This window comes from Pseudomonas sp. 13B_2.1_Bac1, assembly GCF_025466155.1.
GTDB classification, from domain to species: Bacteria; Pseudomonadota; Gammaproteobacteria; order Pseudomonadales; family Pseudomonadaceae; genus Aquipseudomonas; species Aquipseudomonas aylmerensis.
In genome coordinates this window covers 1-55,265 of record NZ_JANLOH010000001.1, presented here as the reverse complement: position 1 = coordinate 55,265, position 55,265 = coordinate 1, and the positions used below count along the sequence as shown (strand labels likewise).

Below are 55,265 nucleotides of genomic sequence, written 5' to 3'. Positions count from 1 at the left end.
TGGCAACATCAGCCGCTTTGGGCACCAGAGAGTCGCCATTGATGAACAACGTGCTGTTGAGCGTCTCCAGCGTCTCGCGCAGTCGCACTTGCTCCTGGGTCAAGGCGTTGATGTCCACGCTGAGGGTGACCAACGCGGAGCGCAGTTCGAACGGCAGCTGCGAGGCCGCCTCCAGGCTTACAGGTGCCGCAGCACTTGTGGAAAACGGTGCCAGCACATTGCCTAGATCCGCCTCGCCGAACATCCAGCGGAAGTCCTCCTGGGCTAGCCTGATCCCATATTTAGTCTCTTGCATCCCGCTCTACTCCTGTTTAACGCCAAGGCGAGTCATCGCGATGTCGTAGCGGCGCAATGCTTTTGCGGCATCCCAATCGAGGATCTCCGCTTCATTTACCGAGTAAACCAGCGGCACCACATCGAGGATCACTTCGATGTCGCGTTGCGAAAGAAGGCCGCCGGTTGATTTAAAAAATGGTCGATGCGCTCCTGCAATTCGGTCCAGTCGGGCACGGTCAGGCCGGCGAGATCGGGGATCATCAAGCCGCTGCAATGCGCGGTGATGAATTCGGCGCGCTCCTTGTTGGTGGCGAGTTTCTTCATCACCTTAGTGGCGCGCAGGGCGGGCATTTCCAGGACCAGTTCAGTCAGGGTGCGGCCGGCTGCGTCGAGGGGCAGCAACAGCTGGACGGGCTGGTCGTGGGTCGATTCCGTTTGTTCGCCAAGGAAGGACGACGCCGGACGAGTCGACATCTCGTGTACGTATTGGGCGATGGTCACGTAGTCCGGTCGCTTGAGTTGGTCGAGCTCTTTTTCCGACAGGCCGGTGGCGAGTTTCGCCAGTTCGAAGAACTGGTCATCCTCGTCATCACCGGCCCGGGCCAGCGCGTCTTTTTGCGCGGCGTAGTACAGCGGTTTGAGTTGAACCTGCTGGATCGTCGCGCCGGTATCGGCGGTGATCGGGGACAGCAGGACATGCAGCGGTGGCATCCAGGCCATGGGGCAATTCCTTGTTTAAGCGATGTTGAAAGCAGCGCAAATCTAAAGCTGCGCGCGGTCAATGTGGGAGCTGGCTTGCCTGCGAGGGCAACAGCTCAGTGCATCAGGCACACCGAGCCGCCTGCATCGCGGGCAAGCCCGGCGCCCACATCGGCTGTGTCCACTTCAGGTCACGGTAGCCCTTACGGCATCAATACAGCGCGGCGCGCGTCGCCGAGGATGTCGACGCCGTTGAGCACGAACTTCTGGGTGCGCACGTCGATGTCGATCACCGAAATACCGTTTTCCAAGCGGTTGTAAGTGCGGCAGGACAGCTCCAGGGTGGTGGTGGCCTTTTCGCCCATTTTCAGCTTGGCCTCGGTCAGGGATTTCAGCTTGCCGCCGACTGTGTGGTAAGTGAAATAGGTCTTGCCGTCCTGGTCCTGGCCGGCTTCGCGCACGTTCAGCAGGATGTCATCACCCAGGCGCACGCCCAGCGCCAACATGACTTCCGGGCCGGCGCCTTGCAGCACCAGGGTTGCGCCGAGCACTTTGCCGCTCTTGGCCATTTCTTCGGCGATGAAGCGCCCGCCGGACATGGGCTCCATTTCGAACTCGATCTTCGGCGGGGAGAACTCCTCCACCGTCGCGGACAACGGCAGGCCTTGAAGGGTGGCCGCAATGGCCTGTCTGACTCGATTGGTAAACATTAGAGAACGTCCTCCAGGAACTGCTCGATGATTTCATCGCGGGCATTGAGTTGATAAATCATGTGTTCGTTCGGCGCGTAGCGGCCGTAGTCGATGACGATGTACCAGGTGCCGTTCTTGTACTTTTCGACACTGTTCAATTCCGGGTGCAGGTACACGCTGCCGCCGGGGATGGTTTCGTCGGCGACCAGGGTTTGCAGCCAGTCGTTGATGCGCTTGACTTCCTGGTCCATGAAGGACTTGGTGAGGTTCTTGGCCATGGCTTTCTGGCCGGCCTTGACCAGCTTGCGGCTGATCGCATCTTCAAGGCCCACATAGCTGATGAACTTGCCGGTGATCGAGCGGTTGCCCAGCAGCGAGAAGCCGCCAAGGATGGTGCGCGCGTAGTAGCTCACGCCGTAGCGGTTGAGCAGGTCGCCCTCGGTGGAGGTGTCGAGGATGTTGTACTCGACCACGCGGGAAACGTCCTCGGCGAACGTCACCTGATTGCCCGGGCTTTCCCACTGCTTGACCTTCGCCAACGCGGCGATAGCCAGGGACGAGGGGGCGAGAAACACGTTTTTCTTCGCGGCCTTGGAGTACACCGACGGCATGTTGTGCACCAGCAGGCACCGGTCGAAACCGAGGTCGGCACCGCCCAGTTCGCCGCTGTAGGTCACCTGGTCAGCCACTGCTGCGTCCTTGCCATCCAGCACCACGCGGGCCTTGATGCGCTTGCCGAACGCGGCAAACTCGCCGGCCACGGCCTTGGTGCCGGTGAAGCCCGGGGCACCGATGATGGTCAGGTCTTCCGGCACATTCGCCAGTGCCGCCAGGCCCAACTTGCGACCGGTGATCGGCTCGTCACCGCCAATCACGTTGTTGAGGGTGTCGGCCGGTGTCGCGCCCTCCTCCACGATCACCACGTACACCGGTACCTTCACCACTTTGAGGATCTGGTAGACGGCGTGAAACAGCGTGCCCGACTCAGCACCGGTGGGGTCCAGCAGCGCCTGGGTGGTGAAGCTGTTGATGCGCAAAGGCGCGTTCTTGGGGATCGACGCATGCGCATTCGGCGCAGTGCCGACCAGGCCAATCACGTTGTCGCCAAGGCCACCCATGGCCTCGGGAGATTCAGTGGCATTCACGGTGATGCCGTTGTGCTCGAAGTTCAAAACCTCAGCCATGATTAGTCAGCCTTCTTGGTGGTGGCCTTTTTGGCCGGGATGGTTTGCTGCGCAGCAAGGACGCTGGTGAGTTCCAGGCGGCCGGCGGTGCGCAGGGCGGATGCTTCGACGTCCAGCAGTTCCAGTTGCTGGCCGGCGGTGGACCAATGGCCGGCGCCGGTGGGGAAAGGGATGAGGACGGTGTAGGTTTGGCGGTTTGCCATGTGGGGTAATCTCCAGGCGAAAAAAAACCGCGGAGGGCGGTTTGGGGGGCAGTTGAGGTTTAATCGGTGTGTTCGGCGAGCCAGTCCGGGGGGGCCGGACGCTTTTGCAACGTGGGAAAATCCGCAGACTGCGGCCAGTCACGCAGCAACTGCAGGTAGTTCAGCAACGCCGTGAACGGCTCTGCTTCCAGCGTCGTTGGGATGCCCAATTCCAGTTGATCGCGATGCCGATCGCGCAGACCGGTCGCGGTCACCAACTGCCGGTCTCGCCACGCACGCTCTTTAGCGGCCATTTGCTCAATGCTCAGCCCTGGTGGATCAATGGCGACCGGGGCACCCAGCTCATCTGCAGCAATGATTTTTCCGGCAGCGTTCTGAGCGCGAAGCTCAGCGTGGCGCGCATGGGTGATTTCCTGGCAGGCCCTATCAGATGGCTGCATGCCGGGCAGATAAAATCCGCCCGTTTCTGCGCAATAAAAAATGCTCATGGTTATTTCCCGATTCCGATGACGAACATATCGCGGTTGTTGGCTACTGCCGTGCCGATGTCTTGCCGGTCCAGGATGACCGTGGTTTTAGTCAGACTTCGATACTGTGCGGAGATACCGTCGTCGACACGGGCAAGTGACGAGTGCACCGCGCCGGAAATGGCATAACACGCATCGGGCCAGGCAAGTGGCCAGGTCAGTGTGGTGAACTGGTCAGCCGCCAGGGATGCGCGGCCGTATTGAATCAGCAAGCCGCCGAGCCACGTTGGAAAAAGGACGTATCCACTGGCTGCGGTGAAGTTCATTGCAAAGCCGAAGCGCATTTTTTTCGGGGTGACGATTGTGGCGTCATCGACCCCAGCGTCGGCTTGGGGTTGGGTGGCTGTCTTTGCCGTGCCTTGATTGGTTTCGGTTGCCTGTGAAGCGAGTACCGAAACGTCGATGGTTCCTTGATTGACCGGTGCGTTCCAGGCCTTGATGCACCACATGACTGCCAGGTTGCGAGGGCGGGTGACGCCGAAATTATTACCCTCGGCAGCCATCGTGCCCCCACTACCCGCAACGCCTCCATATGCGGCACCTGGGTAGTCAGAAGGGTTGGCGATGTCCAACCCGAACGATGTTCGGGCATTCGATTCAGGCGTGACACTTGCGTTATATAGACCGGTAACAGTGACTGTTGTGATGGTCGAATCTACCGTTTGCAGGCTGCCTTTTTGTGCAGTCCCAATATCTCGCCCGGCGTCGATCCCACGCCCATGATCCCAGCCACGCAGGAATTCCCCACGCGATTCAGGCAGCCGAAAGAAGCCTGCTGCTTCGCTACCGGTATTGAACGTGGTGCCAAGATACCTGGCCAGGTCCGGATAGGCGGCGATGCTTTGCACACTGCCGTCCAGTTCCAGATACCCCGGTGGTACAGCTGCTTTGGGGAAAGGAACAATGGAGCCGACTGGAACAGCAGACTTCAGTGCATCGAGTTCACTGACCAGCGCGGCAATGTCGATATTTCCTTGATTAATTGGCGCATTCCAAGCCTTTATGCACCACAAGACCGCAAGGTTGCGCGGGCGCGTCTCTGCTGCCGTTCGTGCAGAACGGGACAGGTCGAAAGTGATATGCCTCAGCGTTGCATTGGATCCTGTGGCCACACTGCCTGTCGCATCACCAGGCTGAAACGGCCCCGATGCATCCTTGATCGCATCCCCCACCGGAACCACTCGGCCGAAATTACCAGTGACATTTTGCACCGCATCGGACTGATAGCTACCAACTACCCGGCCTGCATCAACCCCGCGCCCATGGTCTCCCCCACGCAAAAACTCCCCACGCGACTCCGGCAGCCGGAAATTCCCCGCCCCTTCATCCCCCTTATTGAACGCCGCGCCCAGGAACTTCGCCAAATCGGGATAGGCCGAGGCACTCTTCACGCTACCATCAATTTCCAGGAATCCCACCGGGACCTTGTCGACTGGAAACGCAACCATGGACCCCACCGGCAGCGCCGACGACTGAGCAATCAGCGTCTCAATCTCAGCCTTGGTGTAGGTGCCCTCAGCCAACTGCCGGCCCAGATAATCCATCACCCAAGCCCGAGTCGCCTTCACCACCGTGTCATCAATCAACAACGTCACGATCGAGGCGTTACTCGTCTCGAAGATCGAGCGAATATAAAACTCCTTGCCCGAGCCCGACGTCGCCAGCACCGGCTTATACGACTCCGGATATTTGACGATGGCATACAAGATTCCGGTGTCCGTCCACAGCCCGGCTTCGCGCACATACCAGCCGCCGACATCCGAGGGAATGGTGACTTCGGCCATCAGCCAGTTGGCGTTTTTCTCATCTTGAAACAAGGCGTTCAACGGTCCGCGCCAGACTTCGCGTTTCAGCGCTTTTGCGCTGGCATCGGGGTTGTAGACGGCGCCGTTGCCGTCGCCGACAGAAATCTGCGCCAGTTTGATCGGCACGCCAGCCGCCTTGCAGGCGGTTTCGTAGGCGATCCCCGCATTTGTGAGCAGGGTGTAATAGTCAGCCATTTAGTGCTCCTGTGGATAAAGGGTGGTGGTTTCGACGCTGTACAAACCGGCCGCCATAAAGGCGCGGCCCGCGGCCTCGACGCCAGCCAGCACGCTTGGGTAGATCGTGGTGAGTTCGCCGCACAGCGTGGCGGCGCCAATGACGTGGCGACCGAAAGCACTCAGGCCCACCGAGATCGAAAGGATGTCGCGCTCGCTTTTGGCGTCGGCCAAGCGGCGGTCGAGTCGGGCATCGATGGTTTCGCTGTAGGGCAAATCGGTCCAGGCGCGTACGGCAAAGCTGTAGGGCACACCCAGTGGTTTCTGTTCGTACCAGGCGCGCACTTCGGGGCTCAGTTGCAAGCCCTTGGCCGCATTTTCCAGGGCCTGGCGGGTACCGGCCTGTCGCGCGGTGGGCCAGGCAAGTTTGACGGTCAGGCGCTTCTCCGCCTCAGGAGCAGTGGTGCTCCATTCATTCACCGCGCGGTCCGCTGCCAGGTAGGGCAAGAACGCCGACGGCGTGTGATCCGGGTCCATCAACTGTGGGAAAGGCGGCGTGACCCGCTCCAGCAAATAGCCGAACCCCAGGTCCAGGGCTTTCTCAAGCGGTGAGCTGTTGGCGGGCAACAAGCTCGCTTTGGGTTCAGTCATAGCGTGCGCACCTCCACCTCGACGCCCGTGCAGTACGGGGCCTGGAATGCCGTGCTGATAATCGGCTGCAGCGGTTCGAGGATTTGCAGCTGCGCGGCACCGGCACTGTGGATGGCGTAGTCGATCCAGCTTGGATCGACGCGCCCTTCCAGCCGGTGGCAGGAGTCGGCATAGGTTTGCAGCAACTGCTGTGCAGCCACTTGGGTCAGGCCCGAATCCGGACCGGCATTGATCTTGGCCACCACGCGAATCTTGTAGTGTTGAATCTGTGCACCTTGGACCGTGACGAGGTCAGTTTCCGGTCGTACATCGGGCCGTGCGAAATGTCGACGCACACCGTCAAGCAAATCGGCAGAAGCACTGCCATCACCCTCCCTGGACAGCACAGTGACCATCACTTCACCGGGCGCGGTGCGTCGTCCGTTTCCGTCCTTGACCTGGGCCGCGTAACCGTCCGGCTCAAAGGTGTAGCTGACGGTCACTACGCCAGGGGTGGCGCTTTGCACCTTCACCGCCGGCCGCTCGCCGAGGGTGAACACCTCACGGCGATACTGCATGCGCGAGCCTGCTGCCGGCGCATGGGGCGCCAGGTAATAGCGCAGGCGGGCATCATCATCGCTTTCCAGGGTCGGCGGCACGGGCGGGAACGCGGCGGGATCGCCTGGATCGAGCACCTGGCGCTCAAGGCCCATGTCCGCCAGGCGCGCATCCAGGTTACTGCCGGTGGCCCACCACGCCAGCATCTGCTTGATGCGGGCGTTGTACTTGCGTTCGTGGGTTTGCAAGCGCACGCAAAACGCTTCCAGGGCCAGGGTCAACAGTTCGCTTTCATTGTCGAGGCTGACCTTGAGCTTGGCCGCGCTTTGCGGCGCTCGGGTGGCGACATAGTCGACGACAAACGCCTTGAACTCGGCGAGCAACGGCTCGAACGCGTCGACCGTGATAATCGCCGGTTCCGCCAGTTGGTTCTGGCCTGGGATCAACATGCTCATGTCACGACCTCAAAAGTTTGTTGGCGGTTTTTCCAGCTGCCGGCAAAACGCAACAGCAGGCCGGCGGCCTGGCGAGTGGCGACGATGACCTGGGGTTGGAAGTCGGCGATGCCGTTCTGAGGGTTGAAAAAGGCTTGGGCGGCATGGCTTTGGGCGAGGAGCAAGAGGTCATCGCCGAGGTTCTGGCCGAGCAGTTGCGGGACCATCGAGCCGTACAACGGGCGCTTCTGGCGTGTCCCCACGGGGGTGGTCAGCGCTCGGGTGGCGCGCTGTACAAATTGCAGCCAATCATCCACGGCTGCCCCGGTGTTCCTGTCGATTCCGATCATGGCAAATCCTTATGCGCTGCTGATCACGCGACCCTGGTGATCCACCACCGGGCCGCTCAAATGCACACCAGCGGCATCCAGCAATAAGCCGGTGGCGCCGAGCTGCAGGGTGATGCTCTGGGCATTCATGCTCAGGCTCGCGGCGCCGACCTTGAGGTCGACCTGCTCGCGGGAGCCACTGAATGTGGTGGGGCCGTTGACCCAACTGAAAATGTGGCTAGCGTCGTCATAGTCGCTTTGGGTGCCGTCCTGATAGCGACGGCGCGTCAGCGACGCCACCGCGGACACGGGCGGAAACAGACCACTGTTGAGGCCGAACAAAGCCACAGATTGCGTCCCCCCTTCCCCGCCGCCGTAGTTGAGCAGCAGGCACTGCTCGCCCACTGAAGGGATGCGGGTTTCGGTTTGCGCCCCAGCGCTCGGGTTGAAAAACTGGATCGCCGGGCTGAGTAAGTCCCCGTGGCTGACCTTGCAGGTACCACTGGCGGCATCAACCTCCTGGCACACGCCAATCCGGCAGAAGCTTTCTGCGCGTCGATACAGGTCTTCCAGCTGGGCTTCCATTTCCGCCAGGCGTTCGACGATCGGCCCCAGTTGCATGCGTAGCAATGCATCGAACATGGACTACTCCTGCAGGGGTCGATATTGATCTGGATCGTCGATGTCCGAGACTTCCCAGGTGCGGGCAAACAGCGGTTTGCCTGTGGGATCCTCGAGCAGTAACGGGCCGAGATAGAGGGTTTGGGTGAAGGAAACGATCCAGGTGTCGTAGTCCGTTTCGGTCCCGGTCAATCCGGAAGGCGCCGCGACGATAGCCGTCGGCAGGTCACACTGGTCGGGTGGCAGGCCCCAGCGGTTATCCAGGGCCAGGTCCATCAATTGGCTGGCTAGGTCGCAGGCTTCAAAGGCTGCCGCCCCGCTGGCGACCGTGGCCCTGAGTGAGACCGACAAGGCATGCGCCTTGCGGCCTTCAAGGGAGCGAACGGCGGGCCCGTTGCGCTCGACGCTGATCAGCACGCCGGTTTTATCCGCGACACCGGTAAAGTCCTGATAATTGCCTACAGGCAAGTGTGGGAAGGCGCTCTTCAGCGCCGCCCCAATCGCCACGGGCAACTGGGAAGGTTTTTCGATAAGGCTCATGTGGTTGCATCCTTGCAGCGGTTACTGCTGGTCCGGACGCGAGGTCGGGGTCTCGTTGACCCCGATGCGCTTGGCCGCCCAGCGTTCATAAAGGCCAATGGCGACATCCGCGCCGGCCATGGCGGTCAGGCAACCAATGGCGCCGGCAGTCCAGATCGACATGCCGGCGGCGTAGCACAGCATCAGTGCCGAGACTCCGCAGACCATGCATGCACCGGACCGCAAGGCCAGACGCCGTACCAGTGACCAACCGCGCGCGCCCTCCTTGTCGGCGCGCCACATTTCGCCGGACACCCCGCCGATCAGGGCCAGTACGACCACCAGCCAGATAGGCATTTCCGCTAACGCTTGCTGCTCGTTTGTCATGTCACGCCTCCTGGCTGAGCACTACCGGCGCAGGGCCGGCTCTTGGGTAAATCCATTTATGGGTAGGCATTCCAAAAAGCCCGGTTGCCCAGGCTTTTCAGTAATGCGGTCCAACATCGATCTTTCGGCGCTACTGGCGCGGTACGGATCTTTCCTCGATGTTTTTCCGACCACGATCCCTGTCTGCCGGATAACTGCTTCTGGTGCTTTACGCTGCACACCCGGGTCAGTTGCCAACCCTCTGAACCGTTATCAGGCCGGTTCATCGCTGCCTTTTTTGTTGAAGCGATACGACTAAAGAGCGTCGGCATCCTTGCCGGTGTTGCCTGGCCTCCCTGCCATCGCTCTGATGGCGTCCTTGCCGATGTTGCGTGCCTTCCTTGTCTTCCTTGGCAGCATCCTTGCCGCCTCCACCAGGCCTTGTTGGCTGGCTTGAGATGGAGAATATGCATGTATGCATATACAGTCAATGCACAAATGCATTTATTTTTAGCCGTGAAATGCACGAATGCATTTAAGGCCTTGCAACGCCAGGGTTTGCCGATTTTTTGCAGGCGAAAAAAAACCCGCTAATGAGCGGGCTTTGTCTTACGCAAGAAGGTTAACGGGCGTACATGCCCCACCAGAACACATGACCGAGGATGCTGATCTGCTCATCCTGGATATCCTGGAAGCTGTAGTCTTCATCCGGGTGTTCATCGCGATTGAAACTGCGCAGACGAATCCCGGAAGGCAGGCGGTAGAGCTGTTTCACCCGCAGTTGGCCATTGTGATTGATGGCATACAAGTCACCATCGACGATGTCACCAATGCCACTCTTGCCCGCATTCACCCCCACCGTGGCGCCATCACGCAGTACCGGCAACATGCTGTTGCCGCGCACCGTCACACACTTGGCCTGGTCAAACTGCACACCGTTATGCCGCAGGCTGCGTTTTCCAAAACGCAGGCTGGCCTTTTCGCTTTCCTCGATGACGAATCTTCCTGATCCAGCAGCCAATTCAACCTCGCGCAGAAAGGGGATCGACACCTCGTCGTCATTCACGGGGGTGTCGTCGTCCCACAGGCTTATGTCCTTGAGTTCCGAATGCATCGGGTCGCGTCCGTCCTCGCGCAAAGCGCCCACCGCCGCGCGCCCGCGCAACTGGTCGGTGCTCACGCGAAAGTACTCGGCGATGCGCGAGATGTGTTTGTCCGAGGGATCAACGATCTTGCCGCTGAGGATCCGGGACAGTGTGGATTGAGGCACGCCGGTACGCCGGTGAAGCTCCGTGGGGGAGATCCGGTCGCGATCCAGCAGTTCTCTTAAGACGATAGAAACGTTGCGTTTTTGCATAACGCGGATAGTGACGGGAGTTTTTAGGGTTGGCAAATGCTAATTTGCATAATTTATGCAATCAGAAAATCCAGCCCACGCTTTGCATCGACCCTGGAGCCTACGCAATCGGCGACTTTTCAACTCCGGGCAAGCCTTCGGCGATACCTCCGCAGGCGCGCCTATGTCGATCTCAAGTATCGATAAAGCGTCTGGCGACTGATATCAAAATCACGCGCCAATTTGGATTTGCTTTCACCGGCGCCGGCTCGGTCAATTAAATTGACAACCTGATTGTCAGACAGTTTTTTCTTGCGACCTCTGTAGACTCCGCGACGCTTTGCACTGGCGATACCGGCGGCCTGTTTTTCCCTCATCGCCGTGCGCTCGAACTCTGCAACCAACTCCATTACCGCAATAATGGTCTCCACCACTTCAAGACAGTCATGCCGAAAGATCAGGCTTTCGTTGGAAAACTCCAGCGTTACCTGCTTATCAATCAGTCGCCGAATGATGACGCACAGCTGCTCGGTACTGGAAGTGAGCGTTGCCATGCTGTCCACTACCACAGTATCCCCGCACTGAAGATAGCGAATCAGCCCTTCAAGGCCTGCACGATTCGCGGCATTGTCGTCAGGCTCATCGTAAAACACTGCGTCAAATACATCATGGCTGTTGATTGTCTCTACGCTGTCGTCGGATTGTTGCAGAGAGCGCCGGAAATACTTGATGCGATGTAATCTCATGATGCCTCCTTGGCAGTACTTGTACAATGTCCTTTAATACTTGTACAAACTGTAACTAAATCCTTTAGTTTTAAAACTTTACACAAAGAGCTGTATAGCTAACCCACCTAAAATACACAGTTGCAAAGACTTAAACTTACCTTATTATTTTGAGACCTGGAATAAGCCTAACAACTTTTCAACACACCGTCGATTTCGGTGCGCGTGAATTCGCCAGGGAATTTTAATGCCGACCGCTTTATTGCCCAGCGTATTGACTTGACCGGCTTGACAAGGCTGGTTACTCCCCGATGCAAGCAGAGGATGAATGGATGAAGATCTTGGAAGGAGCCATCGAAATTGATCGACCGAATACCGATCAGGAAAAGATCGAGACGGTAACCCGGAGCATTACCGAGCACGGAAACCAGATGCGCCAGCGTTACCCTATCCTGCAGTATCAAAATGCATTGGGGGCAAGCGTGATGGTGTTCTCCCTGGCAGGGATGGTCATCACGGGAGGCCTCTACATAAAGGGTTTTATTCCCGGATGGGCGTGCATTTTGATCAATGCGCTGCTGACGTCATTTATTCATGAAATCGAACATGATTTGATTCATCGCCTCTATTTCAGAAAGCAACCCTTGGCTCACAACGCCATGATGTTTTTGTGCTGGCTGACCCGGCCGGGCATGCCCAGTCCATGGCTAAGGCGCACGCTGCACTTTCATCACCATAAAGAGTCCGGCACTGAGTCGGATGTCGAAGCATGGATTACGACCAGTGGCAGCCCGTGGGGAATACTGCGCTTATTGAAACTGGTCGATGGGTTTTTATTTGGTTTTCTAAATGCGGTGTTCGCGCCGGGATGGCGGCAAAAGGTAAAATTGTTGGGCAAGATTATTCGACTCAACACACCATTTGGGCTGTTGTATTGGGGTTGCTGGTATGTATTCCTTGGCTATCACCTCTACGCCGGGGTGGGGTCACTTATGGGTGAAGCGATTCACAGTTCTGCGGCGACCTTGGCGTTTATGGACATCGTCAACAGCATCGTAGTAATCCTTATTGCCCCCAACCTGCTACGGCAGTTCTGTTTGTTCTTTATAAGTTCAAACATGCACTATTATGGCGATGTAGCCCCGCGTAATCCGCTACAACAAACCCAGGTCATGAACCCTTGGTGGTTGTGGCCTTTTCAACTGTTCTGCTTCAACTTCGGCAGCACGCACAGCATTCACCACTTCGTGGTGAGAGACCCGTTCTATCTTCGCCAGATGACAGCGCCTTATGCTCATAAAGTCATGGCGCAGGCAGGCGTCAGATTCAATGACTTCGGCACATACAAACGAGCCAACCGTTTTTCCAAAGAGCACTCTCAAACTCGCTTGCGAGGGTGAGTTCGTCGCGTTGCGCACGTTTCAAAGGCATCACTGCACCTACAAGGAGTCCGGAGTATGAAAGCGCAAGGGATATGTGCAAGGCAGTTTGAAGCGGTCAAGCAGGCCTTCGAGGAAATGTTTGATGATCCGCAGGAGCGTGGCGCCGGGCTGTGCGTACAGGTTGGTGCAGAAGTGGTGATCGACCTGTGGGCCGGCATGGCGGACCAGGCGGGCGTGAAGCCTTGGGCGCGCGATACGCTGGCCAATACCTTTTGCGTTATCAAACCCTATGTCGCGGTGGCCGTTCTGATGTTGGTCGAGCGCGGCAAGTTGGAGCTGGACGCGCCTGTGGCCCGTTACTGGCCTGAGTTCGCCCAGAACGGCAAAGCCCAAGTCACCTTGCGTCAAGTGATGAACCACACTGCGGGACTTCCGGCGCTGCGAGCCCCCGACCATAACGCCATGATGTACGACTGGGAGCATATGGTGCAGGTATTGGCGGCCGAACCGCTTTGGTGGGAGCCGGGAACAGACTTGGGCTACGGCACAACCACCTTTGGCTGGATTCTCGGTGAGTTGATTCGTCGGGTGGACGGACGAGATCCCTGCGTCTTTATCCACGAGGAGATGCTGGCCCCCCATGACCTCGATGTTCACCTTGGCGTGGACGAACAACACTTTCATCGTATCGCGCGATTCGACAGTGCCTCGGGGCGGGTCGGTGATCCTTACTCACAAGCGTTGCGCACGGTGCTGAAAAACCAACCTGCGCATATCGCGACATTGGCCTTCACCAATCCCGGGATGGTACCCAGGCGAACCAGTGACCCGCGCTGGTGGGCCTATCAGCAACCGGCTGTGTGCGCGCACGCTACGGCGCGGGGTTTATCCGGCTTCTACAGTGCATTGATGACGGGCAACTTTATCGGTCACGAACTGCTCAGTGAATTCACGCAAGAGCACAGTCATGGCATGGATCGGGTATGGATGCGCCCCATGCGTTATGGATTAGGCTGCATGCTGGAGCAACAACGCGACCCGACGGCTTCTCACGCCATGGGCCCGGGCACCTTTGGCCATATCGGGCTGGGCGGACCGATAAGTTTCGCCGATCCCGAAAAGCAAGTGAGCTTTGGATTTGTCACCACCACCTCGGGCAGCCATTCGATGATTGATCCTCGGCCCAGGCGGTTGTCGTCTCTGGTGTATGCGGCGATTTGATGTGACCGCTGCGCAGTCCTGCGGGAGCAAGCCACCTCGCCACAGTGACGGTGTTCTTTATTAAGTGATGGGTATAGGGGCCGCAGCGCCTTTGCGTTTTCCCTAGCCGTTTGCATCCTGCGAAGGGCCGACCTCGCGTGTTAACCTTGCGCCCATCGCAAAAAATGCTGGGCCAAGCGCCCCCTTTGCCCCATCACTTTCAACGAATTTGCCTACGACCCAATGAGTAAAAACACGTCCGATCTGTCCTCCCACACCCCGATTGTGTAGCGGTATGTGAGTGATTTTGACGGATAGCCCCGTGGTTGCTGGCTCTACCGCCAGCGCACAGAGGGTTGCATAAATGCATAATTGGCATTGGATGGCATAGATTGGCGTACGGTTTGCCCCATTTTTGCCCCATTCGTGATGGTGTGTCCTGTCCCGTGCTGCCTACGCCGTCCGATGATGGATTGGGCGTAGCCCTCCTCAAACTCCCCGTAGGCTCTGCATACAAGGCGTTGTGCACCCCCTCCTGTAGCAATTCCTAAGCAATCACCTTTTGATCCACACGCCGCTACGCCCAGAATTTACGGTCGCGTCAGGCAAGCCAGACGATTGCCAATGTAAATTTCTGGATAAGCCATTTTCGGCCAAACTCAGTTAATCTCCGTCTACAGAAACTTTGCCGATTCACTTTTTGTGGAAATCACTTACTCGATTGAGACTGACATGAAGCACTTTCAAGATACAGAGACTGGAATGTTATATGCGTTTGAGGACGACTACGATCCATTCACGGCGAACAATCGAAATCTTCCCACTACGCTTATAGCGACGATCAAGCCTAAGCCTGACGACTCTCACGTCTGGTATCAAGAAAGCTGGATAAAACAAGAGGATGCCCCATCTGGTTACATCCCACTAATCTCCAGTGTTCCGTCGTATAACCCCGCATGGATGTTCCACCTGCGACCTTATACGGCAGTCCATCGTGACGTATCTTCCAGCTTGAATATAACTATTGACCAGATCAATACGAACTCTTACGACGGGGGAAAGCTGGCAGATGTAGTTACAGCACTCCCTCTCGGTAACGCGAGTGGGATACCTGCACTTGTCAGCTATGATGGCTATATAGCGATCCCTCAATGTGAGGACTATCCAACCAATGCTGACGGTGCAAGTAAGATAAATGAAATTTTATGCTGTCTTCTACTAGGTGGTATTCATACAGAAGTACTTCACTCAGAAAAACTAGAGATAGGAACACTCATCGATAGGCGGCGCCTGTTCACGTTTACACCTTCGCCCCACTCCTACCTTCGATCAAACGGGGCCGCCATACAGGATCGTCTCCAGCCACTGATGTACCCAAGAGTGCTGATGGTGGATGCTATCAAAGCAGCATATTCTCAAGGCAGGCACGTCGTTGACGCCGTTAGTAACCTATCACCACTATTTCTACTTAGCGGCTACACGGCAATGATATACCGAAACAATAGCGACGCCCTTAATAACCTCTGGATAACTGTAGAGCAACTTACAGAATATCTATGGAATGAAAAATACGAGAAAAACAAGAACACCTTTCCTGCACGAGTAAAAAAAATGCGATACAGAAGTTAGCAAAGCTATTCGCAGCGACCAAATATGGGCAAAACAGAGACAACTTCGGCTAGCGAAAATTATCACTAAAGATTGTCATAAGGCGCTCAGCCAATCTCGCACAAAGCGCAATGATCTTGCCCATAAAGGAACAGTTCCGGATTCGAAGTTAATTGCATTGCTGTGGAGTGTTATTCCCGGGATTATTGAAGCGGCATCCGGCATTAGTCTGTTAGGCTTAAAACGGCTTTGCGCAGTAGCTGCCGAAGACTTGGGCATACCATTTCAAACTAACTTCGATGAGTGGTTGATGCTGGCAAAGGAGAGTTAGGAAGCAACTCACCGCAGATACAAAAAGTCAAGCTTACCGCATGCGTCGACGGTAGAAGACTACGAAGCGTTGTTACCATGGAACTGCTCACCGGAAATGCCACGGTAAACGAGGCGGTAGTCTGGCGGTAGGTGTGGGTCATGGATCGGATACGGAAGAATGGCAGCGCCTAAAACGCGAGATCGCGGACCCTGATAGGCTGATACGCGAAATCCTAACAGAGCTGTTCAGCGGGTATGACGCTCTGCCTATTGATCGCTACAACGTCGCACCGTCAACGCGGGTGCAGGTTCTACACTCTGGTGAGGATGGACTCTTACCGACACTGAAAAACGATGGCGTTTTATATGACTATCAAGCGCGGCCCTCAATGCATGGGCCGCGCTCCAGACTACCTGATGCCAAGATAGTAGCTATCGCCCTTCAAAAATCTCTCGAAACATCGGAACGAGCAGATTCGCTCCTCTAAGGCTTAGGTGGTCATCATCGAAATATATGGGTAACCCGTCATGATCACCTCGGCACGCTCCGGATCCACAAAGAATAGGAATTGGGTCGAGGATTTTTACACCGCATCGTGCAGCAGCCATATCTTGCGTATCTACAACATATTTTTGACGTCTTGTGTACTCATCCAGAGAGATGGACACCTCTCCATTAATCCCGAGCAAAACACCCCTCGCCATCGATTTAGGTACGTTTATTGCCAGCTCTGGAACGGGCCGAACCATATATACAGGTCTGTCCTTCGCAAATTCGCAGGCCGTATCGATAACACCTTTCTGCATCTCACTTAAAAACTCATCATCACGAACCTTGTGCTTTTTAGTCAGATAATTCAACGGAGCCCCATACTTGACTTTTAGCTCAGGCTCATTATATCCAATAGTATAAACCGACAATCTATTAATAATAATCAACGGCACAGACGATGGAAGATGGTGGCTTTTTTCGAGAAACCGCCTGACGGTTTCACCGCACCGATACGTACTATCGCTGACGTGTTTTATGTCCAATATTGTAGGGCATGCAGCATAGGTCCAATCCAAGACACTCAAATTTTTATTAGGCAAGGAGTTTTCAACTGCACGGACAAGCGCCCCCGCATGACTATCACCAATGACTATCGCTCCCAGCTTTTCTCCACCATAAGTACACTCAGGATGCACACCCGTGCCATAGATATGGCACTCAGCTTGCCGAGGGTTTACATCTCGAAGCTCTGCAAAGTCCTGAATTGCTTTCTCTGGTAGCCTATGACTATAAAAGTTATCCACTTTAGTTACTAAAAAACCAACACATGACACAAACACAAAAACCGTTACCAGCCTATAAACACTGACAACCTTAGATTTTCCACTCAAAATCCTTCGACCTGGCACTTCGACAAATCGAAACGAAAGCCATCCCAAAACTATAGAAAGCAAGATCCCAACGAAAACAAAATCAGGCCTATTTCTTCCTTGGATGTACAACATTCCAACAGCAAGCGGCCAATGCCACAGATAGATCGAATAGGAATTTTTACCTAGCCACTGGGCAATCTTGCCACTACTAAAAGCCGACTTTTGCTGCGCAGAAACTAATACCAGCAGCGTTCCGAATACTGGCACCAGCGCGTTAAAACCAGGCCATCGAGTACTTTCATCAAACATTAAAATAGAAAAAACTATTAACCCATATCCTAATACTTCAAGCCACCTTCTGACCATGGCACCAAAAACAAAACGATGAGAAGCAAGGAATAAAGCCCCACCCAAAAGCAATTCCCACGCTCGAGATGGCAGCATATAAAATGCATACATTGGCTTCGAGCTTGAAAACTTCATAGAAATAGCCAGTGATACAGCCGCACCGACAATAAATATCAATGCGTGAAAATCTCTATTTGATGACACCCTCCACAACAGCAAAATCGATAACGGAAGCAGCATATAGAACTGCCACTCAACAGAAAGAGACCAAGTATGCAGCAGAAAATTTTCCTGCGCCGCATCATCAAAATAACTAAATTCCTTATTAAACTCGCGATTAGAAAAAAAACCAATTGCCGCGATAATGCTTTTACCTAAAGAAGCATACTCAACTGGGAATAATATCAACCAGCCCAGCACTACCAAAAAAACACATAAAACCGCCAAGGCAGGAACAATCCTCCTCGCCCTAGACAAATAAAAATCCGATAGAGAAAACTGTGAACCAAACCATCCCTGCCCGCGAGCCTCTAACCCTTTAAAAATAATACCGGCCATTAGAAAGCCGGATATCACGAAAAAAATATCGACCCCGACAAATCCTCCTGCAAATCCATACACCCCAAAGTGATATAAGACCACTGACATAACGGCCCACGCCCTGAGCCCATTCACATCGGTCCTGAAACCTTCACTTCCACTTAACTCTATCGCTTTTCGCTTTCTAGAAATTTCAAGCTGCTCAGCACGCCCCATTCTTCAATACTCTTAATATTTTGAATATAACTCGCCAACAATCAGGCGAGTCATTTAAACGACCATATATTTTTTAGGCGACACAGATAACTACTAGCAATAATTTAGAGGACCATTCCGCGCCCAAGCGATTCCCCGCAGCCATATACCAGATATTGCCGTGCACGACCAGAAAATTTAAAACAACCCTCCTAAAACTGACGGTTCCCAGTTCATGATTACCAATTCACCACAGACCTCGACCTTGCTCTGCCGCTGGTTGGCTATGCTGTAGCGAATGTCGACTGTCTCGAAATGGAAACCTTCAAATATTCGGCGGATGTCCGGGTGATCGTTGATGCTCACCATCACCTTCCCTTTGCAGCGCCGCATGAACTCAGCCATGCGCTCGTAATTCTCAAACGAAAAATCCACGCCATAACCCGCCGTCTGCCAGTAAGGCGGGTCCATGTAATGAAAGGTGTGGGCACGGTCATAACGCTCAGCGCACTCCAACCAAGGCAGGTTTTCAACGTAGGTGCCAGACAACCGCTGCCACGCTGCCGAGAGATTCTCCTCGATCCGTAGCAGGTTGATCGCCGGGCCTGTGGTCGCGGTACCAAACGTCTGCCCCGTCACCTTGCCGGCAAAGGCATGGTGCTGCAGGTAGAAGAACCGCGCGGCACGCTGGATGTCGGTGAGGGTTTCAGGGCGGGTCATCTTCTGCCACTCGAACACCTGACGGGAACTGAGCGCCCATTTGAACTGGCGCACGAATTCTTCCAAGTGGTTCTGCACGACGCGATACAGCGTCACCAGGTCGCCGTTGATGTCGTTGAGGACTTCAACCGGCGCGGCCTGAGGACGCATAAAGTAGAGCGCGGCGCCGCCGGCGAAGACTTCGACGTAGCATTCGTGTGGTGGGAAGAGCGGAATGAGGCGGTCGGCCAGACGGCGTTTGCCGCCCATCCAGGGGACGATGGGTGTGGACATATGAAAGCAAGACCTTTGCTGTATGGATAAACAGTGCTAGGCTCGCTCCGCTTTGTGCACGAAGCAGGAGCCTTGGCTGGACTTGCAGGGATGATCTGCGGGTACAGCAACCGGTTCAGATGTTGACGCATCTAACCGGTTGCTCTTTTGGTTTTCTATGAGATCAAATCTATCTCCTCGTAGGCTACGAAATAACAGGAAGAAAAATTGAATCCTCAAACTCTCTTGGCTCTGGTAACGCTTAACGACCTGAAAAGTGCCGCCTACGACGCGCTCGCAAAGCGACATAAGATGCCTGCGCTATTATTGTTTTATTCATTCATTGACATTTGCGCAACACTAGCCAAAGAAGACGACGGCAAAACCACAAATCAAAACAGATTCAAAAATTTTCTAGTTAAATATCACCACTCCAAATGGAGCCAATATTCTCCTTACGATCTTTGGGCTGCCAGAAGCTCTCTGCTGCACGCGTACTCTCCTCTCGGAGACCACGCAACTAGGACCAACCCACCCAAGACGATTTTTTATTATTCATGGCCTGAGAAAAAAGACGTTGTCCACGCTGCAATTTCCGCACGCGGCTATGAAAATTTTTATCTTATGGACACCAACGACATAAAAATAATTGCCGTTGACAGCTTTAACAGTCTCTGGCGTAGGGTTGAACAAGACGAAGTCTTTGAGTTGCAATTTAGAAAAAATGCTACTCATTTACTCAGAGACTTCAACTTCATCCAGCTTGAAAACGAACTGAATTTTCTCGACGAACTAAAAGACAACACCTGAGCCGCAAAAACACTATTACTGAATCCTTGTGAGTTCACGTACATAACTCTGGCATGCACCCAGAGCAATCAATCCTTGGTCGCCGGCATCGGTGATTCCGATAATTCGTTGAGCATGCGTTCGGTCAAGTTGGGCTCTTGCGGGGCCATGAACCACGCGGCCGGTGGCGGTGGTGGTTGGCATTGAGCAGCCGCTGGTGGGTTCGGTGGAGGCGAGTACGACTGACAACCGCAGATCAGCAGTAGCCAGGCGATCACGCAGACGAGCCTGCTTGGTTTGCTCATCGGTCAATTCCTTGTAATGGGTTTCGTCTTTGTTCTGCAGGCGCTGCTCCAGGGCGAGGCGTTTGTCCTGCTCGTTGCGCTGCAGAGCAGCAGCAGCTTTGGATAAGTCGTTGAGGGTGTCGGCGTGAAGCCTGGCCTGGCGCTCCAGCTGCTGGCCGTATCGCCAGCCTTGAGCGGTCCAGGCAAGTGCAGCAGATCCCGCAACCAGCACGAGCAGCAGCACACAGACGGCAGCGACACGAAATTGCGAGGGGATCAGGTCGAGGAGACGCATAGTACCGCCCTCGCCCTGGCCCAAAGCTGCAGGCGATCCTCCAGGCCGTTGAGCCCGCCATTGATCCGGCGCGTGATGGTTTTGAACTGCTCTTGATCCGCGAGCGCGTTCAACCCATTCACCGACCAGAACCAAGCCGCAGACTCGGCAGCCCATTGCGGTAGCTCCAGCAGCTCCGGCGTGCGCAGCAATCGTTCATCACCGAACAGCGCCAGGCTGCAGCGCAGGTAGTTGTCATGGCCGGTGATCTGGATCAGCCCACGGCCACGATAGCGTTGTCCGTCTCCGTCGGCGGCAGGCGTGTTCCCCAACCTGGCAGCGAGCGTGCCGGTGTCGTACTTGCTGAGGTATTGATCGCCCCCCTGTTCACGCACGTACTGCAGTTGGCCGGACTCATGGCCGACCTGGGCAAGGAACGCTGCCTGACGTTTCGGTGTATCGATCTTACGGTTGGTCATGGCCGCGTTGAGCGCGGACACAAAAACGCCCGCTTGCCGGCGGGCGTTGGGCATGATGCGCTGGAGTTGTTGCTCAGTGATGGACATCGCTTTTTCCCGGACAAAAAAATACCGCTCGATGGCGGCGGGTGGTGAAGCACGTGCGGTGACTTACAGTTCCAGAACTTTGATCTCCTTGGGCGCTTTCTTTTTCTTACCGGCCGCCTTGGCCTTACCCTTCTTCCCTGCATTGCATTCAACCGTGGTACTCCAGCCGGACTGGGTGAACACCTGCTCCACCGAGTCGATCAGGAACTCCCCGTCCAATCCGTCCTTGAAGCCCTGGGCATTGATCTGGCGCTCAGCAAACAGATCAGTGCGCCCCAGCATCTCCAGCCGAACTTCGGCGGTCGAGCGGTTGAACGCTGCCAGCCGGGCCTTGGCCGCTTGTTCAGCAGCGGACTTGTTCGGGTGGATGTGCCGGTCGGTATGAACCGGCGGCAAGCCTTCAGGCGCGTCGTCGTTGTCCAAGGTCAGGTTGACCAGATCGCCGGTTTTCTTGTCCTGGTAGCTGGCCTTGACGGCCTTCTGAGTGGTGCGGTCGGCGAAGCGGAATTGCCAGCGACTGACGTCACTGCGCCGGATGGGAATAGTCGGCAGGCTTTTGCCACTGGCGGTCTGCCCGCTTTGACGCGGTAGCACAAGCAACTTGCTGTCAGCTACCTTCGCCGTGCAGTCGTGATTTTTGGCGAGCCGGGTGATGAAGTTGTAGTCCGACTCGTTCATCTGATCAATCCTGGGAACAACAGTGGCTACGGGGCATTCAGGCATCCAACCATTGCGTGCAGCAATGTCGCTGACGATTCTGGACAGCGGTGCATTTTCCCAACTGCCGCTGCGGGTCGTCTTGCCACTGCCGCGCATGTCGCTGGCTTTGCCGCGAATGACCAGAGTGTCCGGCGGACCGGAGACCTCAATGTCATCCACGGTATACCGACCCAAGCGCGCCATCGCTTTGCTGTCATAACCAAGGTAGACCTCGATCCCGGCGCCCTTCTTGGGCAGTGCGACGGCGCCGTCACGGTCATCGATACGCAGCTCGAACTCATCTGACTCCATGCCAGGCTTGTCCAGCGTGCGCAGCAACAGCAGGCGGTCGTTAATCAAGGCCGTTATATCAGTGCCATCCGCGACGATACAAAATATGGGTTTCATGGGTAGTCCTCAACATTCAATCCCACAGCTGAACCTGCTCAACCGCCGGTCGCTCTATCTCCGGAAACGTAATCAGCAACTCAGCACGCAACGGCTGCGGCTCATCCGCCAACAACCGATTGGCCGCCAGCACCGCCTCGACCGTGCCATTGAGGTGTCCGTAATGCTGATAACACAGGGTATCCAGCAGGTCGCCGTCAGACGTTCTGCATATCATCGCCATAGCGCGAGAACTCCAAACTAAAGGTTTGCTTGCGCGGGATCCCGCCGGCCAGCAGCGCGCCCTGTTCCTCATCCATACTGCGCAGACACCAGGTGCCGAGGACAACGCCGTAGCCGGTGGTCAGATTCAAGGGCAGCAACTGCCCACCAATTGAACGCAGGATGTCGAGTTGCTTTAACCCACCCTTGAACGTGGGAAAGATCAGGCCTTTGAGGCTGAGCTTATCCTCCCCCACTCCCACCGCTTGCTGTGCTGGCCGACGACTGAGGCGCTCTTGCGAGGCCCAGCGGAATTCCGTTTGCCGGCGAAGTTCGTTAAACGCCGCCGTGTCCAGGTTGAAGTAGAACGGCTGCGCATTCGCCTGCAGCGGCTGCAAGATCAGCAGGTGGGGAAACGGTTTGACCGCTTCCGCCATGGGTGTGGTATTGGGTGCCAGAGCGCTGGTGGGCAAAATATTCGCCAGGTTTGGACTGACCTTGCCGGCCATCTGGTTGATCGCCGTGCTGGCCCGGGCGGCTTGTTCCTTTAAGGTGCCCAGGCGCTCGTCAATCGCAGATATCGCACGGGTTGCCTTGCTGTAGGTCGACAACACCATGCCAACCTTGGACTGCGCCGCGTTGATCCCGCGCATTACCCGCTGCAGCTTATCGCCGACACTAGGTGCAACACCGGGAATACTGGACAGTTCATCAGCTGCCCCGGTGATTTCGCCTATGGCGCCGTTCACAGGCCCAATCATATCGTCGATGCTGTGCCGCCCTGCCTCCCCGGCCTGGACCAGGGATTTAAAGCCGGATTGCAGTTGCTCCATGTAAGCCATGAAAACTCCTTAAACGTGAGGGGCATCAAAGAGGTTGCGCCGCCCCTGCTCCCGACTGAACTCCTCAAACATCTGGCGCAGGTGCGGCATCATTTCCTGCGCGAGCTGCCGTGGATCCTTGACGTCGCCGTGCACAGTCACCGGCATGGTTGGGGAGAACGTCCACTGCTGCTCAACCCGAGTCGGTTCCGGCTTCGCGGCCAGTCCAGCAGCCAGCACGGCCGGAGCCGCAGTTGCTGTGGGAGCAGCCGCCAACGAGCGCGACACATCACCCAAAGCTGGCCCCGGTGCTGCAGGCGTTTTCAGCATCAACGGACCGGACGATAGCGACGGCGCGATCTGCGCCAGATGCGGCAGAGCCGGCGCACCTGGTGGCGGCAACCGCAACGGCGATGGCTGAGCCGGCAGCATCAGGCGCTCGGCCGGAGCGTCCGGTCCACCGAACGCAGCCTTGCCCACAGCACCGCCCAACTCGCCGCCACCCCAGCTGCCGAGGAACCCGCCGATCAATCCGCCGACCACGGTGCCAATCACCGGCACCACCGAACCAATCGCGGCGCCCGCAGCAGCACCGGCCAATGTTCCGGCCAAGGTGCCAGCGGCATTACCGTAGCCCTCGGCCTTTTCATCGCGGGTCTCGGCGTTTTGATAGGTATCAGCGGCGATCAACCCCGCCTCGATCAGCGCCATGGGCGCGCCAACCTTGGCGAACCCAAGCCCCTTGCCCATCATGGCCTTGGGCGCAAACCGGCTGGCCGTTGCGCCAAGTGGCGCCGCCGCTGCAGCAGCACCAGGAATAGCGCCTCGACCACCACGACCACGCTTGCCCTTGCCTCGACGCCGCTTTCCATCACCTACGTCGACCCCGCCAGCACCGCCTGAGGGATTGGTGACGAACACCCGCTGGATAACGTTTGGATTGCCCATCAGCGACCCACGCGCAACGTTGAGCAGTCCCTTGCCGATCTTGATCGCGTTGATCGCCGCGCCCAGGCCGACAACACCAGCAGCCAGCACAGCCGCCCCGCTGACCACTGTCGGAAAGCGACCTGCCAATTCGCCAAGCCCATAGGCCACTTTCGCCAGGCCATCTGCCGCCACGTCCGTCAGCGGCCGCAACGCATCACCGATGCGCGTCATCGACGACTCAATGCCTGCAGTGGCACTGGCCCACTTCCTGTTGGACGTCTCACGCGCCTTCGCCGCATCGGCTTCAATCTTGGCCTTACCGTCTGTTTTCTCGATGGTCGCCATGTCCGCCTTGATCTTGTCGCCATATTTGATCTGCGCGAGCAAACCCGCACTGGCGCTCTGATCACTGACGATGGTCGCTAACCCGGCCGCCTCGGTCAGCGCGACCATGGCCTGCTCTTCCTCAGCACTACCGTCCGCCGAGGCCTTGATCTTGGCCTTGAGTGCCTCAATTTTCTTGGCCTTGGCCGGATCCTGCTTCCTGATCAACTGCTCGCTGAGCATGATGAACGCGTCGACCGGATTTGCTGCCTTGCCGCTTTTGGTCGCGGCGAGTATTGAGCCGGCCAAGTCGTAGCCTTCCTTGGCGAACCGTTCCTGACTGGTGCTGCTGATCACAGCGTTGAGCAGGTTGTTCATGTTGGTGGCAGCAGCCGCAGAGTCCTGAGTTTGCGAGTACTGCGACTGCAGGCTGGCACCCAGGAAGCGCACCGCCTCGGGGCCTTCCATGCCCAGACGCTTGATGTTGCCGAGCATCGCCGGCAAATACTTCGCCATGTCCTTAGGACCAAACGCACCGATGTCACCGGCGGCTGCGACCTGGCCCAGCATCGCCGCCATATCTCCCTGCTTGACCCCGGCTTCCTTGAAGGAGTTGATCAGGGTCGCGATGGTTTCAGGCTCCATGCCTTGACCGTCGATCAGGTCCGCAATCTGCCCGGCATAGGAGGTGGCCACATCCCAATCAACGCCTTTTTCGATCAAGGCGCCGACCGACTTCGCGAGCAGTTGCTGACTCATGCCCTTATCTGCCGCGACCTTGCTGATGCTCGCCGCCAACTTGGCCTCATCGCCGGTACCAGCGGTGTGTGCCCACAACGACATCTGGCGGATCTGCGCCTGGTAATCGCCGGAGATCTTGGTTGGAATAGCCAATGACCCCGTGAGCACCGCCGCTTGGCCGAGAGAGTTTTTCATCCCCTCTTTGCCCTGCTGGATCTGCGTGTGGCCCAGCGCCTTGAGTTCGGCGCCACGCGCTACCTGGCCGAGGGCCCGGTATTCCTTACGCAACTTGCTGACCTCAATGCCCTGCTCTTTCAGCGTTTTGAGGTTGCCCTCCAGTTTTCGCAACAGACCATCCGCCGACGCCGCACCGGTGTCGTGGGCCTTTTTCCATTCGTCCCGCAGGCGGATGGTGTCGCCAATAGTGCTCTGCAGCACGCGAGCCTTGGTGCCGGTTTCGCCGAGTTTCTTGATACGGCCTTCAACGTCCTTGAAGGCGGCGCCGACCGTGGAGCTGACGACGCCGCCGATGACCAGGCCGAGCGCCAGGTTGTTTGCCATGAGAACTCTCCAGGCAGGGATGCAGGGCTCAGTCCATGAGCCACCAGATCATCGTGGAAAAGGGCATGGTCTCGATTTCATTGGCGGCAAATGAATACTGCGTCGCCAAGCGCTTCGCGACCTGCTTCTGCAGTTCGGCGTTAAACCCCGTCGTCCTGCACCAGGCGAAAGTAGGCGGCTTGTAGCCGCTGGTAGTCCGTCAGCTTGAGCCCCTCCAGATCCTTGGTATCGGATTCAGACAGGTTGGCCAGGAGGATCGTATCGCGCTGATCGTCGTCGCCATTTGACGCCGAGGTCGCGGCACGCACGTCACGCACGGTGGGTGCACGCAACATCAGGCGGTCGAGCTTCATATCATTGAAGTCATACGGCCTGGAGAGCGTGACGACCGCACCGTCAGGGCCAACCACCAACCAGGTCGGCAGTTCGCCTTCCTTGTCGGGCAGCCCTGCGTCCAGCAGCAACTGCGAATAGGCCGTCTGCACCCGCGCATAGTCCGTCAGCTTGAGCCCATCAATGTCCTTGGTGCCGGCGTCAGTCAGTGAGGCGAACAAGGTCACCTCACGTAACACCGCGTCGGCACCACCGATTGCGTCAGAGGCGCGCACCTCGCGCAACGTCGGAGCGCGCAGGTTCAACTGGTCGACCTTGACGCCGTTTACATCACTCGGGCGCGTCAGGGTGATCGTCGCGCTGTCTGAGCCAAAGGTCAGCCAGGACGGAATCAATTTCAGCTTTTTCACTTTCATTAGAGACGCTTCCGTTACAGGCCGAGGTCGCGGCGAACGCTGGCAAGTTGATCCACACCGTTGATAACCCGGACACAGTTAACCGGATCGATTTCGTACATCAGTCGGCCGGCGACTTCGAGCTTGTAATAGCTGACAGCCACGGAGTACTTGAACTCGCCCGCCTCGCCGGCTTTCCAGTCGCCCGGATCAATCTCTTTGAGCATGCCGCGCACGGTGGCGACCACCGCCGTGGTCGCACCTTTTTGGCCTTTGAAGGAGCCACGGAACACCGCGTTGAACGCGGTCTGATCGGCCAGGCCATAAAACTTCATGGCCTCCGGGCGCGCACCTTTGCCGGCGAAACTGGCCTCCAGTTTCTCCATGCCCTGGTCCATCTCGACCGGAGCATCCATGCCACCGGCGCGATGCTCTTCGGTTTTCAAGGTGAGCTTGGGGAGCGTCACGCTGGTCATCTCACCGTTAAAGGCTACGCCGTCAATATGGGCGTTCATGTTGTAGAGCGTTTGCGGAACCATCTGCGGCTCTCCTTATGCGTTAGTGTCGAGGACTTCGGTCAGCCACTGGTTGGTGACCTCGACGCGGAAGTTGGGGTTTTCTGCCGGCGGCACATCGGTGAAGCGGATGTTCCAGTAGACCTTGCCCTGCTCCAGCTGGCTGGCCGTGTTCAACTCGGGGTCCGCGAACACCTCGAAGTTGATCACCGCACCCTGATTTTTCAGGTCGCGCATAAAGGCCTGCAGGCCATTGGTGACATCGCTGACGTAGGTCTTGGTGATCGAGCGGTCGACCGCCCATTTATGGCCGTAGAGAATCGCGTCCATCACGATGTCCATGGTCCGCACGCGGGTGACAAACGCCCACTTCGGATCGCTCGAACAGGTGCGGTTGCCCCACAGGCGGTAGCCGTCATCGCGGATGATGGTGGTGATCTGCGCGTTATTGAGCAGGTTGGCCCGGCAGGTTTCGTCGCCGTCGAGAAACTCGATAGGCCGGCCGGTACCGGTGATGCCGACAAATTCTTTGTTCGACGGCGAGGCCCAGAAGCCGTACTCCGAATCGGTCCAGGCGAAGAGCCCGGCGACCCAGGCAGAACCGGGAGCATCGACGGTGGCACTGAGCGCGGTGTCCCAGTACTGCACACCAGGGTCGACCAGAAACACACGCTTGCTACCGAAGTTTTCGCGGTACTCCATCGCGGCTTCATCGGTGGTGTTAGGGCCGTCGATGATTGCAATCGCGCGCAGCTTGTCGCTCAGCGCCACAAGCTCGGTAGCGACGGGCAACGTTGCGGTGTGTTTGGGTACGGTCAGCAAGCGCGGCTGTGCGTTGAAGCGGCTCTTGCCATCGAGCAGTGCCTGCATGCCGGTGCGAGTGCCGTTAGCCAGGACACCGCCAATGATGGCCGAGGTCTGCGCTGCGGCGTCTGCCAGCTTTTCCACGCCGCAGGCAACGATCACGGCCTTGGAGCGAACGTAGATGGCCTTCACCGCCTTGGTGATTGCCGCGTCTGCGCCCCAGGCGGCGATGGCTTCGCTTTCGCGGGTGATCAGCATCAACTGATTGGGCAAGGCACTGGCAGCAGGACCAGGGGTGAAGGTATCGCAGAGACCGATGATCGACGAAGACGGCACAGCGATAGGCCGCGTGCCGGTGTCGACGTTGGTCACGGTGACGCCGTGAAAAAAACCACCTGCATTACTCATGGTTGAACTCCAAAAACGAGAAAGCCCCGCAGAAGCGAGGCCGTGGGTTGGTCGTGATGCGCGTAACGGAAAAGAAAACGCCCCGTCAATGCGGGGCGTTATAGGATCAACTCAGCCAGCCATGCCGGCTGTTCCGGTCTGTACTCAAGTGCCGGGAAGTGCGCCGATTCAGGCCAGTCGCGCAGATCCTGCCGGTAGCCCTGCAACTGCTTGTACTGCTCGGTGGTGAGGGTTGTAGCCCGTTCAGCCTCCAGCTCGTCACGATGACGTGCGACCAGCGTATCAGTGAGCAAAAGAGTCTTATCTCGAAAGGCACGCTCGCTATATTCCAACTCTTCCAGAGTCAGCCCAGGCGTCGCAATGATGATCGGCCGACCATCTTTACCCCCCCTAAAGGTCGATTTGCCAGTTGAGACAGCCCGAAAGATAGCGTCGTGATCTTCCTGAGTAATTTCAACAAGCTCAGCCGCTGGCGGGAGCAAGCATGCCGGGTTAGGGACAGTAATAATTGGCTGTACAGCATCCACGTCCGGCGTGTCGATCATTGGTGGAGTTGCATCAACATCGGGGGCCGAAATTGTTTCAGGGACCGATCCGTCACCCTCAACCCAGGCCGGGTTAGGTACCTGGATATCGGGAGGAATCCAGTTAAGGTCAGACACCTTCATACTCGGGCGCTTCCATTCAGGATCAGGTAACTGAATGGTCCGAGATCCATGGAACGCCTCATTAAAAAACGTGTTTGACTTCGCACTATAGAATATCTTCATCCCTAAAAGCCCCTAGCTTCGACAACTACCGTTATCCCTGTTTGTGTAACTCCCGACCATTCCTCGACATATACAGTGCAACCTGACACGCTAGGAGCCGAGTAGTAACCCTGTATACATGCAGGCGCTGCCGTGGTTTTACGAAAGCTTACTTTCGCGTTTATAAACTGCGTTGGAAACTGAAATGGCCAAGTTACGCTTATTGTCTTTATAGTTGGCATATCGTCAAAAGAATACTCAAGCCACTGAATGATCTCGCCCGTGTCCGCGTCTTTTCTCCATCCAGTTGGCGCAAGTAGAGCTGTATTTTTCGGCCTATTACCTGAATGCCATATGGTATGGGCTACCGCGCCCGCCGACCATCCACCTAGCTTGAGCTGATTATCAGTATCCAGACCAAACATGACCCCATAATTGCCAGGTCGATGAAAGCACATCACCGCAGAGGATATGCCATCTCCTCCGCTGACTTGGACCGTGCCGGCGCCTCCTGCGATACCAGCAATCGCCCCAAATCCGGCTGACTGAAACACCGGAGCTGACCCGGATGGTACGAACTGAGAGAGTTTGATGCATTGTGATAACGCATTATTGACCTGCACCGCAGTCAACGCGTCGGTGATATTGTAGCCCGCTAAAGTGGTGGCTTTAGCTGCTTTTAATGAAGGGTCAAAATTACCCGAATCCCATACTACATGCCCGAAAACCTCGGCAACCTTAGACTCAAGATTCAAATTAAGTGGCGCAGAATTAACTTCACCGCTTTTAGCAAAAATTCGGACACTCCTGTCGCATAGATCTATGTACGCTTCAGCAGTTGGCGTTTTAAAACCAAACTGCGGGGTGTCTTCTGTGCCGTTATCCAAAGTAAATGAACCCGATACTTTGGCGCCAGACTTTGGCAGCAACTTAGCAACTTCGTCGTACAACTCGGTTTTTGTCGCGCCGTCGGTGATCCCGCTGCCCGCGAGCGTTGTCGGATTCGTACCTGCGATTACGCGTCCGAGCTTATCCACAGTCAAGCTGCGGTAGGTGCCAGCCCCGATACCGGTGCGTCCTGCGATGACTTCAAAAGTCAACGCGGTAGTACCCAATATAATCGGCGCATCAGTCACCAGCTGCCAAATGCTATCGCCGTTGGCCGTGCCTTTCTCGACGGTGACGAAGAGGCCAGGCGTCACCTCGATGCTGGCATCTGCATCCTGCGCACGTTTCCAGGCGCCGTTGGCTGGTACTACGTAAATGCCATTGTCTTTCGCCTGGACCTGGTCTTTCACCAGGACGCGGGCATCTGCCGCAAGCAGCATGCCGTCGATAGTCTGAATGCCGTTCAGGGCGATGTTCGCCGTGGTGGCAACCAGCACCGAATGCTTGGAGTCCTGCTTATTAACGGCTTCGGTGATAGCCAGATCAACATATTCACGAGTCGCCAGCACAATCGCCGGATCGATCTTCAGCACGATGTTGTTGATGCTTGAAACAATAAAGTTCATCCGCACAATTTGTGTACGGCCTGAACCCTGATCCAGCGCCGGCTTAAAACTCGGTGCACAGTTTGAAACTGCGACCAGGTCACCGTCCGAGTCGTACAAGCCGATCTCGCGGATCCACCAGCCCCCAACATCTGCCGGTATGACCTGCTCAGCGATGATCACCGCCGCGTTGACCGGATCAACGCGCAGTTGATTCAGTGGCGCCCGTCGCTGCTCGTTGATCAGCTTGGTCTGGGTTGCACTGGGGACCGGGTCAGTGCCGTTGGCATCGCCGACGCCCAGCGCAGTGAGGTTCCAGGGAATGCCCAGGGCATTAGCATTAGCCAGCTTTGCGGCCCCCACGTTGGTGAGGATCGCCATAAATTGCGAGTTGCGATCAATCATGGGTAAACGTCCAGAGTGTCTATGCTGTGTTCGCGCCCGACCACGCCGATGTAGCCGGTGACATCAATGTCACGCTGCACGGGTGGGTAGACGTCGATTACATCGCCTTCGTAGAGGGCGACACCGATGTGTATGGCGCCCTGGGTTTCCAAGCTGATTGCCAGCCCGGTCAAGGGCCTGCTAACGGGCTTGGCGTCGTCGATCAAGCGCTCCAGCTCCAGGTACATCTCTTCGGTGATACCGGTTTCAAGTACGCCGACCTTCAAGGCGAAGGTGCCGGGAATTCCTTTGGGAGTGGTCTGCCACCACTCCAGCACCTCGATCAGGTAGCCAAGAGGCTCGACCACTCGACGCAGGGCGCCGATGGTGCCTTTGTGGGCATGTACGTAAAACGCAGAGCGAATGGCCGAACGCTTGATGGCCTCCGACCATTTGTTGTCCCAACGGTCGACCGACCAGGTCCAGGCCAGCCACGGCAACAGGTGCGCCGGGCAGGTGTCAGGGTTGTAGAGGTCGCGTAACGGAATCTTGGTTTTCTCAACCAAGGTGGCCTCAATGGCTCGCTCCAGCTGCGTGCTGTTCAGGGGGAGCAGACTGGTCATGTCGAGCCCCCAAGGACAACGCTAAAGCCCGTGCAATATGCTGCCTGAAATTTGGTTGGTTCCAGATCAACCCAGTTGAGCAGCTCGACCCGGCCAACGCCGCTGATGTGCAGCTGGGCATCGACACCGGATTGCGCAACCTCCAACGCCAGGCGCTTTCGCGGATTGATCCAGGCTTTGATGCGCTTGATGGCTTCGGCCAGGATCGCGTCGTTTTCCGGGCCAGCGCCCTGCATATGCAATACGGCATCGATCCGGTACTTGAGTATCTCGGCGCTTTGCACAATGAGGCGGTCGCCTAACGGCCTGACGTCATCGTCACTAAGCTTGGCATGCACAACGTCAAGCAATGCTTGATCGGCCTGACCGCTGCCGGTCAGGCTCAACACAGTCACAACCACCACAGCCGGTGATGGGCTTTCCGCCGTAGCATCGGCGACCAATGCCGACGCGTTGCGCGCATGGAAGATGTAGCTGTTGCGCGGTCCGGCCGTGGTTAGCCCTTCGTAGACCAACTGGATACGCTCGCGCAGAGCGTCGTCGGACTCTTTAACCTCGTCTACCGGTGGCACTGCCAGCAGATTCGCCGGCTGAATGACCAGGCGCTGGAGTTTGACGTTGGCCGCGAGCTGATCTAGATCCTCCTTTTGCGCATACGCCAGCATCAGCGCCTTGGCGGCATCGTTGACCCGTGCGCGATTCTGCATCTTGCCGTAGGCGCCCAACTCCACCAGCTTGACCACCGGATCGCTTTCGAGCGAGGCCGACCAGTTATCGCCCATGTGCTCGCGAAAAGCGGCGAGCCCCTCTTGATATAGCGCCTCATAGTCTATCGCTTCCAGCACCTGCGGTGCCGGCAATGCCGATAAATCCACCGTGCTCATGCTGACACCTCCAGCAGCAGGCGTTCGCCCAGATACTCGCCGGTTAATTTGAAGTCGATACGGCCGCTGACGATAGCAACGACCTGCACCTGTTCCAGTTTCAGCCGCGGCTCCCAACGCCCCAGCGAGCGAGCCACCTCGGCCTGCACCGCGCTCTTCCAACCGGCGTTAACCGGTAGATCGACAAAGCGCCGGATCAGGCTGCCGTATTCAGGCCGCATACGCCGACTGCCCACGGGCGTGCCGAGAATGTCCCCAATGGACTGCCGGAGATGGTCGAGACCGGACAGCGGTTTGCCGGTGTGGCGATCCATTCCGATCATCGGGATTACTCCTGCTGCAGTTCCGGATGGGCCTTAAGGAAGGCGAACTGTTCATCGCTGGTAGCCGTCACACGTGCCTTGCTCACCGCCAAGGTGCTGCCGTCAGGAAGGACCAGCGTGCGCGAGGTGAAGAGCGTGTCGCGGAAAACGCGAACAGGTCCCGCTTCGTCCTGACTATCGGTTTTGTTCTTGCTCATCAGTGGATGCTCCTAAAACGAAAAACCCGCACAGGGAGGGTCAGATTCAGTGTTTGTGGTTCGGCGTATTGCCGCCGGCATCGATGACCTTGCCGGCACTATTGATGTCGCCAGTTGTGTTCAGCGTGCCGTTGATCTGGGTAGCGCCGTCGATGGTGACCGCGCCCACCAGGTTGATCTCGCCCGAAACCAGTCGCGTGCTGTCCGGCGTCATCTCCAGTACAGACCCACCTACCTTGACGGTCACGGTCCCGGCCGGCAGGTCGATGGTGTAGCTGTTGGCTTCCCAGTCGTAGACCAGGGAGCCGCCATCGTCGAAACGCCACACCTCGACGTGGTCGCGGTTGTCCGGCTGCGCGCCAGCATTGCCGTACAGGCCGGGGATGAAGGTGCCCATCGCAGGTTCGCCGCTGGGACTGATCAACGCACCCTGCTCCCCCGTGCTCGGCACCCGCCAATGACGCGCCTTGCCTGCCGCCTGGCTATGCCAGCGCACCCAGGCGCTGGTCCAGTCGCCGGACTTCACACGCACCATGGCGGTGGTCAGATCGACCGCCACCACGACACAGGGCATTACCGTTGAGGCGATCATCCGGTCATGCTGGGCGCTGGCATAACTCATTGCAGATCTCCCGGATTGATCTGCCCAACGCCAGGCCCCAAGTCGATGACCAGCGAACCCGGCGGCTCATCCGGCCACGGCCATTCTTCGGCGCCCAGGTAGACCGTCTGATCCCACTCCACCAGCCAGACGAAATAGCCGTCCAGTTCGGGCTTGGTCCAGTCCTGGGTGGAGCGTACAAATTCGGCGCAATCGACCTCGAGGCCCCAGCTCTGCCCTCGCAGAAGCACCGCCAGTTGGGAGGCCAACTGCACGGCCTGCCGTTGCGGATCTGCGCTGATCGAATCGACAATGATCCGCGCCTCAAACTTGCAGGTCAGCGCCGTTTCACCGGTACCGATATCCGGTGCCGGCTCCATCTCGGCCATCTCCAGCAGCACCACCGGCGTGGGGATGCTGGTGTCTGCCGATAGATCCGGCCAGAACGACGCTCCCTGAATCCCAGGCAACTTTTCCTGTAGGTGCTGCTCGATGGCCTCATAGAGCCTGTCGAGGCTGAAAGGCTGATCAGACACGGGCGGACCCCTTGAGGTATTTCTGCAGTTCAAAGTTGAGTTCTTGCTTGAGTATCTCCAGCAAGCGTTCGTCTGCGCGTTTCACCCAGCTGTCGAAGTGCGGTCGCACCTGATCCAGCGAGACCTTGGCTTTCGCCAGCGGGAAGCGGTTGTCGCTTTCCGCGACAAAGCCCGAGCTGCGCCGCCCCTGCGTGCTGCCGGGATAGTCCGTAGCGTTGAAGTGCTTGCTCGACGTGCGGATCCAGATGTCAGGGCTGCTGCCATACACCTGCTTAAAGAACGCGCCCTGGTACCGCCGTCCTGCCACCGAGACACCGTTGCGGGTTTGCCGAGCCTTACCAATCCGGCTGGCCTCGATGGCGTTGACCCCAAACCACAACTTGCCCCGCATCGCCCCGCCACTAACCGGGTACGCCCGCAGGCGTTGCCGGACGGCGCCGATGGCGATGCGTTCCTGCTTGCCCACGGCGCGGGCGATGTGGGTACGCAGCCAGCCCAACGTCTTGTTTATCGCTCGACGCTGAGCCGCTGCAGCAGCCTTGGGCACCAACTGGCCGAACTCACGCAAGGCCTGGGAATGCACTGCCGACGGCCTGATGTTGATCATCCCGCTGTCGCGGTTCTGCTGAACATGGCTACCAACGCTCATGGACGCTTCCTCAAGATCAGGGCCACCAAGCCATCGCCACCGGGCTCCAGTTGCAGCAGGTCGTAGTCGCCACCGCCATCCAAGGCTGGCAGGTCGATGGTGACCCGCAAGCCCTTGCTGAGGCCGGCCGAATCCTTCACGCGGATCTCGAAGCGAGGCTCGCGTAACCCGGTGTGGACCTTGCCGAACTGCGGCGCTTTCCAGGGTGCAGCGAACATACCCAGCACCGTTTCGACGCGGCCTTCGATCTGGGCACTGTCGCCCAGGGTTTCGAACACCACGTCGTCGATGTCGTCGATCAGATCGCGGAAAGCCACGGTCAGAGTTCCAGCAGGATCTGCGCCAGCGGCCGCGTGCACAGGTGCAACGGATTGGACTGGGCTTCACCGGCCACTCCCTTGTTGAAGGGCAACGGCTCGATCTTGCTGTAGTACGGGATGCCTTGGGTGTTGACCGTTTCCATATAATCGGCCGGGGCAAATGACGAGATGTACAGATCGGGCACCCCTTCCGGGATCAACAGGGCCTTGTCGTCGTGGACGAACGACACACCGGCGACCTTGCCGCGATAGCGCTCCCAGACGATCCCGCCGAACTCGAAACTTTCACGGGCATCACCGCGCAGAGAGGCCGCCTGCATGGTGTTGAGGTAGGTCTCCTTGACCGACTTGTGGACGATCAGCTTGTTCCAGAAGTTCTTACCGCAAAAAGCGCGCGAGCCCGTGCTGGTGATACTGCCCAGGGCTTCCTCTTGCATGTCGAGGGCTTCACCGGCGCGAACTCGCAGTTCAGTGTCGGGGTTACCCAAGCCCATTGGCAGTTTCTTGCGGACCACGCCGAAGGTCTTATAGATATCCAGCAGCGAAGTCTTGCCGTCCGCATCCAGGATTTGCCCATTCAGGGCGCCCATGCGTTGGAATTCGTGAGTGGCGTCCAACTGGCGGCGGGCCTTCGCCAGGCGCTTGTTGACCACATCCTGCACGGATTGCAGCTCGGTGCGCGAGCCAAAAGCTCGGATGCCCTGGATCTCATCGGCCTTGATGGTGAAGCGTTCAGGCAAGTGCACAGTGTTGAAGGGAATCATCTGACGCTTGGTCCCGCCCACCACTAGGCCCGAAGTACCGCGCTCACCCGCCGGCACCAGGGCCAGGGTGTCGCCGTCCTTCTCGATCTGCACGGTCAGGGTGCTGATGCCTTCTTCGCGGAACAGGCCGAGGCTGCTGATGCGGCCCGGCAGGTATTCCTGGTCATTGATTGCAGCGGTCAACGAGGAGACGCTGAATGCATCGTCTTCAAAAATGGCGATATCGGCCATGAGGTACTCTCCAGAAATGAAAAATCCCGCACTCGGCGGGATGAACAAACAGGTCGACAGTCTTAGCGGACGATCACGAAATGGGTAGCCAGGGCCTTTTCGGCGGCGGGATCGAGGCCGGTCAAATGCGCTTCACTGACCTCGGCCAATCGCACGATGGCGCGACCGCGACGCGGCACATCCGATTCGCCCAGCGGTGCGTAGAGGATCGCGATGGCGTTTTCGGTACCGTCTTCGGCGGTCGGATTATAGGGGGCGAACTCGCCGGTCAGGGTGACCAGGCCAAGAATCTGACCAGGCTCCAAGGCGGCACCAGCGGCGACGTTGATCGCTTCGCGGGAAATGTTGCCAGCGCCCTCTGACAGCAGGAACTCGCCTGCGTGCATCGATTCAGTTTTCATGCTCTTACTCCTTTCGAGTTACCGTTTTGTGCCGCCTGACGGATGGCCCAGATTGTGTGGGTGTCGACCTGTTTGGCCTTGACCGTGAGTGCGGGGTCATCGTCCAGCGGCAGGCTGTTGTTGATTTCAAAGGTGCCGCCGCTGCTCACCAGCTTGTCGAACAGCCGCGCACGGACTGAGGCTTGGTCCAAACCGGCCGTGATGAACTCGCCGGTCAGCTCTGGTAGGCGTGCCGCGACACAGAGGCCGTGCAATGCTTTGGCATTGGTCAGCGCGGCCTGGACCACGGCTTCGCTTTCCAGCTTGGTGGTGGCAAGCAATGGCTCCACCAAGTTGCTGATGCCCGCCGCTGCACATCTCTGCGTGACCATCAGCGCCAGCTTGGCCGCGTCCAACACGGGCGCTGGATCGGGTTCCGGCGGTTCGGCTTCGGGCTCTTCGTCCAACTGGGCGAGCAGTTCAGCCGGTGCGTGCTGGAAACGCTGCAGCACAGCGCCCTGGCCGAGACAGGCTTTGACCTTTAGCCCGTCGCCCACTTCATCGGCCAAGCCCAGTGCCACCGCTTCGTTGGCCGTGAGCCAGGTTTCCGCGTTGACCATGCGCCGCAGCTCGACTTCGTCGATGTCCGGCGCCTTGGCTTTGTAGGCCGCGATGATCGCTTCCAAGGTCTGGTCGAGCGCATCGGCGACCTTGCGCAAGTCCTCGGCATCGCCCGCCGCGTATGTCCAGGGGTTGTGGATCATCAACATGGCGTTGGCCGCGATCACCACCCGGTGAGCGCCGCACACCGCGACACTGGCCGCGCTCGCCGCCAAGGCGTCGATCCTTCCCGTACAGCGTTCGCCCAGCCGGGACAACGCGTTGTGAATCGCCAGGCCATCGAACAACTCGCCGCCGATGCTGTTGAACGCGGCAATCACCGGCGACACGCCGTCATCCATGGCGCGCAGATCCTGCACAAACTGATTGGCGGTGACGCCCCAGGCGCCGATCTCGCCGTACACAAAAATTTCGATGCTGCGCTGCTCGGCTTCGCCGCTGGCCTGAAAGGTGTACCAGCTCTTATCGGCGACCTTGACCTGCTTGCCCGCCTTGTCATAAACGCGGGGCTTGGATTTTTTGCTCATGGTTGTTCCTTTTCATCAAACGTCTCGATGGCATCAAGCGTCGTGTAGTTGAGGCCAAGGTCCGTGGACCTGGCGAGGTCGGCAGCGTTTTCCGCGTCGATGGTTTCCGCGTCGTAGCCGTTGCGCAGACACATTTCACTGCGCGAACCAAAGCCCGCCTGCACTTCCATCCTCCGCGCCTGTACGTCCTGCACCGGCTGGATGTAGGCCCAGCCTTGCGGTACCCAACGTGTGCGCAGGTATTCGCGGCGCCGTTGCGCGTAGTCCTCCAGCACCAGGGCGCCGGACAACACCGCCATGTCCATCCACGCGGCGCGCACCGGGCGACACAGCTGATGCACATACACGCCGAATTGCAGCTGCTCCAATCGGCGCCGGAACTCGTTGAGCACCACCCGCAGCGCCCGGTCGTTGACTTCGCGCATGTCGCCGGTGAGGATCTCGTATGGAGTGCCCGAACCCGCAGCCGCAGCCATCAGCTGCTGCCGCATAAAGTCCGGGTAGTTATTGCCGGCGTCCGGTGGTTTGGAGAACTCCACCTCTTCACCTGGCCCCAGCTCCTGCATAGTGCCGGGTTCCAAGGCGACCATTGGCGTGAAGCCGTCGCGGTCGGTGGTCAGCAACTGGCCCGTGACAGGGTCGCGGGGTTGCTGCCCGCTGTCAGGGGCCGGTCGCTTGATGAAGCCGGCGAACAGATTCGCTACTTCCTGCCTGAACAGCACCGCGTCATCGTAGTTGTCCAGGCTGCGCAAGCGCTTCAATACCGGCGCCAAGCGCGGCACTCCACGCAGTTGCCCAGGTTCCATTGGTTCGAAGATGTGTAGCACCTGAGTTGCCGGTACGCGCACCAACTGGTTGTAACCAGCGTTCAACGACGACGAGTCGCGGGGATGCGATAGGTACATGTAGTACGCCACACGCTTTCCCGCCGGATTGAACTCGATACCGGCGCGGATCACGTTGCCGTTTTTGGCCATCTCGAATTTGTCGTGAGGGACAAATTCAGGGGCCAGCGCCTGCAGCTGAAGCGGCACAGCCAAATCTTCGCTTGGGCTGCGCGGTCGCAACCTTACAAAGCATTCACCAGCCGTCTCCACGGTGCGTGCCACCAGGGCCTGCATGCCGTAGAAGTCGGTAAGCTCATCGGCATCCGCCTCATCCACCCAGTCGTCCCACAGCTGCTGCTTCAGCTTGCGCAGTGCCGCGTCGTCCGTCGTTGGCCTGGGTGTAATGCCGGTGCCGATCAGGTTGCTGACGCGCTTGTCGATGACATTGAACGCATACGGGTCATTGCGCACCGCCGCCCGCGAGCGAGCCCGCAGGTTGCGCAAGGCCGGGGTGTTGATGCTGTTGATGCCGTTGTCGGTGGCCTCCCAACTGGCCGAACGTCGGCCCTCCCCGGCGCCTTCGTAACTGGCCTTGATGTTCGACGGCAGCAAGAATCCGTTACGGGTCAGCGTCGGATAATGTCGGGCCATTAGAGTCCCTTGCCTCCGTGGGTAAGCCGAACCACGCGAGAGCGCGGCCCGGCGGCGTTGGTCAGAGAGGTGCGGATCTCGTCGCGTGCCTTGAGCAGTTCGTCGATGGAGCGGTACTCCACCGTGCGGTCGCTGTAGCGCACGGTCTTTTCACCGCGTGCAATGGCGCGCTCGATGACTTCGAGGTGCTTCGGGGTAAACGACATATCAGCGTCTCTTCAGGTAACCGCTGGTGGAGCTGCGGCGTTGTTGTGGTGCAGCGGGTCGCGGTTGGGCCTCTGGCGCTGCAGGTGACGGCGCAGGCAGCGACTGACGCGCCGCAACCGGTGCAGGTGTTTCGTCAGCATTGACGCGCTCGCCTTGTACGGGCTTGACGCCCAACACATCGTCGAACAAACCAGACTGAGCTAGCGCTTGGCGTACCCGCTCCCAGTCGTGTTCCTGGTAACGATTGATGCCCAGGTAATGCGCCATCGCCAGGCAGTACACCATCAGGTCGAGCGCTTCGTTACGCTCGGCCTTGCCCTTGACCCACTCGATACGCTTGTAGCCTTTGACGTACCGGGCGACCTTGCGCTCGGCCACGCACTGGGCGAAGAACTCGTCCGGCAGGTCATTGGCAAAGTGCAGCGAACCGGGTCCGTCCTCGAAGGCGTAGCGGTTGTAGATCCAGTCCTTCGCGGTGTCGGTACCGACAAACCAAAGCTCGGCGCCGCCGCGCTCGGTCTGCCCTTTCCACGTCACGTCAACCATGGATGGCCGCTGAGCGATCACCGGCTTACCGGGCTTGCTCGCCCCCTTGAGCGCGAATACGTTGCGCCAGCGCCGCACGCGGCAGAACTGGTACACCTCATCGGTGTGGTGACCACCAGAGTCGACGCCCGTCGCCAGGATCGCCAAGGCAACACCGCAGGGATGCCGGTATCGGGCCTTGAGCTTTTCATCCAACACCGCCCAAGTGCGCTCGTCGGCCGGATCGCCCCAGATCACCTGGTGATCAACCACCCAGCGCTCCATACCGACACCGAAGCCCATCACCATCAGCTCCAGGCGGTTGGCCTGGACGTCGACTGCGCCGGTCAGCATCAGCACGCCCACCGGCATACTGCCGAGGGTGTAGGTCTCCAGTCGTGCCCGAGCGATCAGCACTTCAGCCTTGGTCTGCTCTTGCGCGCTGTCCCAGACTTTGGCGAGACGGGTGTTGTAGAACACCTGCATCAGGCCCATGTCGCCCTTGGTCTGGGCCTTCTTGGCGTCTTCGAACTCCTCGGCAAGCGAGGCCCAGTCCTTCCAACCAATCGGCGAGTAGAGCGCGTTCAGGTGGAACCCCACGGTCTTGCCATCGCCGCTGCCATGGGCACGCCACTCGCCACGGGCAAGCATGTCGGTCTTGTGATGCTCCTCGATCAGCACGTCACAATCAGGCGCGGCGCACTGGTAATGAACCGTGCGGTAGTCCTTGCTGTAGAGCAGCCGCTCCCACTCCAGCACCTGCATATGCCCGCATGAAGGGCACGGCACGTAGTAGTAACGCTGGTCGCTGGACTCGAACAGGTCCGCGATCCGCGAGGCGCCCTTGATCGTCGGCGAGCTGGAAAAGTAGATCTTGGCATTGCGCCCGAAGTTGGTCGCCCGCGTCTCTGCCAGCACGATGGGATCACCCTCCTGGCCGACGTCATTCTCCCAACGGTCGACCTCATCGCCGTAGATGTAGCGTGCCGACAATTCGGAAAGGTTCGCAGCCGAACCCGCCGTTGTGACGTACAAGGCGCCGCCCTCAAACTCCTTTGTATCCATGGTGTTGCGGGCATCCCGCGAGCGGCTGGCCGCTACTCGCTTCGCCAGTTCTGGGGTCACCTTAATCGTCTTGCTGATCCGTCCGGAAACCCGCTTGGACAGGCTCAGACTGGGCAGCAGCGCCAGGATGTTGGACGGTGCCATGTGGATCAGTCCGCCCATCCAGTTCAAGGCGATCTGGGTTTTCATCAGCTGCGAGGCCACCATGGTGATCACTCGCCGGCAAGGGTGAGCCGGTGACAGGCAGCGCATGGGTTCGCGAGCGTACGGCGTCCGATCCGTGCGGTACTGGCCGGGCTCAGGGGCGCCGGTATCGCGCGGGATGCGCATGTACTCGTCGGCCCATTCGTCGATCCAGAGGTCAGGGTCAAGACGTAGTCCACGGAAATACGCCTCACGGTACGCACGGTCACCGTCAGGAAATTCCGTGGTCATAGGTCAGCTCGTTGTCATTGCTCGTTCAAGGTCGGACGAGGACATGCGCTCAGCCTCTTCCAGTGATTTACGAAGTGTCGCCGCCAGGTGTTTCTCGATGTCCCAGGGATCGGTCATGGCTGCAACCTTGTGGGACAGCTGGGGCAACAGGCCGAACAGCTGGTCGCGCAGATGGCGCCCCGCGTTGTACGCCCCCATCTCGACAGCATCCCTGGCTACCAGTGAGCCCTGCGCCTTGTGCAGCTCGATCTCGGCCAGCTGCGCCAGGTTGTGTTCGCGCATGGCGCGAGCCTTCTGGAAGTCGTGGGCCTTGGCGCCGACAACGAAAGGTTGCTGCGGCGCAGCCGTGTTAGTCGGCTCGACCAGGGGGGACAGTTGGCTGTAAACGTCACGCTGGATCCGGCCCTGCTGGTGTCGAGCAGCGACGGCGGCCTTGCTGGGGTCGGCGGTTTCGACGATCAGCGCTTCAGTTGCCAGCACGTCGACCATCTTGCCGTCCGGCGACAGGACCAGGCGATTGTTGCCTTTGAGCCAGGTGATGTAACTCGGCGTCCTGCCGATGCGAGCCGCGAAAGCGCTTTTAGACAGAAACAGTGGATCCGTCATAAGCCCTCCTTTTCAACGGCTTTTCAATGGAAACCTTTCAATTTCAATGGATTGAATTTCAGTAAGCTGGCAGCCCATCCGCTAACGCTTTCCCGCGGGTTTCATGCCCCGTGTCCCTCGAATGCCCCCAGGGTCCCCGGTGATTTTTAGGCGCTTCATTTTGGTGCGAAACGCTACAGGCCACGTATTACGTGGCCTCCAGAGAATCACGCCTGACCACTGCCCGAGGGCGGCACATCGCATACGCCCAGGCGCTTGGCAGCCCAGCGTTCGTAAAGGCCGATTGCTACATCGGCGCCGGCCATCGCAGTGAGGCAACCGATGCTCCCCGCCGCCAGGACCGACATGCCCGAAGCGTGCAACAACATCATGGTGGAGAGCCCGCACACCACGCAGGCCCCGGATCGAAGCAGCAAGCGGCGAACCAATGACCAGCCGCTTACCCCCGCTTTGTCGGCCCGCCATGCCTCGCCGGAAATACCGCCGATAAGGGATAGCAGGATCACCATCCAGATCGGCATCTCAATAAGCGCTTGCTGCTCGTTTGTCATCACTACCCCCAAATCGGTACCACCTAAACCCATGGTTTAAGTTCCCCGAGTTAATGTTTGAACCATAGTTAACCTTTGAGAGAAGCCTTGTTATGGCTCCAGCACGCCCTTAATCTCGGGCCCTCAATTCAATTATTTCGTGGTGTGAAATGGAAAAATTTACTGTTGCCACAGCCATTGTTTCCGGCGTGCTCGCTTACTTCTCAATTAGTGGTCAGCGGCTGATTGACCTGAAAATTTTCGCTACCTGGTGCGGCCTTGCAGTTTTAGTCATTAGCCACGCACACAGCCTCTACCTGTTATGCAACAGTACTGAGCCAGTGACTCTGTTTCGAATCCTGACACTGAACGTTGCAGCCTTGGGAGTGCTGGTCTTACTGGCAACAGGGGTATTCCTGAAGTGTCACCTGCGTGAATCGCTGGAGAGGAAGAATCCTGGAAAATAAAAAACCCGGCGCAATGGCCGGGTTCAGTGTGGTGGTGTGTCCCGCTGCTTGCGGTCGTACCTATCGAAGATGGGTACTTTTTACAGGTCGATTCCGGTGGCAGCAAGGGAGTTTTAATGCCATGGCGCAATACGGGTGCAATACAGGTATGACGCAGGTGCAACGCAGGTACAACGCATTCATTCGGCTATCGCTTCTGGTGCCCCGTCTGACCTGTCCCACTACTCTTGATCGAAGTAGGACAGATACAGACGCCTGAATACGGGGCTCTGCCCTACTGTCCTACCTTTATTCCTTTTCTCTTGTGTATAGAGAGAAAGCTAAAAGCACGCGTGCGCGCCATGGGCGCGATTACGTGCCCGCTATGCTCATGTGTGCGTGGGGCGGGTGAAGGTTGGACGGTAGGACAGGCCAACAACGGCGCGGCCTGCGCCTGTCCAACTGCGCTAAATGGCAGTCGGACAAGGGCGGACAGTAGGACAGAGGCACACGGAGTAACGCCGGGGGTCATGCAGCCTTCCCCATCAGCATGCCAGCAATGTGCAGGTGGGCTTCGTGCAGACGCTGGTAGTAGGTATCCCGACCGCATCCGCAATGGGTGTACTTCTGCGAGAGGAAGCTTTCGTGGTTGCAGTAGTGCTCACGCACGACGACCGACAGCTGCGGCGGCAAGTGCTTGTTGACGATCAGCTCAATGTCCGCAGACTCATCCAGCAACACCCGACTGCCGCGTGTGCCGCGTATCAGCTCGCCCTTGCACTCCATCAGCATGGCGATCATGTTGCCGCCACTCGATCCGCCCACGTTGTCCGGCACGGGCGAGTGCAGATCCTGGGCCCATAGTTTGAGCATCTCGTCGATTCGCTTAATCATCGAAGCAAGGCTCCTCGATCACCGATTGCTGCAACGCAGACGCACGCCCCCATCCCGCAGGCTTTTCATAGGCCCATGGCCGCACGCCGCTTTTCGGCAAGGCCGGCATGCGCCGCTTGCGCCAACCCAGGCGGTGCATGATCGCCCCGACACGCATCTGCTCTGGCTTGCCCCAATGGCCGAAGTCCAGCTTGAGCGCCTGGGTGAGGATCTCGTTGCCGGTGGCGGTCTCGCCGATCTGCGACTCCTCCATCCACGCCAGGATTGGCCCCTCCCATTCATCCACCACAAAGCGCTCATCCTGGGCCTCGGCGAACATCTTGGATTCGTCCTTGTTCACCCACCAGATATCGCCGGCCTCGAAGCAGAACAGCGCCTCGGCCCATAGCTGATCGCGGATCTCGCGCAGTTGCTCCAGGTCGACTTTGTTGCAGAACACCGGCCAGTAACGGCGGTTGCCTGTGGCGTCCTTGAGGTATTCCTCCTGGTTGGTAGTGCCCACGAAAACACACTGGCGTGGCACGTCATTCGTTCTGCGGCCGTAGCTCTCGCGGTAGGTGTCGGTGGACGCGGAGAAGAACTGCTTGGCCTTAGTGCTTTCGGCCTTGTTGAAACTGTCCAGCTCGCCCAGCTCGACGATCCACTTGCCGCGAATCGCCTGGAAGCTGTCCTTGTCGCCAAGTGCAAAAGGCGTGTCCATGAACCACTCGCCGCCGAGGACACCCATGGCCGTGGACTTACCTGCGCCCTGCCCGCCTTCGAGGATCATCACCGAGTCGGCCTTGCAACCTGGGCGCATCACCCGGGCAACCGCCGAGATCAGCCAGCGCTTGCCCACCTTGGCCGAGTACTCGCTGGCATGAACGCCTAACACGTCGGTCAACCAGGTGTCGATACGGGGCACGCGGTCCCACTCCAGTTTCTCCAGGTACTCGCGCACCGGGTGGAAAGCATGATCGTGGGCAACCACGCTGACCGCCTCGATCACGTGAGAGGCTTTGACCCGCAGGTTGTATTGCTGCGCGAGCCACTTCATCACGCGCATGTCGTCGATGTCGGCCCAATCGCCGGCACCGCCGCCGAATGGCGCCGACCGCAGCTTGACGATCTTGGAGCTGAACACGCTGTAGCCAATAACGCCGGCCCAACGTTCGTCATTGCCCAGGATCAGCTCGACGTTTTGCATGTGCGCGATCAGGGAGCCGTTTTCGGTGCGCGCAAGCTGGTCCTTCCAACCACCCGCTGCAGGAGGCTTGACCACCGCCTGCACCTGGCGGCGGACAGCCTCTAAACCTTCGGCGACGTGCAGGTCATTGAAGTCGGTCCATTTGATCTCGCGCTCGCCGGAGAACACCGGAGCAACCACCTGGCCGCCGACAATCAACGCAGCGTTGCTGGCCTTCTCTTCGCCAGGGTTCCAGGGATCTCCGTTGGGGCGTTTTGTCTTCCAGTCATCATCGCGACAGATGATCAGCGGACAGCCGGGGAAACGCTCGCGCATGGCCTTGGAAACCGGCAGCAAGTTGCCCGCGTCAAAGGCAATGGCGACGGTGAGCGAAGTCGCCATGTGCAGGCTTGCGCCCGTGGCGTAGCCCTCACACACCAGCACTGGCTCTCCGGGTTCAGGGTGCGGGCCGATCAGGTGGAAGGCGCCTTCCTTCGACATGCCGTAGGGCCAATACGCTTTGTCCCGCCCGGTGTCCTCTTGCTTCGCGGGGAAGATCACCTGCAGACCGACGATCTGGTCGCGCACGTTGCACATGGGCACTAAAAAAGCGCCGGTACGGGGCGCATAGCGAACCTTGAAACCGACGATCTGCTTTCGATCCAGGTAGGCGCTCTTACCCTTTTCGGGCATACGCTTGAATAGGCCGGCGGCACGGCTAGCCGCTCGGCGTGACGCGTTGGCCGCGATCTCGGCGGCCTTACGCTTGGCGTCCTCCTGGCGAGCGCGCATGACTTCGCGCTCTTCTGGGCTCATACGACCGGCCTTGACCTTGATCTTCTGGGTCTCGCCGGAGCGCCAGTCACCGAAACTACCGAAGATCAGCGTCTCGTTCTTTTCGGTGTGGTGTTCATGGATGACGTACCAGCCGTTCTTTTCCTTGCCCTTATCCTGGGTGGTTCTGCAGCGAGTGAGTTTGCCGAACACCAGGGGTTGCGCTGGCTCAAGACCGTAGTCCGCGAATTGGTTGATTACGTCATCGAGCATAACGCGAAGCCCTCAGATCGTCAGCTGCCTTGCAGCCAACACAGAGCGTGCAACCTGGCTGTGCCAAACGGCGTGCCTCAGGGATTGCCTCGTCGCAATCGTCGCAGAACATCAGGGAATGCTGTGGTTGGCTGGACATCAGCGCCAGGCGTGCAGCCACGGCTTGATCAATCCTCTCCTGCACCAGGTCATTTGCAAAATCAGCGATATCAGCCACGGTCTACCCCGCGAGTCGTTTGGTTGACGTAACGAGCGCGGTTGTACATCCCCAACAACCCCTGGATGCCGCGAAACACCAACTGACGTATCTCAGCCAACTCGCCGTCATCGACCTTGCCATCGCCAATGTGCTTGGCCCAGGTCTCAGACAAATCCGCAACCTGCCGGAAGAACTGCGCGATCCCCGTGGTGAGGGTTTCAGGCATATCGTTGGTATACGCCTCGGCCAGCTCCTGCCAGATCGTGTCACCGACAAGACCATGCACCGCGTCGAGAATGCGGCGGTCCTTAGTCAGCTCGAGGATCTCGCCGAACTCCTGGATATTGACGGTGTGCGAGGGATGGGTGGGAGACAACTTGTGCTGCAGCGTGGTGGCATTTCGACCGGTGGTGGCGGCGATTGCAGCGGCACCGCCGGGATAGTCCCGTGCGGCGTGGTACAGGGCTAATTCGAGCGTCAATACTTCCCTTTGCGCTCGTTCAACACAGCTTAAAGCTACTCGGCTCATGGCATTAATCCTACTAAGTTGCCAGTGCCCCGCGACATGCAGTGGTGTTACATTTGCCGCGTGGCTTGAAAGGGCCCAAACGCCGGCAAGATCTTAGGGATCAAAACCGGCACCGTGCCGAGGCGAACAATCCGTTGCTCACCTCTGGCGCAACAGCTGCCTAATCTGTGGTGGAAAAGGCAGCAACCCAAGACATCCGTGTCTTGGCAGCGCGATAAAGGGAGGTGGTTTGCATGTGGTGTGCCCTCCTTCCTTCGTCGCGACCCGACAGCACTGTGGTGGTGTGTGCCGGGAGGAACTGGGCGGCCCTTGGGTCGCCTTTTTTCTATCTACGCTGCAGCTTTCTGCGGGGCAGATGCGTCGAGCAACCACGCAGCGTCAAATGCGTTGCCCTTCTGCTCCGCAGCGGTCGCTAAAAGTTTTGCGTAGTGGGTTTCACCTGTGTAATCGGTGCGGGGAAGACTGGCAGCCAAGCGCCATTTATTGAGCGCCTGATAGCTCCTTTCGCATACCTTGGCGGCGGCACCAATGCCGCCTACTGCTTCAAATGCGAACGCGATGGCGTTCGGAAAATCTGCGGGGTCCAACATGGCAACCTCCATTTATCAACTCGCGGTTGATATTAACATCAACTGACTATTGCGCAACCCCTGTGAGAGTATCAACTCATGGTTGATAAAAACGAGCTACGGGCAGCTTTCTCGGCGCGCCTTCACGAAGCACTCGACGATGCCGGTGTACGCACTCGGGGACGCGGGGTGGATATCCACGCGCATCTAGTGAAGGTGGGGGCTGAAAAAAGCAAGCAGGCAGTCAGTAAGTGGCTAAATGCAGAATCTATACCTGAAGCGGACAGCATGGCTGTGCTTTGCGCATGGCTGAAGGTACGGCGGGAGTGGCTGGAGTACGGTGTGCTTCCAAAAGAACAAACCGGAGCCAGGAACGTCCATCAGCTCGGAGCGAGGGACGAGAGTAACGTCCGCGAGGTAACTCGGGGCTTCGGAAAGGTACCGCTGATTTCGTGGGTTCAAGCTGGGGCATGGTGTGAAGCAAACGTTGATCAGCACGACGGCGAGTCGTGGCTATCCTGCCCAGTGCCGATAAGTGGAAGTGGTTATGCGCTAAAAGTTCTCGGTGACTCTATGACTAACCCCGGACCTGGTCGCAGCTATCCCACGGGTTGCATTATCTTTGTAGATCCAGAAGCAGAAACAAAGACTGGTGATAGAGTGATTGCTAGGGTTCCCCGCACCAATGAAGCCACATTCAAAATCTTGGTGGAAGACGCTGGACGTCAGTACCTAAGACCTATCAATCCGCAATACCCAATCATTGATATTACGGAAGAGACTCATATATGCGGAAAAGTTGTAGGCTCTTTCATACCTGAATGACAGGAATGTAGAGCAGCACGAGCACTATAAACCCAACCACTTATACATCCAACTTGAAAAAACATTCAGTCCAATCGTCAACAAAACGCCCAAACCTATTTTTATAATTTTATTCCTTTCATCCGACTTAAAGTCTTGAATAGCGACCTCATCCCCCCGATTCAACTTCACATAAGAGAGACTTTGGTATCTGTCAGTCCAATTCTCCGTTAGAGACCCTAGTTTCTGAGCAATACTAGAGCCTATATAAACACAAGAAAATGCAAACAACCCCAAAGTGAACACAGACGCACCACCTTCCCCGTGTTTTTGGAACCAATCATCCGCACCAAAATAAATAGAAGTGCTTATACAGCCAGCCGTCAAACTTTTGAACAGTAAAGGAAAGTAATCACTTATCTTTTTAGACAGCTTAATAAGCCGATTATCCTTGGTAGTATTCAAAGCAGAAAACCATTGATCTATAGCAGCCTTAAAGTTTCTCGCAACAGTGTAGTCAATATACTCTATTTCATATGCAGCGCTTTTCAGTGAGATAAAATGAAAGAAGCCAGACCCCATCCCCGGCTCTCTTCTTATTTTCGCTGCTAGACCAGCTCGCGACGTTATATTCAGTTCAATCTTATAAGGTTGAGGCCTGTCCAATTTTGGAAGAATAATCAAAAAAGAATATTCCAAAGAAACATTCTCAACAGGATTTAAGCTACTACCATCATACATTCTAAATCTTTCAAACGAACTAAATCGCTCCTTGCTATCATTTGAATGATAGATAGTCACGCTGCAGTTCTCACTAACTATATGGTACTGCTCATACATTTGTCGAATTTTAGAGTTTAGTTGACACAGGTCCTCCATTTCCACTTTGCTATTAGCAGAAACTGTCTGAGTCAGCTTTTCCGACTTTCCAGTTATATCATTATAAATGTCTTGAAGGACCTGCATACTGACTTGGCTATTGGCCCCCACGTGGACCATTCGGTCATTTTCTCTTGATATAGCCCCAGTCATTGCCCACCTTCCCTAGATTATTGACAAAAAGTCAACGCTACTATTTTGCCATGATGATGTCTATGCGCCAGCCTTAACTTAAATGGAAAATTGATACGACCAAAACAAATAATCAACCAATGGTTGTTGACCAATCGCAACCTATGGTTGATATTTGTCTCACTCTTCCACCACAGAGCGAGGCAACACCATGCACACCACAGCAACCCTGCACGTCCACCCGGCCGCTGCTAACCCCCTTCGCATCTTCGAAATTCGCCGCCTGGCGCAAGTTTGCGGGTGCACCTTCATCGCGTCCAAACCCCAGATAAAAGAGCGCACCGCACCCGCACCCTTCAATCCTAATGGCGGAGGGCACGCGGCATGAGCAAGTTCAAACTCGACAACCGTACCCTTGCCCTGCTGCATGCCCAGGTTAACCTCAGCGAGACTTTCAACCACACGTTGCGCACCACACCACGGCGCGATGTGTTGGCTTTCCGCCTGAAAGTTGAACGTAGCAAAACGGACACGCACTTCACCGTTGAGCTGGGCAGCGAACGCCACACGCTGACCCTGACCAACAGCAAAAAAATGCACCTCAAATTGGCCGACTTCATCGAAGAAATTGCCAACGGCCCGGTCGATACCACCGCACTGCCTGAATCACTGCCGGCTCTCCACTCAAACCGTCGCTATGGCGAGTTTGATGTTGAACACAAGCAGCAAGTGTTCGAGCTGGTGCGTACCGGCGGCTTGATCAGTCTCGACCTGGGATTCGAGCTGCCCATTTACCTGGTGATTCACCGCAACAAAACCCGGTCCGGCATCACCACCATCATGGGCATCGGAGTTAAGTCGCCCCGCACCAAGTGCTTCACCGTCTACGGGACCGAAGTAGAGATGTACGGCATGGTCGTTGAATCCATCAACCACTTGGCCGCAGCAGCTACACCTGCCGCGCATGCAGCGTAGGAGGCTGAGATGGAACGTAGCCTGGAAAAAGCAGCCAAGTACTTCGGCCTCACCCGCCCCAAGCTGATCGCGCTCATGCGTGAAAAGGGATTGCTCAACGACCGCAACCTGCCGGCCTTCCCCGTCCGAGACCGCGGGTACCTGCGAATCAAGAACGGTAACTGGTACCACGAGACTGCCGGTATGCAGTACAGCCAATCGACCAGGGTCCGGCAAGCCGGCATGCCCTGGCTCGCCGAGCAACTGGGGCTCGAACTGCCAGCCATCCCGGCAGACAACCGTGACGTGGCCTAGGGAGTACGCCCGCCAGATCGTCGCCATGCGCACACGCGAGGAGCGCAACGCTGCGCTTCTCGAAGTGCCGGAGCATCTGCGAGAGCTGACCAAACGCCATTGTCTGAATGCCTGGAACCACCCTTCACGACTCAAACGCAAGGAGGCCGTCGCCCATGAGCCACACCAGTCAAACACCGCTACGACTGCAACCCGCGCCGGATAGCTCGACCGTCGAGATGCTGCACCAACTCTTCGGCGACGTGCTCATCCCCCTCGAAAAGCTGCGCGTGCATTACTTCAAGAACCTCAACGAGAAGACCTTCACTGAGGCAATCAACAGCGGTCGAATTCAACTGCCGGTGACCACGCTGGACCTGAGCGTCAAGGCGTTGCGTTATGCCCATATCAAACACGTCGCCGCCCTGATCGACATCCGCGCTTACCGAGCGGACGAAGACATGCCTCGACCACATAACGATTCACCTGAGCAAGACCAGTAAACCAGACGGCTGCCACCACCAGCCACGAAACTACCAGGAGCACACCACATGACTGCAATTCAAATCTGCGCACTGATCAGCATCATTATCGCCGCTGCGATCCTCTACTGGGTCGGCTACAGAGGCGGCCTGACTGACGGCAAAAATGAAGGGTATGAAGAAGGCCATTCTGACGGATACGCCATGGGGCAGGACAGAGCTTCAGCCGCTTACGCTGCATCTCTCAGCAAAATGTCAGATCAATGCACGCGCACCGAATTCCTGCTAAGCAGGGAACCTCAAGACCGTTACACCCTTCTCGCCATTGCCGAGAAGCTGAAGCTTGCCGCCGACACTTTCCGAGCCGTTAGATCTGAAAGCCAAGCAACGCAGGCACTCGCTTTGCGTGACAAGGCACTGGACATGGCTGCGCTGATGGATCGCCCTGAGCTGAAGGAGGACGCGGCATGAGCCTCGCCGTCCCCATGCTGCGCCTGACACCCAAGGCCGCCGGCACACTGCAACAGCAACATGCAAAGGCCACCAAGGACCTTCGCGTCCTGACCCGCTACAGCAAAGAGTTCGACCGCCAGTTGAAAGCCCTGATCGGACATGAAGCTCTGCGCCAATTGCACAAGGCAACCGACAACGCCTTACTGCTGGCCGACCTGGTGAGGGAAGCCGCATGAACTGGATCCTCACCTCCAGCGGCAAACGCTTCGACTTGTTCGAGCCTGACGCCGACATGATCGACCCGCGTGACATCTCACACGCGCTGGCCCACCTGTGCCGCTTCAACGGCCACACCCGCGAGTTCTACAGCGTGGCCCAACACAGCTGCATCGTCGCCGAGCTGGTGCCGGAAGAACACAAGCTCGCGGCCTTGCTTCACGATGCCACCGAGGCATACCTGGGTGACATCACCCGCCCACTCAAGCAGTGGATGCCCGACTACCGGGGCTTCGAGGACGTGATCTGGATGCGCGTTTGTGAGCGCTTCGACCTAGCCTTGGATCTTCCTGCCAGCGTGCACCTAGCCGACCTGATTGCACTGGCGACCGAGCGCCGCGACCTCATGCCAACCGATCCGGCTATCTGGGATTGCTTGGTCGGCATCGAACCCATGGTTGAAATCATCCGCCCATGGCCTGCCGCAGAAGCGCGAATCACATATCACCAGCGCCTGATGGACCAACTCGCTATCGAACACCGGAGGAAAGCGGCATGAAGAATCACCAGGAGAACACCAGCGCCCTGCCCGCTTTGCTCCGTACTGAAGGTGGCGTCGACACGCTAGAAACAAACAGTCTCTGCTGCACAGCAGCAGGCATTATTGCTTCTTCCAGCGCCACTGCCGAGGCACTTATACCCCACGAAAAGCTGCGCGGGGCAGCGCTCGCTGATGCAACGCTAAACGCTCAGAAACGCACGCTCGCGCAGCCTGCCGTGGGGTATAACCACCCAATTGCATCAGCCGTCAAAACCCAGTTCGGTCTCGACTTTTCCGGCGAGATCCGCGTCGACCTCTTCGCCGGTGGCGGCGGCGCAACCATGGGCCAGGAGATGGGCACTGGCATGCCGGTCGACATCGCCATCAACCACAACCCCGACGCCATCAGCATGCACAAGCGCAACCACCCAAGCGCCGAGCATTACATCACCGACGTATACGACGTGTGTCCTCGCCTGGCGACTCGCGGCCGTCCAGTTGCCCACCTGCACGCCAGCCCTGAATGCACTCACCACAGCCTCGCTGCCGGCGGACAGGCACGCAGCACCACCAGTCGTTCGCAATCATGGGTAATCCAGAAATGGGGAGGCCAGGTCAACCCCCGCATGATCACGATGGAAAACGTCGTGCAGATCCTTCAGTGGGGGCCGCTGATCGCGAAGCGCTGCAGCAAGACTGGCCGAGTGGTACGCCGTGACATGACTGTCGCCGCTGCCGGCGAGCGGGTACCGGTACAAGAACAGTACCTGGTGCCCGATCCAAAACGGAAAGGACAAACCTGGCGCCGCTTTGTAAACAACCTGCGGTCCATGGGCTACGACCTGATGTACGGCAAACTCAAAGCCTGCGACTTTGGCGCCGCCACTACCCGCGAGCGCTTGTTCCTGATCGCTCGCCGTGACGGGCAGCCACTGCGCTGGCCGGAACCGACGCACTTCAAGAACCCTGCCAAGGGACAGTCAGCCTACCGCACCGCCGCCAGCTGTATCGATTGGTCTATTCCATGTCCGAGCATTTTCCTCTCCAAGGAAGAAGGCCGTGCTGCAGGTGTAAAACGACCACTGGTGAACAACACCATGGAGCGCCTGCGCAAAGGTGCCAAACGCTACGTCATCGAGCACAAAAACCCGTTCATTGTCAGCGTCAACCACAGCGGCAACGACCTGGCGCGTTGCCAATCCGTTGACGATCCCACAAAGACCATCACCGGTGCGCATGGGTTTGCTCTTGTCACCCCGCAGCTCGCGCCCTTCATCACCGAACACGCCAATGGCAGCAGCCAGCGCAACATGCCAGGTGATGACCCTCTACGCACCATCTGCAGCGGCGTGAAGGGCGGACACTTCGCCCTGGCCGTCGCATACGTCGCCCAGCACAACGGCGGATACAACGTGACTCCTGGGCACCACCCGAAGCAACCACTGACGGCGATCACCACTACGGGCAGCCAGCAGCAGATCGTCACTGCGCACCTATCGACGCTTCGTAGGAACTGCGTCGGCCGAGCCATGGACGAACAGGTGCCGACTATCACGGCCGGTGCCGAGCATCACGCCCTGGTCGAGTACAAGCTCGCGCCAGAGGTCGAGGCTGGAGCCATGCGTGTAGCAGCCTTCCTTATGGGTTACTACGGCAGCGACAACACCTACGACCTGCGTGACCCAGCCGCGACCATCACCACGCGGGACCGCTTGGCACTGGTCACCGTTACGATCAAGGGCACGCCGTATGTGATCGTCGATATCGGCATGCGCATGCTCACACCTCGCGAGCTTTACCGTGCGCAGGGTTTCCCCGACAACTACGTGATTGATCGAGGGCACGACGGCCGGAAATTCAGCAACAAGACTCAGGTGTTGATGGTAGGCAACTCTGTATCGCCGTGGCCGATGATGGCGCTGGTCAGTGCCAACAAGGACGTGGATGAGCGTGAACTTATGGGAGAAGCAGCATGAGCCTACCTCGCTGGGTAATGATCAGTCGCGCCTCTGAACTCACTGGCTACAGCGAAGACGCTATACGCCACAAAGTGAAGAACGGTACCTGGGCCCAAGGTCGGATCTGGCGTAAGACGCCAGACGGCCGCATCGCAATTAACATGACGGAGTATGACAAGTGGGCCGAGAGCGCACCTCAGGAAGCGGCCTAGAAACCGAGCTGGCAAAGCACAAAGGGATTGAGATCCACGGCGGCAACTTGCGCGTCGTGTTCATGTGGCGACGTATACGCTGCCGCGAATCCCTCGGCCTTCCGATCACCAAAGCAAACATTAAACACGCCGCCCTATTAAGGGCGGCAATTCTTCATGAGATCAAAACCGGCCACTTTGACTATGGCCGACACTTTCCCAACTCGAAGCACGCGACCAACTACAGTTGTGCTAAGGACGAAAAGCTAGGGGCTCTGCTGGCCCGGTACAAACCGCTAAAGGCTGTCGACATTACACCGATGACCGAGGAGAAATATGGCTACGCCTTGGACATCTGCACGGCCTTGGTCGGAATTGATCGTCTCGCCGGCGTTTTGCTGCCCGAAGACATCCAGTTACTGAGGAAGCTGTTGATTGCAGATCGAGCGCCGTCAACAGTCAATCACTATCTGGCTACGTTCGCCGGCTTCTTGGGCTGGTGCGAGACCAATGGATATTGCCGTAAGGGGTTATCAGAAGCGTGCAATCGGTTCGCAATGCAAGGCCAAGAGCCTGATCCGCTTACTCGTGACGAATTCCAGCTGCTGGTCGATAAAGGATGCCTTCACCCTCAGGACTCAGCGGCGATTACCTTGGCCGTGTATACCGGGCTTAGACCAGGTGAGCTATGTGCGCTGGCTGTTGAAGACATCGACTTGCACGCAGGTCAGATCAACATCACCCGCGCCATAACTGCCAACGGCACATTCAAGGTCCCCAAAACAGGAAAGCCTCGCTCAGTATTATTAATGCCGCCAGCGGTGGAAGCCTGCCGGGTATTGATGTCGCTCGTTACCGATCACCCTGCACGCCCTATTGAGGTATTCCAGAACAGGCACGAAAGCCGAAAAGAGAGGGTGACCCCAGTGCTTTCTCCCTCCACCCAGGCACGCAAGAAGATCATAAATTTCTGGTACGTGCCAACCGCGTGGAACACCAAGTGGGCGGCGATTCAAAAGCGTTCTGGCATCCGTCCGCGACGACCATATCAAACGCGCCATACCTACGCCTGCTGGTGTCTGACAGCCAACGGTAACCTTGCTTTTATCGCAAAACAGATGGGGCATAAAGACTTCACAATGCTTGTAGAAGTCTACGCAAGATGGATGGAGGAGGAGTCTGATACGGAATTACAACGAATTTGGGCAGGTATTCAACAATCAGGATGAGCAGCAACACAAATCAATACAGGCAGAAAAACCTAAACTACTGATATTTAAGACTTTTATCAAAACCAGAAAAAATCTACTTCGCTCTCCTAGGTGGCGCCC

The 55,265-nt window shown here is 57.6% G+C and carries 65 protein-coding genes and 1 pseudogene (1 of these 66 running past the window's edge); 14 read left to right on the top strand and 52 right to left on the bottom strand.

The features are described 5' to 3' along the window. The 16 genes from NTD80_RS00330 to NTD80_RS00255 all read right to left on the bottom strand — a co-directional run. Positions 1-295, bottom strand: partial view of a hypothetical protein gene (locus tag NTD80_RS00330; protein ID WP_262131630.1) — the 5' portion only. 857 nt of this gene lie to the left of the window's left edge; only the first 295 of its 1,152 coding nucleotides appear in the window; the start codon lies at positions 293-295; its stop codon lies off the left edge, out of view. Between the two features lie 6 nt (positions 296-301). Next, positions 302-427, bottom strand: a complete 126-nt coding sequence (locus NTD80_RS00325) for a hypothetical protein (protein ID WP_034102430.1) — start codon at positions 425-427, stop codon at positions 302-304. Further along, entirely contained in the window at positions 424-996 is a 573-nt protein-coding gene (locus NTD80_RS00320; RefSeq protein WP_262131629.1) for a phage tail assembly protein, read from the bottom strand. Before NTD80_RS00320 ends, NTD80_RS00325 begins: the two co-directional genes overlap by 4 nt. A 182-nt stretch (positions 997-1,178) precedes the next feature. Next, a complete protein-coding gene (locus NTD80_RS00315) occupies positions 1,179-1,685 on the bottom strand; it encodes a phage major tail tube protein (RefSeq protein ID WP_262131628.1) in 507 nt (168 codons plus the stop codon). Continuing rightward, positions 1,685-2,851: a phage tail protein gene (locus tag NTD80_RS00310; protein WP_065903306.1), complete on the bottom strand. Its 1,167-nt coding sequence runs from the start codon at positions 2,849-2,851 to the stop codon at positions 1,685-1,687. The genes NTD80_RS00315 and NTD80_RS00310 overlap by 1 nt, the downstream gene beginning before the upstream one ends. Before the next feature lie 2 nt (positions 2,852-2,853). Next, complete coding sequence (locus NTD80_RS00305) at positions 2,854-3,054, bottom strand: hypothetical protein (RefSeq protein WP_201143626.1); 201 nt, start codon at positions 3,052-3,054, stop codon at positions 2,854-2,856. Between the two features lie 59 nt (positions 3,055-3,113). Then, entirely contained in the window at positions 3,114-3,542 is a 429-nt protein-coding gene (locus tag NTD80_RS00300; protein WP_106805005.1) for a phage tail assembly chaperone, read from the bottom strand. A 2-nt stretch (positions 3,543-3,544) separates the two neighbouring features. Next, positions 3,545-5,581: a phage tail protein gene (locus tag NTD80_RS00295; protein WP_262131626.1), complete on the bottom strand. Its 2,037-nt coding sequence runs from the start codon at positions 5,579-5,581 to the stop codon at positions 3,545-3,547. Beyond that, complete coding sequence (locus NTD80_RS00290) at positions 5,582-6,211, bottom strand: phage tail protein I (protein WP_262131625.1); 630 nt, start codon at positions 6,209-6,211, stop codon at positions 5,582-5,584. After that, positions 6,208-7,203 carry a baseplate J/gp47 family protein gene (locus NTD80_RS00285; protein ID WP_262131623.1) on the bottom strand — a complete coding sequence of 332 codons (996 nt, stop codon included), beginning with the start codon at positions 7,201-7,203 and terminating at the stop codon, positions 6,208-6,210. Before NTD80_RS00285 ends, NTD80_RS00290 begins: the two co-directional genes overlap by 4 nt. Then, the gene (locus tag NTD80_RS00280) at positions 7,200-7,532 is read right to left on the bottom strand and encodes a phage baseplate protein (RefSeq protein WP_262131621.1); all 333 of its coding nucleotides are present in this window, start codon (positions 7,530-7,532) and stop codon (positions 7,200-7,202) included. The genes NTD80_RS00285 and NTD80_RS00280 overlap by 4 nt, the downstream gene beginning before the upstream one ends. 9 nt (positions 7,533-7,541) lie before the next feature. Further along, positions 7,542-8,153, bottom strand: a complete 612-nt coding sequence (locus NTD80_RS00275; RefSeq protein WP_262131619.1) for a phage baseplate assembly protein V — start codon at positions 8,151-8,153, stop codon at positions 7,542-7,544. A gap of 3 nt (positions 8,154-8,156) precedes the next feature. Further along, positions 8,157-8,672, bottom strand: a complete 516-nt coding sequence (locus NTD80_RS00270) for a hypothetical protein (protein WP_262131617.1) — start codon at positions 8,670-8,672, stop codon at positions 8,157-8,159. A gap of 21 nt (positions 8,673-8,693) precedes the next feature. After that, positions 8,694-9,038 carry a phage holin family protein gene (locus NTD80_RS00265; protein ID WP_262131616.1) on the bottom strand — a complete coding sequence of 115 codons (345 nt, stop codon included), beginning with the start codon at positions 9,036-9,038 and terminating at the stop codon, positions 8,694-8,696. A gap of 601 nt (positions 9,039-9,639) precedes the next feature. Continuing rightward, the gene (locus tag NTD80_RS00260; protein ID WP_083221365.1) at positions 9,640-10,374 is read right to left on the bottom strand and encodes a helix-turn-helix transcriptional regulator; all 735 of its coding nucleotides are present in this window, start codon (positions 10,372-10,374) and stop codon (positions 9,640-9,642) included. A gap of 161 nt (positions 10,375-10,535) precedes the next feature. Next, complete coding sequence (locus NTD80_RS00255) at positions 10,536-11,099, bottom strand: recombinase family protein (RefSeq protein WP_262131615.1); 564 nt, start codon at positions 11,097-11,099, stop codon at positions 10,536-10,538. 311 nt (positions 11,100-11,410) lie between these two features. Between NTD80_RS00255 and NTD80_RS00250 the strand changes: the two genes are divergently transcribed. From NTD80_RS00250 to NTD80_RS00240, 3 genes are all read left to right on the top strand, one after another. Next, complete coding sequence (locus tag NTD80_RS00250) at positions 11,411-12,478, top strand: fatty acid desaturase (protein ID WP_262131613.1); 1,068 nt, start codon at positions 11,411-11,413, stop codon at positions 12,476-12,478. A 57-nt stretch (positions 12,479-12,535) separates the two neighbouring features. Then, a complete protein-coding gene (locus NTD80_RS00245; protein WP_262131611.1) occupies positions 12,536-13,681 on the top strand; it encodes a serine hydrolase domain-containing protein in 1,146 nt (381 codons plus the stop codon). Between the two features lie 711 nt (positions 13,682-14,392). Further along, positions 14,393-15,289 (top strand): hypothetical protein, encoded by an 897-nt coding sequence (locus NTD80_RS00240; protein WP_262131609.1) that lies wholly within the window; start codon positions 14,393-14,395, stop codon positions 15,287-15,289. Positions 15,290-16,012: 723 nt separating this feature from the next. Here the strand turns inward: NTD80_RS00240 and NTD80_RS00235 are convergent. Then, positions 16,013-18,049, bottom strand: a complete 2,037-nt coding sequence (locus NTD80_RS00235; protein ID WP_262131608.1) for an acyltransferase family protein — start codon at positions 18,047-18,049, stop codon at positions 16,013-16,015. Positions 18,050-18,226: 177 nt separating this feature from the next. Next, complete coding sequence (locus tag NTD80_RS00230; RefSeq protein ID WP_262131607.1) at positions 18,227-19,021, bottom strand: DNA adenine methylase; 795 nt, start codon at positions 19,019-19,021, stop codon at positions 18,227-18,229. Between the two features lie 207 nt (positions 19,022-19,228). On the opposite strand from NTD80_RS00230, the gene NTD80_RS00225 reads away from it, so the two are divergent. Further along, on the top strand, positions 19,229-19,810 hold the full coding sequence (locus tag NTD80_RS00225) for a hypothetical protein (protein WP_262131606.1): 582 nt from the start codon (positions 19,229-19,231) through the stop codon (positions 19,808-19,810). Positions 19,811-19,825: 15 nt separating this feature from the next. On the opposite strand, the gene NTD80_RS00220 is transcribed toward NTD80_RS00225, so the two are convergent. The 28 genes and pseudogenes from NTD80_RS00220 to NTD80_RS00085 all read right to left on the bottom strand — a co-directional run bounded on the left by NTD80_RS00220 (position 19,826) and on the right by NTD80_RS00085 (position 42,202). After that, positions 19,826-20,368 carry a lysis protein gene (locus NTD80_RS00220; RefSeq protein ID WP_262131605.1) on the bottom strand — a complete coding sequence of 181 codons (543 nt, stop codon included), beginning with the start codon at positions 20,366-20,368 and terminating at the stop codon, positions 19,826-19,828. Continuing rightward, positions 20,350-20,913 carry a glycoside hydrolase family 19 protein gene (locus NTD80_RS00215; RefSeq protein ID WP_262131604.1) on the bottom strand — a complete coding sequence of 188 codons (564 nt, stop codon included), beginning with the start codon at positions 20,911-20,913 and terminating at the stop codon, positions 20,350-20,352. The genes NTD80_RS00220 and NTD80_RS00215 overlap by 19 nt, the downstream gene beginning before the upstream one ends. A gap of 63 nt (positions 20,914-20,976) precedes the next feature. Next, a complete protein-coding gene (locus tag NTD80_RS00210) occupies positions 20,977-22,020 on the bottom strand; it encodes a phage late control D family protein (RefSeq protein WP_262131602.1) in 1,044 nt (347 codons plus the stop codon). Positions 22,021-22,036: 16 nt separating this feature from the next. Next, on the bottom strand, positions 22,037-22,243 hold the full coding sequence (locus tag NTD80_RS00205) for a tail protein X (protein ID WP_262131600.1): 207 nt from the start codon (positions 22,241-22,243) through the stop codon (positions 22,037-22,039). Then, on the bottom strand, positions 22,218-23,063 hold the full coding sequence (locus tag NTD80_RS00200) for a phage tail protein (protein WP_262131599.1): 846 nt from the start codon (positions 23,061-23,063) through the stop codon (positions 22,218-22,220). Before NTD80_RS00200 ends, NTD80_RS00205 begins: the two co-directional genes overlap by 26 nt. Positions 23,064-23,072: 9 nt before the next feature. Next, the gene (locus NTD80_RS00195) at positions 23,073-25,598 is read right to left on the bottom strand and encodes a phage tail tape measure protein (RefSeq protein WP_262131598.1); all 2,526 of its coding nucleotides are present in this window, start codon (positions 25,596-25,598) and stop codon (positions 23,073-23,075) included. Between the two features lie 140 nt (positions 25,599-25,738). After that, positions 25,739-26,044: a phage tail assembly protein gene (locus NTD80_RS00190; protein ID WP_262131652.1), complete on the bottom strand. Its 306-nt coding sequence runs from the start codon at positions 26,042-26,044 to the stop codon at positions 25,739-25,741. A gap of 24 nt (positions 26,045-26,068) precedes the next feature. Beyond that, positions 26,069-26,347, bottom strand: a pseudogene (locus NTD80_RS00185) (phage tail assembly protein); the annotation flags it as partial. A gap of 14 nt (positions 26,348-26,361) precedes the next feature. Then, positions 26,362-26,865 carry a phage major tail tube protein gene (locus NTD80_RS00180; RefSeq protein WP_262131597.1) on the bottom strand — a complete coding sequence of 168 codons (504 nt, stop codon included), beginning with the start codon at positions 26,863-26,865 and terminating at the stop codon, positions 26,362-26,364. A gap of 12 nt (positions 26,866-26,877) precedes the next feature. Then, positions 26,878-28,053: a phage tail sheath family protein gene (locus NTD80_RS00175; RefSeq protein WP_262131596.1), complete on the bottom strand. Its 1,176-nt coding sequence runs from the start codon at positions 28,051-28,053 to the stop codon at positions 26,878-26,880. Positions 28,054-28,151: 98 nt separating this feature from the next. Continuing rightward, complete coding sequence (locus NTD80_RS00170) at positions 28,152-28,721, bottom strand: phage tail assembly chaperone (protein ID WP_262131595.1); 570 nt, start codon at positions 28,719-28,721, stop codon at positions 28,152-28,154. Between the two features lie 104 nt (positions 28,722-28,825). Continuing rightward, positions 28,826-30,700: a phage tail protein gene (locus NTD80_RS00165; protein ID WP_262131594.1), complete on the bottom strand. Its 1,875-nt coding sequence runs from the start codon at positions 30,698-30,700 to the stop codon at positions 28,826-28,828. Continuing rightward, positions 30,697-31,302, bottom strand: a complete 606-nt coding sequence (locus tag NTD80_RS00160; protein ID WP_262131593.1) for a phage tail protein I — start codon at positions 31,300-31,302, stop codon at positions 30,697-30,699. The genes NTD80_RS00165 and NTD80_RS00160 overlap by 4 nt, the downstream gene beginning before the upstream one ends. Next, on the bottom strand, positions 31,299-32,186 hold the full coding sequence (locus NTD80_RS00155) for a baseplate J/gp47 family protein (protein WP_262131592.1): 888 nt from the start codon (positions 32,184-32,186) through the stop codon (positions 31,299-31,301). The genes NTD80_RS00160 and NTD80_RS00155 overlap by 4 nt, the downstream gene beginning before the upstream one ends. Next, positions 32,183-32,509, bottom strand: a complete 327-nt coding sequence (locus NTD80_RS00150; protein ID WP_262131591.1) for a GPW/gp25 family protein — start codon at positions 32,507-32,509, stop codon at positions 32,183-32,185. Before NTD80_RS00150 ends, NTD80_RS00155 begins: the two co-directional genes overlap by 4 nt. Positions 32,510-32,514: 5 nt before the next feature. Continuing rightward, on the bottom strand, positions 32,515-32,706 hold the full coding sequence (locus NTD80_RS00145; RefSeq protein WP_262131590.1) for a hypothetical protein: 192 nt from the start codon (positions 32,704-32,706) through the stop codon (positions 32,515-32,517). Positions 32,707-32,752: 46 nt separating this feature from the next. After that, positions 32,753-33,328, bottom strand: a complete 576-nt coding sequence (locus tag NTD80_RS00140) for a phage baseplate assembly protein V (RefSeq protein WP_262131588.1) — start codon at positions 33,326-33,328, stop codon at positions 32,753-32,755. Beyond that, entirely contained in the window at positions 33,325-33,843 is a 519-nt protein-coding gene (locus NTD80_RS00135) for a hypothetical protein (RefSeq protein WP_262131587.1), read from the bottom strand. The genes NTD80_RS00140 and NTD80_RS00135 overlap by 4 nt, the downstream gene beginning before the upstream one ends. Next, positions 33,836-34,492 carry a hypothetical protein gene (locus NTD80_RS00130; protein WP_262131586.1) on the bottom strand — a complete coding sequence of 219 codons (657 nt, stop codon included), beginning with the start codon at positions 34,490-34,492 and terminating at the stop codon, positions 33,836-33,838. The genes NTD80_RS00135 and NTD80_RS00130 overlap by 8 nt, the downstream gene beginning before the upstream one ends. Continuing rightward, positions 34,489-34,809 carry a hypothetical protein gene (locus tag NTD80_RS00125; protein WP_262131585.1) on the bottom strand — a complete coding sequence of 107 codons (321 nt, stop codon included), beginning with the start codon at positions 34,807-34,809 and terminating at the stop codon, positions 34,489-34,491. Before NTD80_RS00125 ends, NTD80_RS00130 begins: the two co-directional genes overlap by 4 nt. Positions 34,810-34,811: 2 nt before the next feature. Further along, positions 34,812-35,807: a major capsid protein gene (locus tag NTD80_RS00120; protein WP_054917692.1), complete on the bottom strand. Its 996-nt coding sequence runs from the start codon at positions 35,805-35,807 to the stop codon at positions 34,812-34,814. Between the two features lie 62 nt (positions 35,808-35,869). Next, on the bottom strand, positions 35,870-36,208 hold the full coding sequence (locus NTD80_RS00115) for a head decoration protein (RefSeq protein ID WP_262131583.1): 339 nt from the start codon (positions 36,206-36,208) through the stop codon (positions 35,870-35,872). After that, complete coding sequence (locus tag NTD80_RS00110) at positions 36,205-37,335, bottom strand: head maturation protease, ClpP-related (protein WP_262131581.1); 1,131 nt, start codon at positions 37,333-37,335, stop codon at positions 36,205-36,207. Before NTD80_RS00110 ends, NTD80_RS00115 begins: the two co-directional genes overlap by 4 nt. Next, a complete protein-coding gene (locus NTD80_RS00105; RefSeq protein ID WP_262131580.1) occupies positions 37,332-38,813 on the bottom strand; it encodes a phage portal protein in 1,482 nt (493 codons plus the stop codon). The genes NTD80_RS00110 and NTD80_RS00105 overlap by 4 nt, the downstream gene beginning before the upstream one ends. After that, positions 38,813-39,019 carry a phage head-tail joining protein gene (locus NTD80_RS00100; RefSeq protein ID WP_098480164.1) on the bottom strand — a complete coding sequence of 69 codons (207 nt, stop codon included), beginning with the start codon at positions 39,017-39,019 and terminating at the stop codon, positions 38,813-38,815. The genes NTD80_RS00105 and NTD80_RS00100 overlap by 1 nt, the downstream gene beginning before the upstream one ends. A 1-nt stretch (position 39,020) precedes the next feature. Continuing rightward, positions 39,021-41,045, bottom strand: a complete 2,025-nt coding sequence (locus NTD80_RS00095) for a phage terminase large subunit family protein (protein WP_262131579.1) — start codon at positions 41,043-41,045, stop codon at positions 39,021-39,023. A 3-nt stretch (positions 41,046-41,048) separates the two neighbouring features. After that, entirely contained in the window at positions 41,049-41,651 is a 603-nt protein-coding gene (locus NTD80_RS00090; RefSeq protein ID WP_262131578.1) for a terminase small subunit, read from the bottom strand. A gap of 206 nt (positions 41,652-41,857) precedes the next feature. Next, the gene (locus NTD80_RS00085; RefSeq protein WP_003172128.1) at positions 41,858-42,202 is read right to left on the bottom strand and encodes a phage holin family protein; all 345 of its coding nucleotides are present in this window, start codon (positions 42,200-42,202) and stop codon (positions 41,858-41,860) included. Between the two features lie 149 nt (positions 42,203-42,351). On the opposite strand from NTD80_RS00085, the gene NTD80_RS00080 reads away from it, so the two are divergent. After that, positions 42,352-42,648 carry a hypothetical protein gene (locus NTD80_RS00080; protein WP_262131577.1) on the top strand — a complete coding sequence of 99 codons (297 nt, stop codon included), beginning with the start codon at positions 42,352-42,354 and terminating at the stop codon, positions 42,646-42,648. Between the two features lie 507 nt (positions 42,649-43,155). On the opposite strand, the gene NTD80_RS00075 is transcribed toward NTD80_RS00080, so the two are convergent. The 5 genes from NTD80_RS00075 to NTD80_RS00055 form a co-directional block, all read right to left on the bottom strand. Beyond that, a complete protein-coding gene (locus NTD80_RS00075; RefSeq protein ID WP_262131576.1) occupies positions 43,156-43,521 on the bottom strand; it encodes a hypothetical protein in 366 nt (121 codons plus the stop codon). Beyond that, positions 43,514-45,733 (bottom strand): VapE domain-containing protein, encoded by a 2,220-nt coding sequence (locus NTD80_RS00070; protein ID WP_262131574.1) that lies wholly within the window; start codon positions 45,731-45,733, stop codon positions 43,514-43,516. The genes NTD80_RS00075 and NTD80_RS00070 overlap by 8 nt, the downstream gene beginning before the upstream one ends. Further along, positions 45,723-45,950 carry a TraR/DksA C4-type zinc finger protein gene (locus NTD80_RS00065; protein ID WP_262131573.1) on the bottom strand — a complete coding sequence of 76 codons (228 nt, stop codon included), beginning with the start codon at positions 45,948-45,950 and terminating at the stop codon, positions 45,723-45,725. The genes NTD80_RS00070 and NTD80_RS00065 overlap by 11 nt, the downstream gene beginning before the upstream one ends. Beyond that, positions 45,943-46,461 carry a phage regulatory CII family protein gene (locus NTD80_RS00060; RefSeq protein ID WP_262131571.1) on the bottom strand — a complete coding sequence of 173 codons (519 nt, stop codon included), beginning with the start codon at positions 46,459-46,461 and terminating at the stop codon, positions 45,943-45,945. The genes NTD80_RS00065 and NTD80_RS00060 overlap by 8 nt, the downstream gene beginning before the upstream one ends. A gap of 329 nt (positions 46,462-46,790) precedes the next feature. After that, positions 46,791-47,051, bottom strand: coding sequence for a hypothetical protein (locus tag NTD80_RS00055; RefSeq protein WP_262131569.1), 261 nt, complete (start codon positions 47,049-47,051; stop codon positions 46,791-46,793). Positions 47,052-47,129: 78 nt separating this feature from the next. On the opposite strand from NTD80_RS00055, the gene NTD80_RS00050 reads away from it, so the two are divergent. Next, on the top strand, positions 47,130-47,855 hold the full coding sequence (locus NTD80_RS00050; RefSeq protein ID WP_262131567.1) for a LexA family protein: 726 nt from the start codon (positions 47,130-47,132) through the stop codon (positions 47,853-47,855). Positions 47,856-47,879: 24 nt separating this feature from the next. On the opposite strand, the gene NTD80_RS00045 is transcribed toward NTD80_RS00050, so the two are convergent. Then, a complete protein-coding gene (locus NTD80_RS00045) occupies positions 47,880-48,635 on the bottom strand; it encodes a hypothetical protein (protein WP_262131565.1) in 756 nt (251 codons plus the stop codon). Between the two features lie 594 nt (positions 48,636-49,229). Between NTD80_RS00045 and NTD80_RS00040 the strand changes: the two genes are divergently transcribed. The 8 genes from NTD80_RS00040 (at position 49,230) to NTD80_RS00005 (ending at position 55,163) form a co-directional block, all read left to right on the top strand. After that, positions 49,230-49,820, top strand: a complete 591-nt coding sequence (locus tag NTD80_RS00040; RefSeq protein ID WP_262131564.1) for a hypothetical protein — start codon at positions 49,230-49,232, stop codon at positions 49,818-49,820. Between the two features lie 9 nt (positions 49,821-49,829). Continuing rightward, the gene (locus NTD80_RS00035) at positions 49,830-50,114 is read left to right on the top strand and encodes a phage antirepressor KilAC domain-containing protein (protein WP_262131563.1); all 285 of its coding nucleotides are present in this window, start codon (positions 49,830-49,832) and stop codon (positions 50,112-50,114) included. Between the two features lie 155 nt (positions 50,115-50,269). After that, positions 50,270-50,596 (top strand): pyocin activator PrtN family protein, encoded by a 327-nt coding sequence (locus NTD80_RS00030; protein WP_262131562.1) that lies wholly within the window; start codon positions 50,270-50,272, stop codon positions 50,594-50,596. Between the two features lie 48 nt (positions 50,597-50,644). Then, positions 50,645-51,046: a hypothetical protein gene (locus tag NTD80_RS00025; RefSeq protein ID WP_262131561.1), complete on the top strand. Its 402-nt coding sequence runs from the start codon at positions 50,645-50,647 to the stop codon at positions 51,044-51,046. Continuing rightward, positions 51,043-51,264: a hypothetical protein gene (locus NTD80_RS00020; protein ID WP_262131560.1), complete on the top strand. Its 222-nt coding sequence runs from the start codon at positions 51,043-51,045 to the stop codon at positions 51,262-51,264. Before NTD80_RS00025 ends, NTD80_RS00020 begins: the two co-directional genes overlap by 4 nt. After that, complete coding sequence (locus NTD80_RS00015) at positions 51,261-51,803, top strand: phosphohydrolase (RefSeq protein WP_262131559.1); 543 nt, start codon at positions 51,261-51,263, stop codon at positions 51,801-51,803. The genes NTD80_RS00020 and NTD80_RS00015 overlap by 4 nt, the downstream gene beginning before the upstream one ends. Continuing rightward, positions 51,800-53,761, top strand: a complete 1,962-nt coding sequence (locus tag NTD80_RS00010) for a DNA cytosine methyltransferase (RefSeq protein ID WP_262131557.1) — start codon at positions 51,800-51,802, stop codon at positions 53,759-53,761. Before NTD80_RS00015 ends, NTD80_RS00010 begins: the two co-directional genes overlap by 4 nt. 160 nt (positions 53,762-53,921) lie before the next feature. Continuing rightward, on the top strand, positions 53,922-55,163 hold the full coding sequence (locus NTD80_RS00005) for a site-specific integrase (RefSeq protein WP_262131556.1): 1,242 nt from the start codon (positions 53,922-53,924) through the stop codon (positions 55,161-55,163). Positions 55,164-55,265: the final 102 nt, after the last annotated feature.

Bases quoted from the DNA above. Each gene is read 5' to 3' on its own strand.
- NTD80_RS00220 (WP_262131605.1), bottom strand. From the start codon at position 20,368: ATGCGTCTCCTCGACCTGATCCCCTCGCAATTTCGTGTCGCTGCCGTC.
- NTD80_RS00315 (WP_262131628.1), bottom strand. From the start codon at position 1,685: ATGTTTACCAATCGAGTCAGACAGGCCATTGCGGCCACCCTTCAAGGC.
- NTD80_RS00075 (WP_262131576.1), bottom strand. From the start codon at position 43,521: ATGATTAAGCGAATCGACGAGATGCTCAAACTATGGGCCCAGGATCTG.
- NTD80_RS00290 (WP_262131625.1), bottom strand. From the start codon at position 6,211: ATGACTGAACCCAAAGCGAGCTTGTTGCCCGCCAACAGCTCACCGCTT.
- NTD80_RS00145 (WP_262131590.1), bottom strand. From the start codon at position 32,706: ATGAGCAAGAACAAAACCGATAGTCAGGACGAAGCGGGACCTGTTCGC.
- NTD80_RS00110 (WP_262131581.1), bottom strand. From the start codon at position 37,335: ATGAGCAAAAAATCCAAGCCCCGCGTTTATGACAAGGCGGGCAAGCAG.
- NTD80_RS00095 (WP_262131579.1), bottom strand. From the start codon at position 41,045: ATGACCACGGAATTTCCTGACGGTGACCGTGCGTACCGTGAGGCGTAT.
- NTD80_RS00165 (WP_262131594.1), bottom strand. From the start codon at position 30,700: ATGATTGATCGCAACTCGCAATTTATGGCGATCCTCACCAACGTGGGG.
- NTD80_RS00140 (WP_262131588.1), bottom strand. From the start codon at position 33,328: ATGAGTTATGCCAGCGCCCAGCATGACCGGATGATCGCCTCAACGGTA.
- NTD80_RS00030 (WP_262131562.1), top strand. From the start codon at position 50,270: ATGAGCCACACCAGTCAAACACCGCTACGACTGCAACCCGCGCCGGAT.
- NTD80_RS00130 (WP_262131586.1), bottom strand. From the start codon at position 34,492: ATGAGCGTTGGTAGCCATGTTCAGCAGAACCGCGACAGCGGGATGATC.
- NTD80_RS00155 (WP_262131592.1), bottom strand. From the start codon at position 32,186: ATGAGCACGGTGGATTTATCGGCATTGCCGGCACCGCAGGTGCTGGAA.
- NTD80_RS00120 (WP_054917692.1), bottom strand. From the start codon at position 35,807: ATGGCCGATATCGCCATTTTTGAAGACGATGCATTCAGCGTCTCCTCG.
- NTD80_RS00200 (WP_262131599.1), bottom strand. From the start codon at position 23,063: ATGGCTTACATGGAGCAACTGCAATCCGGCTTTAAATCCCTGGTCCAG.
- NTD80_RS00240 (WP_262131609.1), top strand. From the start codon at position 14,393: ATGAAGCACTTTCAAGATACAGAGACTGGAATGTTATATGCGTTTGAG.
- NTD80_RS00310 (WP_065903306.1), bottom strand. From the start codon at position 2,851: ATGGCTGAGGTTTTGAACTTCGAGCACAACGGCATCACCGTGAATGCC.
- NTD80_RS00245 (WP_262131611.1), top strand. From the start codon at position 12,536: ATGAAAGCGCAAGGGATATGTGCAAGGCAGTTTGAAGCGGTCAAGCAG.
- NTD80_RS00300 (WP_106805005.1), bottom strand. From the start codon at position 3,542: ATGAGCATTTTTTATTGCGCAGAAACGGGCGGATTTTATCTGCCCGGC.
- NTD80_RS00320 (WP_262131629.1), bottom strand. From the start codon at position 996: ATGGCCTGGATGCCACCGCTGCATGTCCTGCTGTCCCCGATCACCGCC.
- NTD80_RS00170 (WP_262131595.1), bottom strand. From the start codon at position 28,721: ATGAAGGTGTCTGACCTTAACTGGATTCCTCCCGATATCCAGGTACCT.
- NTD80_RS00260 (WP_083221365.1), bottom strand. From the start codon at position 10,374: ATGCAAAAACGCAACGTTTCTATCGTCTTAAGAGAACTGCTGGATCGC.
- NTD80_RS00090 (WP_262131578.1), bottom strand. From the start codon at position 41,651: ATGACGGATCCACTGTTTCTGTCTAAAAGCGCTTTCGCGGCTCGCATC.
- NTD80_RS00275 (WP_262131619.1), bottom strand. From the start codon at position 8,153: ATGTTCGATGCATTGCTACGCATGCAACTGGGGCCGATCGTCGAACGC.
- NTD80_RS00115 (WP_262131583.1), bottom strand. From the start codon at position 36,208: ATGAAAACTGAATCGATGCACGCAGGCGAGTTCCTGCTGTCAGAGGGC.
- NTD80_RS00150 (WP_262131591.1), bottom strand. From the start codon at position 32,509: ATGATCGGAATGGATCGCCACACCGGCAAACCGCTGTCCGGTCTCGAC.
- NTD80_RS00285 (WP_262131623.1), bottom strand. From the start codon at position 7,203: ATGAGCATGTTGATCCCAGGCCAGAACCAACTGGCGGAACCGGCGATT.
- NTD80_RS00175 (WP_262131596.1), bottom strand. From the start codon at position 28,053: ATGAGTAATGCAGGTGGTTTTTTTCACGGCGTCACCGTGACCAACGTC.
- NTD80_RS00050 (WP_262131567.1), top strand. From the start codon at position 47,130: ATGGTTGATAAAAACGAGCTACGGGCAGCTTTCTCGGCGCGCCTTCAC.
- NTD80_RS00205 (WP_262131600.1), bottom strand. From the start codon at position 22,243: ATGGCGATGATATGCAGAACGTCTGACGGCGACCTGCTGGATACCCTG.
- NTD80_RS00280 (WP_262131621.1), bottom strand. From the start codon at position 7,532: ATGATCGGAATCGACAGGAACACCGGGGCAGCCGTGGATGATTGGCTG.
- NTD80_RS00020 (WP_262131560.1), top strand. From the start codon at position 51,043: ATGAGCCTCGCCGTCCCCATGCTGCGCCTGACACCCAAGGCCGCCGGC.
- NTD80_RS00025 (WP_262131561.1), top strand. From the start codon at position 50,645: ATGACTGCAATTCAAATCTGCGCACTGATCAGCATCATTATCGCCGCT.
- NTD80_RS00180 (WP_262131597.1), bottom strand. From the start codon at position 26,865: ATGGTTCCGCAAACGCTCTACAACATGAACGCCCATATTGACGGCGTA.
- NTD80_RS00160 (WP_262131593.1), bottom strand. From the start codon at position 31,302: ATGACCAGTCTGCTCCCCCTGAACAGCACGCAGCTGGAGCGAGCCATT.
- NTD80_RS00305 (WP_201143626.1), bottom strand. From the start codon at position 3,054: ATGGCAAACCGCCAAACCTACACCGTCCTCATCCCTTTCCCCACCGGC.
- NTD80_RS00035 (WP_262131563.1), top strand. From the start codon at position 49,830: ATGGAACGTAGCCTGGAAAAAGCAGCCAAGTACTTCGGCCTCACCCGC.
- NTD80_RS00060 (WP_262131571.1), bottom strand. From the start codon at position 46,461: ATGAGCCGAGTAGCTTTAAGCTGTGTTGAACGAGCGCAAAGGGAAGTA.
- NTD80_RS00195 (WP_262131598.1), bottom strand. From the start codon at position 25,598: ATGGCAAACAACCTGGCGCTCGGCCTGGTCATCGGCGGCGTCGTCAGC.
- NTD80_RS00010 (WP_262131557.1), top strand. From the start codon at position 51,800: ATGAAGAATCACCAGGAGAACACCAGCGCCCTGCCCGCTTTGCTCCGT.
- NTD80_RS00250 (WP_262131613.1), top strand. From the start codon at position 11,411: ATGAAGATCTTGGAAGGAGCCATCGAAATTGATCGACCGAATACCGAT.
- NTD80_RS00070 (WP_262131574.1), bottom strand. From the start codon at position 45,733: ATGCTCGATGACGTAATCAACCAATTCGCGGACTACGGTCTTGAGCCA.
- NTD80_RS00105 (WP_262131580.1), bottom strand. From the start codon at position 38,813: ATGGCCCGACATTATCCGACGCTGACCCGTAACGGATTCTTGCTGCCG.
- NTD80_RS00055 (WP_262131569.1), bottom strand. From the start codon at position 47,051: ATGTTGGACCCCGCAGATTTTCCGAACGCCATCGCGTTCGCATTTGAA.
- NTD80_RS00215 (WP_262131604.1), bottom strand. From the start codon at position 20,913: ATGTCCATCACTGAGCAACAACTCCAGCGCATCATGCCCAACGCCCGC.
- NTD80_RS00295 (WP_262131626.1), bottom strand. From the start codon at position 5,581: ATGGCTGACTATTACACCCTGCTCACAAATGCGGGGATCGCCTACGAA.
- NTD80_RS00085 (WP_003172128.1), bottom strand. From the start codon at position 42,202: ATGACAAACGAGCAGCAAGCGCTTATTGAGATGCCGATCTGGATGGTG.
- NTD80_RS00040 (WP_262131564.1), top strand. From the start codon at position 49,230: ATGAGCAAGTTCAAACTCGACAACCGTACCCTTGCCCTGCTGCATGCC.
- NTD80_RS00230 (WP_262131607.1), bottom strand. From the start codon at position 19,021: ATGTCCACACCCATCGTCCCCTGGATGGGCGGCAAACGCCGTCTGGCC.
- NTD80_RS00235 (WP_262131608.1), bottom strand. From the start codon at position 18,049: ATGGGGCGTGCTGAGCAGCTTGAAATTTCTAGAAAGCGAAAAGCGATA.
- NTD80_RS00015 (WP_262131559.1), top strand. From the start codon at position 51,261: ATGAACTGGATCCTCACCTCCAGCGGCAAACGCTTCGACTTGTTCGAG.
- NTD80_RS00270 (WP_262131617.1), bottom strand. From the start codon at position 8,672: ATGAGCCTTATCGAAAAACCTTCCCAGTTGCCCGTGGCGATTGGGGCG.
- NTD80_RS00210 (WP_262131602.1), bottom strand. From the start codon at position 22,020: ATGAAACCCATATTTTGTATCGTCGCGGATGGCACTGATATAACGGCC.
- NTD80_RS00100 (WP_098480164.1), bottom strand. From the start codon at position 39,019: ATGTCGTTTACCCCGAAGCACCTCGAAGTCATCGAGCGCGCCATTGCA.
- NTD80_RS00265 (WP_262131616.1), bottom strand. From the start codon at position 9,038: ATGACAAACGAGCAGCAAGCGTTAGCGGAAATGCCTATCTGGCTGGTG.
- NTD80_RS00080 (WP_262131577.1), top strand. From the start codon at position 42,352: ATGGAAAAATTTACTGTTGCCACAGCCATTGTTTCCGGCGTGCTCGCT.
- NTD80_RS00255 (WP_262131615.1), bottom strand. From the start codon at position 11,099: ATGAGATTACATCGCATCAAGTATTTCCGGCGCTCTCTGCAACAATCC.